Origin of the sequence: Cellulosimicrobium sp. 22598 (assembly GCF_052044445.1) — a bacterium.
Lineage (GTDB): Bacteria > Actinomycetota > Actinomycetes > Actinomycetales > Cellulomonadaceae > Cellulosimicrobium > Cellulosimicrobium cellulans_G.
This window is the reverse complement of the sequence record NZ_JBQEMZ010000003.1, coordinates 231,321-288,991: the sequence shown is the minus strand read 5'-3', so window position 1 is coordinate 288,991 and position 57,671 is coordinate 231,321. Positions and strand designations below refer to the sequence as shown.

Annotated in this window: 40 protein-coding genes and 1 tRNA gene; 24 read left to right on the top strand and 17 right to left on the bottom strand. The window is 75.3% G+C overall.

The genetic code is table 11. The annotated features are described in order from the left end of the window. Positions 1 to 56 precede the first annotated feature (56 nt). Together ACTJIY_RS05495 and ACTJIY_RS05490 are read right to left on the bottom strand one after the other, a co-directional pair. On the bottom strand, positions 57 to 4,139 hold the full coding sequence (locus tag ACTJIY_RS05495) for an endo-1,4-beta-xylanase (protein WP_440674924.1): 4,083 nt from the start codon (positions 4,137 to 4,139) through the stop codon (positions 57 to 59). A 175-nt stretch (positions 4,140 to 4,314) separates the two neighbouring features. Further along, positions 4,315 to 6,522, bottom strand: a complete 2,208-nt coding sequence (locus tag ACTJIY_RS05490; protein WP_440674923.1) for a carbohydrate-binding module family 20 domain-containing protein — start codon at positions 6,520 to 6,522, stop codon at positions 4,315 to 4,317. Positions 6,523 to 6,886: 364 nt separating this feature from the next. On the opposite strand from ACTJIY_RS05490, the gene ACTJIY_RS05485 reads away from it, so the two are divergent. Beyond that, positions 6,887 to 7,105: a PLD nuclease N-terminal domain-containing protein gene (locus ACTJIY_RS05485; RefSeq protein WP_141390373.1), complete on the top strand. Its 219-nt coding sequence runs from the start codon at positions 6,887 to 6,889 to the stop codon at positions 7,103 to 7,105. A 7-nt stretch (positions 7,106 to 7,112) separates the two neighbouring features. On the opposite strand, the gene mfd is transcribed toward ACTJIY_RS05485, so the two are convergent. After that, entirely contained in the window at positions 7,113 to 10,859 is a 3,747-nt protein-coding gene (mfd, locus tag ACTJIY_RS05480; RefSeq protein ID WP_440674922.1) for a transcription-repair coupling factor, read from the bottom strand. 334 nt (positions 10,860 to 11,193) lie between these two features. Here mfd and ACTJIY_RS05475 point away from each other — a divergent pair, with 334 nt between their 5' ends. Beyond that, positions 11,194 to 11,910, top strand: a complete 717-nt coding sequence (locus ACTJIY_RS05475; RefSeq protein ID WP_440674921.1) for a phosphatase PAP2 family protein — start codon at positions 11,194 to 11,196, stop codon at positions 11,908 to 11,910. On the opposite strand, the gene ACTJIY_RS05470 is transcribed toward ACTJIY_RS05475, so the two are convergent. After that, positions 11,891 to 13,084, bottom strand: a complete 1,194-nt coding sequence (locus ACTJIY_RS05470) for a glycosyltransferase family 4 protein (RefSeq protein ID WP_440674920.1) — start codon at positions 13,082 to 13,084, stop codon at positions 11,891 to 11,893. The genes ACTJIY_RS05475 and ACTJIY_RS05470 overlap by 20 nt on opposite strands. A 179-nt stretch (positions 13,085 to 13,263) precedes the next feature. Here ACTJIY_RS05470 and ACTJIY_RS05465 point away from each other — a divergent pair, with 179 nt between their 5' ends. Beyond that, the gene (locus tag ACTJIY_RS05465) at positions 13,264 to 14,337 is read left to right on the top strand and encodes a glycosyltransferase family 4 protein (protein ID WP_440674919.1); all 1,074 of its coding nucleotides are present in this window, start codon (positions 13,264 to 13,266) and stop codon (positions 14,335 to 14,337) included. Positions 14,338 to 14,363: 26 nt separating this feature from the next. Here the strand turns inward: ACTJIY_RS05465 and ACTJIY_RS05460 are convergent, their stop codons facing one another. Then, positions 14,364 to 17,741 (bottom strand): hypothetical protein, encoded by a 3,378-nt coding sequence (locus ACTJIY_RS05460; RefSeq protein ID WP_440674918.1) that lies wholly within the window; start codon positions 17,739 to 17,741, stop codon positions 14,364 to 14,366. Between the two features lie 175 nt (positions 17,742 to 17,916). Here ACTJIY_RS05460 and ACTJIY_RS05455 point away from each other — a divergent pair, with 175 nt between their 5' ends. The 7 genes from ACTJIY_RS05455 to ACTJIY_RS05425 are packed head-to-tail and all read left to right on the top strand — an operon-like array spanning position 17,917 to position 25,448. Continuing rightward, positions 17,917 to 19,131 (top strand): ABC transporter ATP-binding protein, encoded by a 1,215-nt coding sequence (locus tag ACTJIY_RS05455; protein WP_253052938.1) that lies wholly within the window; start codon positions 17,917 to 17,919, stop codon positions 19,129 to 19,131. A 1-nt stretch (position 19,132) separates the two neighbouring features. Then, on the top strand, positions 19,133 to 19,969 hold the full coding sequence (locus ACTJIY_RS05450; protein WP_253052936.1) for an ABC transporter permease: 837 nt from the start codon (positions 19,133 to 19,135) through the stop codon (positions 19,967 to 19,969). Further along, positions 19,969 to 20,811 carry a hypothetical protein gene (locus tag ACTJIY_RS05445; protein WP_253052934.1) on the top strand — a complete coding sequence of 281 codons (843 nt, stop codon included), beginning with the start codon at positions 19,969 to 19,971 and terminating at the stop codon, positions 20,809 to 20,811. Before ACTJIY_RS05450 ends, ACTJIY_RS05445 begins: the two co-directional genes overlap by 1 nt. Further along, entirely contained in the window at positions 20,808 to 21,794 is a 987-nt protein-coding gene (locus ACTJIY_RS05440; protein ID WP_440674917.1) for a glycosyltransferase family 2 protein, read from the top strand. The genes ACTJIY_RS05445 and ACTJIY_RS05440 overlap by 4 nt, the downstream gene beginning before the upstream one ends. Beyond that, positions 21,791 to 23,005 (top strand): glycosyltransferase family 4 protein, encoded by a 1,215-nt coding sequence (locus ACTJIY_RS05435; RefSeq protein ID WP_440674916.1) that lies wholly within the window; start codon positions 21,791 to 21,793, stop codon positions 23,003 to 23,005. The genes ACTJIY_RS05440 and ACTJIY_RS05435 overlap by 4 nt, the downstream gene beginning before the upstream one ends. Next, entirely contained in the window at positions 23,002 to 24,243 is a 1,242-nt protein-coding gene (locus ACTJIY_RS05430; RefSeq protein ID WP_440674915.1) for a GNAT family N-acetyltransferase, read from the top strand. Before ACTJIY_RS05435 ends, ACTJIY_RS05430 begins: the two co-directional genes overlap by 4 nt. Beyond that, entirely contained in the window at positions 24,240 to 25,448 is a 1,209-nt protein-coding gene (locus ACTJIY_RS05425) for a GNAT family N-acetyltransferase (RefSeq protein ID WP_440674914.1), read from the top strand. The genes ACTJIY_RS05430 and ACTJIY_RS05425 overlap by 4 nt, the downstream gene beginning before the upstream one ends. Before the next feature lie 9 nt (positions 25,449 to 25,457). Here the strand turns inward: ACTJIY_RS05425 and ACTJIY_RS05420 are convergent, their stop codons facing one another. Continuing rightward, a complete protein-coding gene (locus ACTJIY_RS05420; protein ID WP_440674913.1) occupies positions 25,458 to 29,987 on the bottom strand; it encodes a LamG-like jellyroll fold domain-containing protein in 4,530 nt (1,509 codons plus the stop codon). A gap of 228 nt (positions 29,988 to 30,215) precedes the next feature. On the opposite strand from ACTJIY_RS05420, the gene ACTJIY_RS05415 reads away from it, so the two are divergent. From ACTJIY_RS05415 to ACTJIY_RS05395, 5 genes are all read left to right on the top strand, one after another. Next, the gene (locus ACTJIY_RS05415) at positions 30,216 to 31,607 is read left to right on the top strand and encodes a hypothetical protein (RefSeq protein WP_440674912.1); all 1,392 of its coding nucleotides are present in this window, start codon (positions 30,216 to 30,218) and stop codon (positions 31,605 to 31,607) included. 64 nt (positions 31,608 to 31,671) lie between these two features. Continuing rightward, a complete protein-coding gene (locus ACTJIY_RS05410) occupies positions 31,672 to 32,391 on the top strand; it encodes a hypothetical protein (RefSeq protein ID WP_440674911.1) in 720 nt (239 codons plus the stop codon). Further along, on the top strand, positions 32,388 to 33,218 hold the full coding sequence (locus ACTJIY_RS05405) for a polysaccharide deacetylase family protein (protein WP_253052918.1): 831 nt from the start codon (positions 32,388 to 32,390) through the stop codon (positions 33,216 to 33,218). The genes ACTJIY_RS05410 and ACTJIY_RS05405 overlap by 4 nt, the downstream gene beginning before the upstream one ends. Next, positions 33,215 to 34,246: a glycosyltransferase gene (locus tag ACTJIY_RS05400; protein ID WP_440674910.1), complete on the top strand. Its 1,032-nt coding sequence runs from the start codon at positions 33,215 to 33,217 to the stop codon at positions 34,244 to 34,246. The genes ACTJIY_RS05405 and ACTJIY_RS05400 overlap by 4 nt, the downstream gene beginning before the upstream one ends. Next, positions 34,243 to 35,343, top strand: coding sequence for a hypothetical protein (locus ACTJIY_RS05395; protein ID WP_440674909.1), 1,101 nt, complete (start codon positions 34,243 to 34,245; stop codon positions 35,341 to 35,343). Before ACTJIY_RS05400 ends, ACTJIY_RS05395 begins: the two co-directional genes overlap by 4 nt. Here the strand turns inward: ACTJIY_RS05395 and ACTJIY_RS05390 are convergent. Continuing rightward, a complete protein-coding gene (locus ACTJIY_RS05390; protein ID WP_440674908.1) occupies positions 35,317 to 36,273 on the bottom strand; it encodes a glycosyltransferase family 2 protein in 957 nt (318 codons plus the stop codon). The genes ACTJIY_RS05395 and ACTJIY_RS05390 overlap by 27 nt on opposite strands. Before the next feature lie 167 nt (positions 36,274 to 36,440). On the opposite strand from ACTJIY_RS05390, the gene ACTJIY_RS05385 reads away from it, so the two are divergent. Genes ACTJIY_RS05385 through ACTJIY_RS05365 form a run of 5 tightly spaced genes read left to right on the top strand, consistent with a single transcriptional unit; the run spans position 36,441 to position 43,228 of the window. Further along, positions 36,441 to 38,444, top strand: coding sequence for a glycosyltransferase (locus ACTJIY_RS05385; RefSeq protein WP_440674907.1), 2,004 nt, complete (start codon positions 36,441 to 36,443; stop codon positions 38,442 to 38,444). Continuing rightward, complete coding sequence (locus ACTJIY_RS05380) at positions 38,441 to 39,850, top strand: O-antigen ligase family protein (RefSeq protein ID WP_440674906.1); 1,410 nt, start codon at positions 38,441 to 38,443, stop codon at positions 39,848 to 39,850. Before ACTJIY_RS05385 ends, ACTJIY_RS05380 begins: the two co-directional genes overlap by 4 nt. Further along, positions 39,847 to 41,019: a glycosyltransferase family 4 protein gene (locus ACTJIY_RS05375; RefSeq protein WP_440674905.1), complete on the top strand. Its 1,173-nt coding sequence runs from the start codon at positions 39,847 to 39,849 to the stop codon at positions 41,017 to 41,019. The genes ACTJIY_RS05380 and ACTJIY_RS05375 overlap by 4 nt, the downstream gene beginning before the upstream one ends. Then, entirely contained in the window at positions 41,016 to 42,047 is a 1,032-nt protein-coding gene (locus tag ACTJIY_RS05370; RefSeq protein WP_440674904.1) for a glycosyltransferase family 4 protein, read from the top strand. Before ACTJIY_RS05375 ends, ACTJIY_RS05370 begins: the two co-directional genes overlap by 4 nt. Beyond that, a complete protein-coding gene (locus ACTJIY_RS05365; RefSeq protein ID WP_440674903.1) occupies positions 42,044 to 43,228 on the top strand; it encodes a glycosyltransferase in 1,185 nt (394 codons plus the stop codon). The genes ACTJIY_RS05370 and ACTJIY_RS05365 overlap by 4 nt, the downstream gene beginning before the upstream one ends. On the opposite strand, the gene ACTJIY_RS05360 is transcribed toward ACTJIY_RS05365, so the two are convergent. From ACTJIY_RS05360 to ACTJIY_RS05315, 10 genes are all read right to left on the bottom strand, one after another. Further along, the gene (locus ACTJIY_RS05360; protein WP_440674902.1) at positions 43,182 to 44,384 is read right to left on the bottom strand and encodes a glycosyltransferase; all 1,203 of its coding nucleotides are present in this window, start codon (positions 44,382 to 44,384) and stop codon (positions 43,182 to 43,184) included. The two genes, ACTJIY_RS05365 and ACTJIY_RS05360, sit on opposite strands and share 47 nt — an antisense overlap. After that, positions 44,381 to 46,237, bottom strand: coding sequence for a hypothetical protein (locus ACTJIY_RS05355; RefSeq protein ID WP_440674901.1), 1,857 nt, complete (start codon positions 46,235 to 46,237; stop codon positions 44,381 to 44,383). The genes ACTJIY_RS05360 and ACTJIY_RS05355 overlap by 4 nt, the downstream gene beginning before the upstream one ends. Continuing rightward, complete coding sequence (locus tag ACTJIY_RS05350; RefSeq protein WP_440674900.1) at positions 46,234 to 47,400, bottom strand: glycosyltransferase; 1,167 nt, start codon at positions 47,398 to 47,400, stop codon at positions 46,234 to 46,236. The genes ACTJIY_RS05355 and ACTJIY_RS05350 overlap by 4 nt, the downstream gene beginning before the upstream one ends. A 114-nt stretch (positions 47,401 to 47,514) precedes the next feature. Further along, positions 47,515 to 48,117: an aminoacyl-tRNA hydrolase gene (gene pth, locus ACTJIY_RS05345; protein WP_253052893.1), complete on the bottom strand. Its 603-nt coding sequence runs from the start codon at positions 48,115 to 48,117 to the stop codon at positions 47,515 to 47,517. Between the two features lie 152 nt (positions 48,118 to 48,269). After that, positions 48,270 to 48,866, bottom strand: a complete 597-nt coding sequence (locus ACTJIY_RS05340) for a 50S ribosomal protein L25/general stress protein Ctc (protein ID WP_253052891.1) — start codon at positions 48,864 to 48,866, stop codon at positions 48,270 to 48,272. Positions 48,867 to 49,181: 315 nt separating this feature from the next. Further along, complete coding sequence (locus tag ACTJIY_RS05335; RefSeq protein WP_440674899.1) at positions 49,182 to 49,910, bottom strand: GOLPH3/VPS74 family protein; 729 nt, start codon at positions 49,908 to 49,910, stop codon at positions 49,182 to 49,184. 91 nt (positions 49,911 to 50,001) lie between these two features. Continuing rightward, the gene (locus ACTJIY_RS05330) at positions 50,002 to 50,598 is read right to left on the bottom strand and encodes an SIMPL domain-containing protein (RefSeq protein WP_440674898.1); all 597 of its coding nucleotides are present in this window, start codon (positions 50,596 to 50,598) and stop codon (positions 50,002 to 50,004) included. Between the two features lie 26 nt (positions 50,599 to 50,624). Next, entirely contained in the window at positions 50,625 to 51,608 is a 984-nt protein-coding gene (locus ACTJIY_RS05325) for a ribose-phosphate diphosphokinase (protein ID WP_253052885.1), read from the bottom strand. 68 nt (positions 51,609 to 51,676) lie between these two features. Further along, positions 51,677 to 53,353, bottom strand: a complete 1,677-nt coding sequence (gene glmU, locus ACTJIY_RS05320) for a bifunctional UDP-N-acetylglucosamine diphosphorylase/glucosamine-1-phosphate N-acetyltransferase GlmU (RefSeq protein WP_440674897.1) — start codon at positions 53,351 to 53,353, stop codon at positions 51,677 to 51,679. Positions 53,354 to 53,383: 30 nt separating this feature from the next. Beyond that, positions 53,384 to 53,455 (bottom strand) — tRNA-Gln (locus ACTJIY_RS05315). A 252-nt stretch (positions 53,456 to 53,707) separates the two neighbouring features. Here ACTJIY_RS05315 and ACTJIY_RS05310 point away from each other — a divergent pair. From ACTJIY_RS05310 to ACTJIY_RS05295, 4 genes are all read left to right on the top strand, one after another. Next, on the top strand, positions 53,708 to 54,310 hold the full coding sequence (locus ACTJIY_RS05310; RefSeq protein ID WP_253052881.1) for a TetR/AcrR family transcriptional regulator: 603 nt from the start codon (positions 53,708 to 53,710) through the stop codon (positions 54,308 to 54,310). Positions 54,311 to 54,420: 110 nt separating this feature from the next. Then, entirely contained in the window at positions 54,421 to 55,107 is a 687-nt protein-coding gene (locus ACTJIY_RS05305) for a hypothetical protein (protein WP_253052879.1), read from the top strand. Between the two features lie 105 nt (positions 55,108 to 55,212). Further along, positions 55,213 to 56,193, top strand: coding sequence for an ABC transporter ATP-binding protein (locus ACTJIY_RS05300; RefSeq protein ID WP_440674896.1), 981 nt, complete (start codon positions 55,213 to 55,215; stop codon positions 56,191 to 56,193). Beyond that, entirely contained in the window at positions 56,190 to 57,398 is a 1,209-nt protein-coding gene (locus tag ACTJIY_RS05295; RefSeq protein ID WP_440674894.1) for an ABC transporter permease, read from the top strand. The genes ACTJIY_RS05300 and ACTJIY_RS05295 overlap by 4 nt, the downstream gene beginning before the upstream one ends. Positions 57,399 to 57,671 lie beyond the last annotated feature (273 nt).

The window sequence follows — 57,671 nt, the reverse complement described above, 5'->3', positions numbered from 1 at the left end:
ACGGGCCACGACCACCTGCTCGCCGTCGGCGGGCGACGGGTCGGCGGGTCAGCGGGTCAGCAGGTGCGTGCCTCCACCGCGATGTCGCGCGTCGACGCGGGGCCGCCGGTCTCGAGCGTTGCCGTGATCGTGGCCGTGGTGGCCGGGACCGACGTCGCGCGGACCGCGAAGGACTGGTACGCGTTCGCGCCCGGCGCCACCGCCGGGAACGTCCGCGTCCCGTACGGGGTCGTGAGCGTCACGTCGACCGGCACGTCCTCGCGGTTCGTGGCCCGGACCGCGACGTACGCCTTGCCCGCGAGGCAGCGCGCCGACGCCTCGACGTCGAGCGCGACCTCGGGCGCCGCGCCCGCGCCGACGAGCCGTGCGACGCCCCAGCGCGCCGTCGACTGGTAGCCCGCCCCGGACGGGTCCGCCCAGTTGCGGATCGCGGTGCGCGTGCCCGCGGACGCGTCGTTGACCTGGAGGTCGAGCCCGTGGAACGTGCCCTCACCGCCCTGGTCGGCGAGGTCGACCGCGAGCTCGACGACGTACCCGTCGGCCGTGCGCGTCGTCGCGCTCGTGACGCGCGCCCGCTGCGCCGCCTCGTCGCCCGTGCCGAACGACACCGCGTTCTCGGCGCTCACGCGGATCTGGGTGTCCAGGTCACGGTAGGCGCCGTTCTTGCCGTTGCCCGCGTCGACGTAGACCTCGACCGAGTCCTGCACCCACGGGTCGGAGCCGCTCACGTCCACCACCGGGTCGGCGACCTCGGCGAGCACGTAGAGCGTCCGGTCGCGCCACAGGGTGCGGACGGTCGCGACCGCGCCGCCGCTCCCCTGGACCTCCTTCGCGGTCGTCACGGGCGCGTTCGCCTCCGCCCACACGGCGTCGATGTCGCCGTCGACCGCGGGCGCGGCCGACGCGTGCGCGACCTCGAGGTAGGACAGCTCCTCGAGCAGGCGCAGCGTGCCCGTCGCGCCGGGCGTGTTCCAGGCGGACGTCGCGCCGCCGTCGTTCGCGCGCACGTCGAGCGCGAGCGTGCCCCCGGGCGCGGCGCCGGCGAGCGGGAGGTGCGCGACGACGTCGTACCCGCCCGCGCGCTCGGTCACCTCCGCGGCGGCCCTCGCGCTCGTCGTCCCGTCGCGCCCGACGACGTGCTCCGCGCCGGCGAGCGCGAACGTCACGGCGTCGGCCGCGTCGGCGGTCGCGTCGTCGACGCTCGCGAACGCGGTGAGGTGGTCCGGGGCCCAGCGGAGCTGGAACCCGACCTCTCCCCCGGCGACCCCGCCCGGCGCGGCGAAGGTGTGCAGCGGGAGCCGCTGCCAGTCCGGGGCCGCGGCGGCGTCGCCGTCGAGCGGGACGTCCCCGGCGAACACGTCGGCCGTGCGCAGCAGGGCGGGCAGCTCGCCGTCGACCACGCCGTGGTACGCGGGCTTGGCCTTCAGGGCGTCGTCGAAGACGAGCGGCGCACCGCTGTCGACGCGCCAGCTCCGGCCGTCGGTGAGGCCCCACACGGTGACGGAGTAGAGGTCGTCCGCGTGCGCGCGGAACGCCCGGAACGCGTCGCGGTAGTAGTAGCCCTGCTCGACGAGGCTCGCCTGCGTGACCGGGGTCCCGGTCGTCACGTCGAGCTCGGTGACGGCCTGCGTCACGGGCAGGTCGGCAAAGCGCTCGATCGCGCCCTCGAGCGCGGAGACCGGCATCGCGAGGCTCACGTGGAACTGGTGGCCCACGCCGTCGACGGGCACGCCGCGCGCCAGGAGGCGCTCGACGAGCGCGTGGTACCGGTCCTGCTTGCCGCCCTGCTCGGTGTTGTAGTCGTTGATGAACAGCGCGACCGGACGCTCCCCGCGCTCCTTCGCCGCCGGGTCGGCGTAGACGTCGTTGAACGCCTCGTCGGCGTACGCGAACGCGAGGTCGAGGTACTCCTCGCCGAGGATCCGGAACCACTCCGAGCGGCGCAGGCCGTCGGGGTTCTCCCCGCCGTCCGACACGACCTCGTTCACCACGTCGAACGCCGTGAGCGGGTTGTCGCCGCCGAACGGGCCGTAGGCGTCGGCGAGCGCCCCCGCGACGGAGAAGACGTGGGTCCGCAGGCGGTCGCGCAGGACCTGCCGGTCCGCCTCGGACGTCGTCAGGGGCGCGCCGTCGGCGCCCTCGAAGAACCAGTCCGGCGTCTGCGAGTGCCACACGAGCACGTGCCCGTAGACGCGCAGGTCGTGCGCGGCCGCGTAGTCCATGAGCGCGGTCGCCTCGGGGTGCGTCCGGAAGGTCCGGTCCTCGTCGTACCAGGCCTCGGGCTTCATGTGGTTCTCGGCGGTGATCTGGTCGAAGTGCCGCAGGAGCAGCTCGGACGACGCGCCCGAGGTCTCCCGGCTGTCGATCGCGACCCCGACCGGCACGTCGACGGTCTCCTTGATGCCCGTGAGGTCCTCGACCGCGGGCGGCGGCGGCACGCGCAGCACGACGTCGTCGACGAGCAGGTCGCTCGTGTTGTCGCCGTTGTAGTCCGTCTCCAGGTACAGCAGCGCCTCGTCCGCGGCGGCACCCGGGAACGTCGCGGTGATCTGCGTCCAGCCGGTGCTCGTGATCCCCGAGAACTGTGCGAGGGTCGAGTACGACGTCGTCCCGTCGACCGTGCGCGCGATGCTGAGCCACACGTCGTCCGCGGGCTGGCCCTCGGCGAAGCGGACCCACGCGCTGAGCTCGTACGTCGTGCCGGCGGCGAGCAGCCCGGTCACGTCGTGCCCGATGCCGTCGCCCTGGCCGTCGCGACCGGAGACGACCGCGGCCTGCGCGCCGCCGTGGGCCACGTCCGTGAGGTCGAGCGACGGCGTCGTCGCGTCGCCCGCGCGCGGCACCCAGCCGCCGAGGCCGTCCTCGAAGCCGGTCTCCAGCAGGACCTCGCCGCCGCGCGGCGGCGTGCCGACGGGGAACGTGAAGTCCCAGCCGGCCGCGAGCCGCTCCGCGACGACCGTCTCGACCGCCGCGAGCGTGCCCGCGCGGTCGCCGCCGCCGTCGTGCGCGAGCACGACCTCGCCGGGCCTCATCGCGGCGCGCAGGTTCGCGGTGAGGGTCTCGACGTCCTGGGTCTCCCAGTCGGAGATCGTGTTGACGACCGCGAGCGGCTGCATGCCGAGCGCGACCGCGACCTCGGGGGTCGCGCCCCACGAGCCGTTCGGGGCGCGGAAGAACGGGACCGGGTACGCCGGGTCGCCGAGCGCGTCGCGCAGGATGCCGAGGTTCTCGACGAGGTCGGCGCGCACCTGGTCGGCCGACCACGTGCCCATGTCGGCGTAGCCCGTCGAGTGGTTGCACAGCACGTGGCCCTCGTCGACGATGCGGCGCAGGAGCTCGGCGCCGCCCGGCGCCTGGACGTTCTGGCCGATGACGCAGAACACCGCGTGCAGGTCGTGCTCGGCGAGGAAGTCCAGGAGCGCGGGCGTCGTGCCGGGGTTCGGGCCGTCGTCGAACGTCAGGGCCGCGACGTCGCCGGTCCCCTCGGCGAGGCGCACCGGCGTCGGGACGGGGTTCACCGCTCCCCCGGGCACGACGTCGCCCGGGTCGGTCGCGACGGTCGTCACGCGGACGTCGTCCAGCAGGAACGACGGGTGCGCACCCGCGACCGGCGCGGCCTCGACGTAGAGCGTCGCCGCGGTGAGGCCCGCGGGCAGGGTGTACGTCCCGCCGATCTCCACCCACCCGTCGGCCGTCGTCGCGACGGCCCCGCCGACCCACGTGTACGCGTCTCCCGCCGCGCCGGTCTCCTGCACGGTGAAGTGGACGCCGGACGACCCGGTGGCGCCCGCCGGCAGCTTGACCCACGCCTCGACGTCGTACGCGACGCCCGGCTCGAGCAGCGCGAGCGCGTCCGTCGCGACGCCGTGCCAGTCCGCGGTCCGGCCCGTCACCGCGAGGCTCGACGACCCGCCGTGCGCCTCCGCGTCGGTCAGGGCGACGGTGACCGGCCCGCGCGCGGTCCACGGCGCCGTCGTCGCCGACTCGAAATCGTTCTCTAGAACGATATCGATATCGTTATCGACCTGGGCAGACGTCGACACGCCCATCGCATCCATCCCCATCGCCGCGCTCGCTCCCCCGCTCGCCACGAGGGTGGCGAGCACCCCCGCCACGGCGGTCCTCCACGTGCGTCTCATCGTCGTCGCTCCCTTGCGATCGGCTGCACGGGGCACGTCGCCCCCGGGCGCACCGGCGCGCCCGGGCCACACCCTAGGGGCACCCACCAGGTTCAGACAATGGTTGAACTATTTCCCGCCACGGTAGCGGCAGACCCCGCCCCGGTCTGGGTGAGACCGGGGCGGGGCCGCGAGGTCACGACCTCCAGGTGTCCGACAGCGTCACGGAGCCGTCCTGTCCGACCGTCGCGGTGCGGTTGCCGCCGCTCTCCCAGACGACGTTCCCGCCGCCGTCGCGCTTGACGTACTTGTACTCGAACGTCGTCCCGGCCGGGAGGTCGAGGGTCGCGGTCCAGACGGGGTAGCTCGCCGCCGAGAGCGCGACGCCGTTCGCGGGCGCCCATGACCCGAGCGCCGGGATGCTCCCGACGACGAGCACGTTCTGCCCCCAGGTCGTCGTCGCCGTGACGGAGAACGACGCGTCGCCCTGGCCCTCGACGGGGCCGGGCCCCTCGCCGTCGTCCTCGCACGGGTCGCCCGCCGTGACCGTCCCGCCCGAGACCGCGACGGCGGCGCCCGACAGGGAGTAGTCCTTGCCGCCGTTGTTGTCCCACGCGCCCGAGCCGTTCGTGAACGCCGCCGTGACGGTCGCGGCGGCACCGGTCGCGCCGTCCGGCAGGACGATCTCCTTCGCGACCCAGCCGGTGCAGGCCGCGGTCATCGCGACCCCGGGCACGGCGGTCCAGGCGCCCGTGCCGACGCGGTAGTGGACGTTGTACGCGTTCCAGCCCTTGTCGGTCGCGTAGTAGACGGTCGTCGTGCCGCTCGGGTCGACGGGACCCGGGCCGCCGGTGCCGCCGTCGTCCACGGCGCCGACGTGCAGCGCGAGCGCCCCGTACGCCGGGACCGTCGCGGTGAAGGTGCCGGAGCCGGAGACCGTGACCGTCTTGGCGCAGTCCTTCGACGCGACGACGTCGCAGTACGTGCCCGCCGGGAGCGACGTCTGGTAGGTGCGCGTGACCGCGTTCGCGGAGTTGTTGATCGTCACGTACCCCTTGCTGCCGCGACCGTACGCGACGTGGTTGTTCCCGTCGTCCCACCAGTTCGTCACCGCGGTCCCGGCGACGGCGTTGTGGAAGCCGACCATGCCCGCGATCTCGGTCCAGCGCTGCGTGCAGACCCAGGCGCTGTTCGAGCAGCTCGCGTCCGGCACGGACGTCGCGGACGCGCCCGGGGCGCCGGCGTCCTTGTCGTTCCACGTGTAGCCCGAGTAGACGCTCGGCGCGCCGTACGGCCACGAGAGCATGAACGTGTTCGCGAGCTTGTACTTGGCGCCCCACCTGTAGTTCATGGTCTCGCCGTTGCGCTCGGTGTCGTGGTTGTCGACGAACACGCCGGCGCGGTCCGAGGGCAGCTTGTTGTCGCCGATGGTGCGCAGGTCCTTGATCTGGCCGTCGAACCGGGACTTGAGCTCGCGCGCGTAGTCGAACTCGTGCGAGTCGCCGGAGCCGAGGTACTCCGAGGGCTGGATGGGCTCGCCGCCCGCGCCGATGACCTCGTGCACCCAGAAGACGTCCGGGTTCGTGAGCCGCGCCTTGATCGCCGCGAGGTCCGCGGCCGGGATGTGCTTCGCGGCGTCGATCCGGAACCCGGCGACCCCGAGGGAGAGCAGGTCGTTGAGGTAGCCCGCGATCCGGCCGCGCACGTAGTCGGAGCCCGTCCGCAGGTCCTGGAGCGAGACGAGGCGGCAGTTCTGCACCACGTACCGGTCTCCGTACCGGTTGCCGATGTTCTCCTTGCAGTCGTTGAAGTCGTTCGGCCCGTAGAGCCCGGGGTAGTTCTCGACGCCGTACGACGAGCCCGCGACACCCGTCCCGCCGCCCTGGTCCGCACCCGCCATGTGGTTGAGGACGGCGTCGGCGATGACGCCGACGCCCGCGGCGCGGCAGGTGTCGACCATGTTCTCGAACTCCGCCCGAGTCCCGAGCTTCGAGTCGATCCGGTAGCTCACGGGCTGGTAGGAGGTCCACCACGCGGTGCCCTGGATCGTCTCCTGCGGCGGGGAGACCTGGACGTAGCCGAACCCGGCCGGGCCGATCGTGCTGGTGCACTCGGCGGCCACCGAGTCCCAGGTCCACTGGAAGAGGTTGAGGATCACGTCGCCCCGGCCGTTCGGGGAGTCGACGACGGGCGTGGGCACGGGCGGCGCGGCCGCGGCGGGCGCGGCGACCGGGACCGTGGCGGCGAGCGCCGTCCCGAGCGCGAGGGCCGCCGAGGCGACGGTGGCGACGAGGCGCCGCAGCCGACCGTCGCGTCGGTCGGCTCGCGCTCGGCCGCGGTCCGCGGCGGGGGGTGCGGCGGGAGTGGGTGCCGGCGGACCGGCGGGATCGGTGGTGCGCGTCATTGCTGCTCCTTCGAGGTGGTGCGGCCGGCGACCCGCTCGGCCTCGAGCGCGGGAGGGCCACGCGGTGCTGACTGCGCCCCGGGGTGTCGGGCGCGTCCGGGACTCGGCGGCGTTGCAGAGAGTTTCCGGATGTTGCTGCAACCTTACAGAGCGCTCGGTGCTCTGTCACGACCTCGTACGCGGCGCCCGGTCGACACGCCCACGTCGAGCGAGGGCGCTCTCGGCCGGGTGACGCACGTCGGGGTGCATCCCTCGGCCGGGAGGGCAGCGCGCACCGGCGGGACCTCGGGCCGCCCACGAGCCGTGCACCGTGCGTCCGGACGGCATAGCGTCGAGCCGTACGCACACGGGAGGAGACGACGACATGGGGACCAAGCGCCGCTGGAAGGACCTGACCACGGGTCAGAAGATCGCCGTCGGAGTCGTGGGCGCGGCACAGGTCACGCTCACCGCCGCGGCGTACCGCGACCTGCTGCGCCGCCCGGCAGAGCAGGTCAACGGCACCAAGCTCGCGTGGGGGCTCGCGCTGCTCGTCAACTGGGTCGGCCCCATCGCCTACTTCCTCGACGGTCGGAAGAGCTGACCCCCGCTCAGCGGGCGGCCGACGACGTCCCGACCGTCGCCGCCGCACTCACCTCGCCGACGATCACGGCGTCGATGAGCTGGCGCGCCCACTCGAGCACCTCGGCGCCGCGCAGCGGGCGGCCGCCGATGCGCGCCGTCGTCGGGTACGGGACGAGGAACGCGCGGATCGCGGGCTTGAGGAGCGTGCCCGGGTAGAGGCGCTTGAGCCGGAGCTGCGCGGACTCCGCGAGGTCCACCGGCGCGAACCGGATGAACTTGCCCTGCGCGGTGACGTCCGTGAGCCCCGCGCGGCGCGCGTGGTTGCGGAAGTCCGCGACGTCGAACAGCGCGGACGCGACGTCCGGCAGGGCGCCGTACCGGTCGACGAGCTCGGCCCGGACCTCGGCGAGCTCGGGCGCGTCGGTCGCCGCGGCGATCTTCTTGTACGCCTCGAGCCGCAGGCGCTCGGTCGCGATGTACGACTCGGGCAGGTGCGCGTCGACGGGGAGCTCGATGGAGATCTCGGGCTGCTCCTCCGGACCGTCGCCGCGGTAGTTCGCCACGGCCTCCCCCACCATCCGCACGTACAGGTCGAACCCGACGCCCGCGATGTGCCCGGACTGCTCGCCACCGAGCAGGTTGCCCGCGCCGCGGATCTCGAGGTCCTTCATCGCGACCTGCATGCCCGCGCCGAGGTCGGTGTGGGCCGCGATCGTGGCGAGGCGGTCGTGCGCGGTCTCGGTGAGGGGCCGCTCGGGCGGGTAGAGGAAGTACGCGTACGCGCGCTCGCGCCCGCGGCCCACGCGTCCGCGGAGCTGGTGGAGCTGGGAGAGCCCGAGCATGTCCGCGCGCTCGAGGATGAGCGTGTTCGCGTTGGAGATGTCGAGGCCCGTCTCGATGATCGTCGTGCAGACGAGGACGTCGAGCTCCTTCTCCCAGAACGCCCGGATCACCTGGTCGAGCTGGTGCTCGTTCATCTTGCCGTGCGCGACGCCCACGCGGGCCTCGGGGACGAGCTCGCGCAGCCGCGCCGCGGTGCGCTCGATCGTCTCGACCTTGTTGTGCACGTAGAACACCTGGCCCTCGCGCAGGAGCTCGCGGCGCAGCGCCGCGGCGATCTGCTTCTCCTCGTACGCCCCGACGTACGTGAGGACGGGGTGGCGCTCCTCCGGCGGGGTCGCGAGCGTCGACATCTCGCGGATGCCCGTGACGGCCATCTCGAGCGTGCGCGGGATCGGGGTCGCGGACATGGCGAGCACGTCGACGTTGGTCCGCAGCTGCTTGAGCGTCTCCTTGTGCTCGACGCCGAACCGCTGCTCCTCGTCGATGATGACCAGACCCAGGTCCTTGAACCGCACGCTGCCCGTGATGAGGCGGTGGGTGCCGATGACGACGTCCACCGTCCCCTGGGCCAGCCCGTCCACGACCTCCTCGGACTCCTTGGGGGTCTGGAAGCGCGACAGCGCCTTGACCGTCACCGGGAAGCCCGCGTACCGCTCGGAGAACGTCTCGAGGTGCTGCTGCACGAGCAGCGTCGTGGGCACGAGCACCGCGACCTGCTTGCCGTCCTGGACCGCCTTGAACGCCGCGCGGATCGCGATCTCCGTCTTGCCGTAGCCGACGTCGCCGCACACGAGCCGGTCCATGGGGACCGTCTTCTCCATGTCCGCCTTGACCTCGTCGATCGTCGCGAGCTGGTCCGGCGTCTCGACGTACGCGAACGCGTCCTCCAGCTCGCGCTGCCACGGCGTGTCCGGGCCGAACGCGTGGCCCTGCGTCGCCATGCGCGCCGAGTACAGGCGGATGAGCTCGCCCGCGATCTCCTTGACGTGCTTGCGCGCGCGGGTCTTCGTCTTGGCCCAGTCGGCCCCGCCCATCTTGTTGAGGCTCGGCGACTCGCCGCCCGTGTACTTGGTGACCTGGTCGAGCTGGTCCATGGGCACGAAGAGCCGGTCGCCCGGCTGGCCGCGCTTGCTCGACGCGTACTCGATCACGAGGTACTCGCGCGTCGCCGCGTTGCCGCCCGTGCCGAGCGTGCGCTGGACGAGCTCGACGAACCGCCCCACGCCGTGCTGCTCGTGCACGACGAAGTCGCCCGCCTTGAGCTGGAGCGGGTCGACGACGTTGCGGCGCCGGCTCGGCATCTTGCGCATGTCGCGCGTGCTCGTGCCGGCCCGGCCCGTGAGGTCGGCCTCGGAGAAGACGGCGAGCCGCAGCTCGGGCGCGACGAAGCCCTTGCCGACCATCGCCGGGGTGACGAGGACGATGCCGCCCTCGGGCTCGTCGTCGAGCCGCGGCACGAGGCGCGCCGGGGTGTCCGCCGCGCCGAGCTGCTCGACCATGCGCTTGGCCGGCCCGTGACCCTCCGTCGTGAGCACGAGCCGCCAGCCGGCGTGCTGCAGACCGCGCACGTCGTCGAGCGCGCGCGCCACGTCGCCGCGGTAGGACTCGACGTCGCGCGCGCCCAGCGTGAAGGTGGGCACGCCGTCGGCGCTCTCGCCCACGTGCGCGGCGGTCGTGCCCGACGCCGCGCCCGCTCCGGCCGCGTCCGGCGCGCCGGCGTCGGGCGCCACGTCCAGGTCCGGGTTGTCGAGCGCGAACGACGACAGCGTCCACCAGCCCAGGCCGCGACGCTGCGCGACCGCACGGACCTCGGCGAACGTCTCGAACGACGCCGCGGACAGGTCGACCGGTGCCTTGCCGCCCGCGACGGCGCCGGTCCAGGCGGCGGCGAGGAACTCCTCCGTCGTCGCGACGAGGTCGTGGGCGCGGCGGCGCACGCGCTCGGCGTCGTCGACGACGAGCAGCGCGTCGTCGGGCACGAGCTCCAGCACCGGGACCATGCGGTCCACGAGCACCGGCGCGAGCGACTCCATGCCCTCGACCGCGACGCCCGCGGCCAGCCTGTCGAGCATCTCCGTGGCGCCCGGCAGGTCCTCGACGAGCGCCGCGGCCCGCGACCGCACCGACTCGGTGAGCAGGATCTCGCGGCACGGCGGCGCCCACAGCCCGTGCTCGGCGATCTCGAGGCTGCGCTGGTCCGCGACGGCGAACCAGCGGATCTCCGAGACCTCGTCGCCCCAGAACTCGACGCGCAGCGGGTGGTCCTCGGTGGGCGGGAACACGTCGAGGATGCCGCCGCGCACCGCGAACTCGCCGCGGCGCTCGACCATGTCGACGCGCGTGTACGCGGCCGCGACGAGGCGCTCCGCGACGTCGGTCAGGTCGGCCGTCGACCCGGCGTGCAGCTCGACCGGCTCGAGCTCGCCCAGCCCGTCCACGACCGGCTGGAGGAGCGCGCGCACCGGCATGACGAGCACGCGGACCGGGCCCGACGGCCCGACCTCCGGGTCCGGGTGCGCGAGGCGGCGGAACACGGCGATGCGCTTGGCGACGGTGTCCGCGCGCGGGCTCAGGCGCTCGTGCGGCAACGTCTCCCAGCTCGGCAGGACCGCGACCACGTCCGCCAGCTCGTCGGGCAGGTAGGCGCGCACGCTCGCCGCGAGCTCGTCCGCGTCGCGCCCCGTCGCCGTCACGACCACGAGGGGACGCGAGCCCGTCGCCCACGCGTCGCCCGAGGCCGCGCGCTCGTCGCCGCCAGGCACCCCGTCGGCCGGCCCGGTCGCCCGCGCCCCCGCCATCGCGGCGAGCAGCGGCGGGCGCGCGCCGGCCGGGCCGACCACGTCCGCCTCGCCACGGGCGCGCACGTGCTCGACCGCCGCCGTCGCGGCGGGGTCGGCGAGCAGCGCGGGCAGGATGCCGGTGAGGTTCATGCGGTGGGGTCCCTCCGAGGACGGTGGTCGGTGGCGTCGGCGGCCGCACGAGGCGGGCCCGGGTCGAGGACGGTGCCGGGGCTGGTTGAGGACACGACGGGGCAGCACGAACGGCCCGGACCGAGGCTCACCGGGTGGCGAGCGGGTCCGGGCTGGAGCCGTGCGAGACGACGGCTCCCAGCGTACGCCCCGGCGCCCACACGTCGACCGACGGCAGCCGACCGGCAGCCGACCCTCGGACGTCCGGCAGGCGACCGGGGACGCGACGTTTTCACCCGGCGCGATCCGCCCACGACCGGTGACAGGGTCCCCGCCGCTCCGTCATGCTCGGGGCGTGTCCACCTCGGGGGCGCCGGACCCCGTGCCGCCCCGGCCTCGCTCGTCCGCGCTCCTCGTGCTGCTCGCGCTGGTCGTCGCGGTCTTCGTCGCGCTCTGGGCCGCCTCGCACCTCACCGTGGCCGGGCAGCAGGCCGACGCCGGGGCGTTCCGGACCCTCGCGCCCCTGCACGACGCCGGGCGCGACCTCGCCGGGGCGCTGCGCCGAGGCCTCCCGGTGGCGTGCGCGGCCGTCGTCGCCGTCCTGGGCGTGGTCGCGCTCGTGCGCCGCGCGTGGCGCGACCTCCTCGCCGCGGTCCTCGTCGTGCTGGGGACGGTCGGGATCGCGCTCGGGCTCCGCGAGGTCCTCGTGCGGCCCGACCTCGGGGAGCACGGCTACGCCTACCAGACCTTCCCGAGCGGTCACGTCGCCGTGGTCGGCGGCCTGTGCGTCGCGATCTGGCTCCTGTGGCCGTGGCCGACGTCCCGCGCCGTCGCGGGCTGGGCCGGGCTCGTGGTCACCGCGGTCGCCGCCCTCGCGTCCGTCGTGACGTACGCGCACCGGCCGAGCGACGTCGTCGGCTCGCTGCTCGTCGCCGCCGCCGTCACCGTCGCCGTCGTGTGGCTGCTCGACGTCCCGCGAGGAGCGCGCACGGCGAGCGCGCGCCCCGGCGGCCCTCCCGTCCTGCCCGACGGGACGACCGGCTCGCCCCGCGTCAGCGACCCCTCGGCGTGACGTCGGCGAGCCCCGCGTAGAGGTCCTCGTACCGGTCCACGACCCGCTCCCAGGTGAAGTCCTCGACCCGTCGGCGCCCGGCAGCCCCGATCCGCCCCGCGCGCTCCGGGTCGTCGAGCAGGCCGAGCACGGCCGCGGCGAGCGCCTGCGTGTCCTGGGGGTCCACGAGCACGCCGTCGACGCCGTCGGTGACGATCTCCGGGGGCCCGCCCCGCACGGTCGCCACGAGCGGCCGGCCCGAGCGCCACGCCTCCAGGACCACGAGCGGGGCGGCGTCCGCGCGGCTCGGCACGACGACCACGTCCGCCTCCGCGAGCCGGGCCGCCACCTCGGCGGGGTCGAGCCGCCCGGGGAGCTCGACGCGGTCCGCGAGCCCCGCCGTCGCGACCCGGCGGCGCAGCGCGCCCGCCTCGCTCCCGTCGCCCACGACGACGAGCCGCGCACGGTCGCGCAGCGCGGAGGACGCGAACGCGTCCACGAGCAGGTCGAACCCCTTGACGTGCTCGATCCGCCCCACCGCGACGACCACGGGCGCGCGCACCGCGTCCGACCGAGCGAGCTCCCCCGCGGCGACGTCCCGCGGACCGTGATCGACCGGGTCGTACCCGGCCAGGTCGACGCCGTTCGGGACGACCACCGCGTCGGGCGCCCCGAAGCGGACCAGGTCGTCCGCGACGACGCGCGAGCACCCCGTCACCGCGCCCGCGACGTCGATCGAGCGCTCCAACGCCGCCCGCAGCAGCCGCGAGTGCTCGAACACGGCGTGGTCGTCCGCGAACGTCTCCCCGTGGGAGCTGACGACGAGCGGGGTGCGCGTGAGCGTGCGCAGGCCGAGGGCGTACGCGCCGTTGGGGCCGAAGCACTGCACGTGCAGCACGTCGGGCCGGAACGCGCGGAAGGCCCGGCCCCACGCGAGCGCCGCCCGCGGCGCGGCGAGGGCGAACCGGGCGACGTCGCCCGGCCGGCTCGAGGGCTGCGGGGTCGGCAGGTAGCGCACGAGGACGCCGTCGACGCGGCGCGTGCCGAGGCGCTCGCCCCGGTCGACGGTCCAGACCTCCACCGCGGTCCCCCGCGCCGCGAGCACGCGGGCGACGTGACGCACGTGCGACTCGACGCCCCCGGTGTGCGGGTCGAACGAGCTCGCGACCAGCGCCACCCGACGACGCCCTGCCATGCGTCCCTCACCCTCTCGCGGGACGGCCCGCGCCCGGTCCACGATCACCCGCTCATCACCCGCTCCCGCAGGTCCGGCGGGGCGTCCGCGCCACTAGAGTGGGCCACTCTACCGACCGCTCCGGTCGTCCCGACCGTGCCGCACCCGCCGCGCACCACGCCCCGAGGGGGACCCGCCCGATGCCGCAGCTCGTCGTCGCGACCGTCGCGGTCGAGGTGCCCATGGGCGCCCAGGTGTACCAGGAGGAGGTCGCGGCGCGCGCGGCGGGGGCGCTCGCGGAGGGGGGCACCGGAGCGAGCGCCTGGTCCGTCGACCGCGCCGTCTTCCGCTCGCTCCGCTCCCCGCTGCCCGGCACCCACCGGCTCCCCCTCGGTCGCCTCGGCTCCGCGGCTCCGGCCGTGCGCCGGGCCGTCGGCCGTGCGGTCTACCCGCGGGGCGCCGTCGTGCACCGCGTGGGGCTCGACCTGCCGCCGCACCCGACGCGGGACGTCGTCGCCGTGCAGGACGTCGTGTCGTGGCGCTACGACGACGAGTCCGCACCGGTCCGCGCCGCGGCCGAGGAGGTCCGCCGCGCGGCGGCCGTCGTGTGCGTCTCGGAGTTCAGCGCGGACGAGGCCGCGGAGGTCCTCGGGCTCGCCGAGCGACCCGCGGTCGCGTACAACGGCGTCGACCCGGTGTACTTCTCGGCCGAGCCGCTGCCCCGCGCGCGCCTCGCGGAGCTGGGGGTGGACGGCCCGTACGTCCTGCACGCGGGCGGCGCGTCGCGCCGCAAGAACCTGGAGGAGCTCGCGGTCGCGTGGGGACGGGTCCGCTCCGCGCGACCGGACCTCACGCTCGTCATGAGCGGTCCGCCGCACCCGCGCCGCACCGGGCTGTTCGCGGAGCTGCCCGGCACCCGGCTCGTCGGGCGCCTGCCGGGCGGGCTCATGCCGGGCCTCGTCGCGGGGGCCGCGGCCGTCGTCGTGCCGTCGCGCTACGAGGGCTTCGGGCTCCCCGCCCTGGAGGCCATGGCCGCGGGCGTGCCGGTGGTCGCGGCGCGCACCAGCTCGCTGCCCGAGGTCGTGGGCGACGGCGGCGTGCTCGCCGAGCCGGACGGCGCGAGCCTCGCGGAGGCGCTGCTGTGGGTGACGACGCGCGACGCCGAGGTCGAGGCGCTCGTCGGGCGCGGGCGCGAGCGCGCCGCCACGTTCACGTGGGAGCGCAGCGCCGCGCAGCACGCCGCGATCTGGCGCGCGGTCGCCGCGCGCGGCTGACCGGGCCCGCCCCCCGGTGACGACGGTCACCCGGCCGGCTCCCACGCCTGGACCGCGCTGATCGCCGCGATCCACTCGCTCTCCGTCGCGAGCGGGACGAAGTCGGGGTGCAGCCCGCCGACGATCCCCGTGTAGTTCGCCGCCAGGACGGGCACGTCGCGCTCGGTCGTCATCGGGAGCGTCACGCGCACGGCCGTGACCTCGACGGGCTCGAACGAGAAGAGCGCGACGCGGTCGAGGAACTGGTCGGTCTGCCGCGCCACGTCCTGCCAGCCGCCGTCGGGCGTCCGCACGGAGACCGTGTAGTCGCGCAGCCCCGACGTGCAGCAGCGGATGCCGGCCGTCGCGACGGCGACGCGGTCGATCGTGCGGGGCCCGTCCGTCGTGACCTCGACGCCGGGCGCCTCGTCGACGGAGCCGTCGGCCAGTCGGCCCGACCGCCACGGCTCGCGCACGGCGAACGTGCCGGACGTGACGACGTCGGGGTCGCTCGCGTCCTCGTGCGTCGACGTCGCGGTCACCGGCCGGCCCTCGAGCACGTCGTCGCCGAACGCCTCGACGGGGGCCACCTCCAGCGCCGTCCCCGCGGGGGCGACGAGCAGGACGGGTGCGCCGTTCACGGGGACCTCGACGCCGCCCGGCGGGACCTCCAGGCCGCGCTGGGCGCCGTACCCGTCCCGCGCGGTCACGGTGACCGCACCGCCCGGCGCGGAGAGCCGCACGGTGGTCGACAGGTCCTCGCTCCACAGCGCGAGCAGCTCCGCACCCGCGACCTCCCCGGCCCCGGGCGCGCGCACGGCGTGGACGCCGGGCGTCCCGGTCTCGACCGCCTCGGGCCGCCCGAACCCGTCGAGGAACGCCGCGCTCGCCGCGAAGGCGGCGCCGGCCGGCTTCACGTACTGCCCGTACTGGAGGAGCGACCACGAGTTCCCGGCCTCGCCGAACCCGCCCTCGGAGAAGAAGTACGTCCACTCGTCGACGCCCTCCACCCCGTACCAGAGGAGCTTGCGCACGACGTCGGACCCGCCCGCCCAGAAGTTCGCGACGCCGTCGGACCACCAGCCGCTCTCGGTGTCCCACAGGGGGACGTCGCCGCACGGCCCGATCGCCTCGCGCAGCCGGTCCAGCTCGGCGCCGTCCGCGGAGAACCCCTCCTCCTCCCACGACCGGTTGAACCCGGTGTAGGGGTGGATCCCCACGACGTCGAGCGAGTCGCAGCCGCCCGCCGCGACCAGGTCGGCCCACCACGCGGGCTCGATCCCGAGCGTGTTGCCGCCCACCACGACGACGTCGGCCGACGCGTCGCGAGCGCCCGCCGCGAAGGGCGCGCCGACCTCCTCCTCGTACGCGGCCGCGTCCTCGTAGCCCGTGTTGTTCGGCTCGTTCCACGGCTGCCAGTAGCGGATCTGCGGTGCGTGCTCGTGGACCGCGGCGACGATCTCGCGCGTCCATCCCTCCCACGTGCCGGCCTCGACCGCGGCCTGCTCCGCCTCGCCGCCCGAGCCGAGCTGGAGCGTGAGGATCACGCCCGTCTCCTCGGCGAGCTCGGCGGCGGCCGCGAGCTCGGTGAACGGGTCGACGTCGGCAGGCTCCTCGCCCTCCTCCTCGTCGGGCTCGAAGGCCGCGTTCGGCAGCGAGTCCCAGACGAGCGCGGCGGCGTCCGGCTCGGCGGTCGGGTCGGGCACGATCGCCCCGAAGTCGAGCTGCGTGCGGTGGCTGCCCACCCCGAGCTGGTCCGCGAGCTGCACGCCGCGCAGCGGTCCGGCACCGCCCCAGTCCGCGCCGTCCGCGAGCGCCGCCGGGTCCAGGCCGCTGCCCGCCGCGGCCACGGTGTAGCGCAGGCACGTCCCCGAGACCGCCTCGCCCGACGCGGCGTCGACGAGCGCGGCGTCGACCTCGTACACGCCCGGGCGGGTCGGCGGCAGGTCGAGCGCGAGCTCGCCGCCCTCCGCGGGGAGGTCCACCACGGTCTCCTCGCCGACCACCGGGTCCCACACGCGCGGGTCCCCGCGCACCTGGTAGCGCAGGCGGTACGTCCCGGCGGAGGCGGCCCAGGCGTCGTCGAACGCGGCGACCACGCGCGGCGCGGTCCCGTCGGGGAAGACGCCGTACGGCACGTCCACGAGCAGCCCGGCGCCGAGCCCGAGGCCGCCGAACAGCTCCTCGTTCGCCGCGTTGTACTTCACCGGGGCGCCGAGCTGGTACGCCATCCGGTCGGCCGAGATCTCGGTGAGCGCGAACCCGCCGTCGTCGCCGTGCGTGAGGACGTAGTACGGCGCGTCGCCCGCGGTGCCGTCGCGCAGCACCGGCGTGCTCTCCCACAGCGCGAACGGCTGCTCGAGGTCCTTGTGCGTGTCCGGCCACACGCCGCGGAACACGCCGTCGCTCCCCCACCACCGGAACCCGAGGTTCTCGTCGGCGACGACGAGGCCGTCGCCCTCGGGTCCGGACGAGGGGCCGGTGGTCGCGCCCGTCGTGTCGTCGAGCCAGGGCACGCGCGGGACGCCGAACGGCCGCCCGCGCTCCCACGAGGCACCGAGGTGGAGGGACCCGTCGTCGCCCTCCGGCCCCACGGCGCGCAGGTCGAGCGTGCGGCGCTCGTCGTCGCGCACGTCGGTCTGCACCAGGGCCGCGCCGTCCGGGAGCTGGGCGAGGACGGCGCCCTCGAACGGGATCTCCGCGAGGAGGTCGCCGTCGCCCGACACCTCGTGCAGGACCTCGCCCGCCTCCTGCACCCCGACGACGGTCCGGCCGCCGTCCGTCCAGCGCACGGTCCCGTACAGGTCGAGGAGGTCGCCTGCCGTGTGCTCGCCCTCGGGGATCGTCGTCGACCAGGTCGTGGTCCCGTCGGGCGCGACCTTGAGCAGGTCGCGGCGGTGCATGAGCGTGTCGAGGAGGTAGACGCTCCCGTCGGCGTCGACCTCGAAGGAGTCCGTGCGGAACGTCTCGCTCGCGCCGTCCCAGTCGAGCTCCACCGGCGTCGTCGCCTCCGCGTCCCCCGTCGCGAGGTCGTAGCGCGTCACCGTGTACGTCGCCTCGCGGTCCCACTCGAGCACGTACGCCGCGCCGTCGAGCACGCGGAACGTGACGAGCTCGCCGTCGTCGAGCGTGACGACGTCGTCGACGACCGTGCGGATCCCGTCCAGCTCGTCGGTGTCGACGCCGTCGTCGGTCACCTGCTCGAGGCGGGGGAACCCGCACAGGGGCAGCGCGCCCGTCTGCGTCACGGGTGCCGTCCCGGGGACCGGGGACGCGGTGAACGGCTGCGCGCCCGACGTGCTCCCCGTCCCGGTGCCGCCGATCACGACGGCGGCGACCACGCCCAGGACCGCGGCGACGACCCCGCCGACGACCGTGGGGTCCGCGCCGCCCCGAGCCCCCGTGCCGTCCTCGTCCGAAGCCATCTCGCCGCCCTTGCCGTCGTCGGGCCCGGCACAGGTGCCGCTGCCGCGATCGTAGGTCGGCCCGGCCCCAGCACCGAGGGCCTGGCGGTACTTTCACCCGCGTTCGTCCGGTTCTGGGCTCGATTCACCCGATCGACCCGGCCTCGGGCCCCGGCGGGACGACTATCTTTCAGGTGTGCAGGCGACCACGGAACCCGCGATCCGCGTCGCCGGGCTGGGCAAGACCTACCGGCTCGGCGCGTTCGGCGAGCGACCGTCCACCGCCGCGGCCGCCGCCATCCAGTGGGTGCGGTCCACCGGCAAGCAGAAGTACACGTTGTTCGACGCGCTCGACGACGTCTCCTTCGAGGTCCCGCAGGGCGAGGCGCTCGGGATCGTCGGGCGCAACGGCGCCGGCAAGTCGACGCTGCTCAAGATCCTCACGCGCGTCACGGCGCCCACGCGCGGGCGCATCGAGCTCACCGGGCGCGTCGGGTCGCTCCTCGAGGTCGGCACGGGGTTCCACCCCGAGCTCACCGGCAAGGAGAACATCTTCCTCAACGGCGCGATCCTCGGCATGACGCGCAAGGAGATCACCCGGCGCTACGACGAGATCGTCGCGTTCTCCGGCATCGAGAAGTTCCTCGCGACCCCGGTCAAGCGCTACTCGTCCGGCATGTACGTGCGGCTCGCGTTCTCCGTCGCGGCCCACCTCGACACCGAGATCCTCGCGATCGACGAGGTGCTCGCCGTCGGCGACGCCGAGTTCCAGCGCCGCTCGATCCAGAAGATGCGCGAGGCCGCCCAGGGCGGTCGCACCGTGCTCTACGTGAGCCACCAGCTCCAGACGGTCCAGGCCCTGTGCACGTCCGCGGTCCTCCTCGACCGCGGGACCCTGACGTACTCCGGGACGGTCGAGGGCACGCTCCAGGCGTACCGCGACAGCTTCGAGAGCTTCGCGGCCGCGCAGTCCGACCCCACCAAGCGCCCCGGGAACGGCAACCTCCGTCTGTCCTCGGTCCGCATGGAGGACGAGTTCGTCAAGTCGTCGCAGGACATCGTCGTCGACTTCGAGGCGCCGGCGAGCAAGGACCTGATCGGGACGTACTTCGTCTCCATGCACATCAACAACGACCAGGGCACCGTCATCGCCCAGTGCGACTCGCGCCTCGTCGGGAAGTGGTTCGACCCGGAGCAGCCCCAGAAGGGCCGCCTCGTGGTCCGCGACCTGTGGCTCAAGCCCGGCCAGTACACGGTGGACGTGTACGCGTGCCAGGCGGGAGTCCTCGACGCGTGGGAGGGGGCGTGGCGCTTCGAGGTGCTGCCCGACCTCCCCTACCCCGAGTTCACGGAGTCGTCGGGCACCGAGAAGGGCATGGTCTTCGTGAACTTCGACTACGAGGGAGGCTGACGTGGAGCAGACCGTGCAGCGCACCGTCATCACGCCGCCCGGCCGCCTCAACCTGCCGTCGTGGCGCGAGCTGTGGAACGCGCGCGAGGTCGCCGTCCGCCTCGCGCTGCGCGACATCATCGTGCGGTACCGCCAGACGATCTTCGGCATCACGTGGGTCATCGCCCAGCCGCTCGTCAGCGCAGGCATCTTCACCGTCGTGTTCGGGCAGATCGCCGACCTGTCGACCGGCGACGAGCACATCCCGTACTTCCTCTTCACGCTCGCCGGCATGCTGGCGTGGAACCTCTTCAACGGGTCGCTCGGCCGCGCGTCGAGCTCGATGGTCGGGAACCAGTCGCTGGTCCAGAAGGTGTTCTTCCCGCGCCTCCTGGTCCCCGTCTCGAGCCTCGCGTCGGTCGTCGTGGACTTCCTCGTCGCGCTCGTCCTCGCGGTCGTGCTCCTGTTCGTCTACGGCGTGAACCCCGGGTGGGCGGTGCTCCTCCTGCCCGTGTGGATCGTGCTCATCCTCATGATCGGCACGGGGATCGGCCTCGCCGCCGCCGCGTACATGGTCAAGTACCGCGACGTCGGCTACGTGCTCCCCTGGCTCGTGCAGATCCTCCTCTACGCGAGCCCCGTCGCCTACGCGCTGTCGGAGGTGCCGGCGAACCTGCGGTGGCTGTTCGACATCAACCCGGTCACGTGGTTCCTCGAGGGCTTCCGCTGGTCCCTGCTCGGCACCGAGGCGCCCGTGACCTGGCAGGTCGTGGCCCTCGTCGTCGCGGCGCCGCTCATCCTGCTCGGCGGCACGCTCGTCTTCCAGAAGAACGAGCGCGAGTTCGCGGACTTCATCTGATGCGCCGCACCGCGTACGTGCTCGTCGCCGACCCGAGCTACCTCGAGTCGAGCCTGCGCTCGTACTACGCGCACGTCGACCGCATCGTGCTGTCCTACGACGAGACCGCGACGTCCTGGACCGGCACGCCGCTGCCCGTCGACGAGTGCCTCGCCCTGGTCGACGCGCTCGACGTGGACGGCAAGTGCGTCCGGGCGCCCGGGCGCTACGCCCGCCCCGACGCGCCGCCGCTCGACAGCGAGACGCTGCAGCGCCAGGCCGCGCTCGACCAGGCGTCCGACGGGGCGGACTGGGTCCTGCAGCTCGACACCGACGAGGTCGTGCTCGACCCCGCGGCCTTCGTCGGCGCCGTGCGCCGTGCCGACGCCGCCGGCGCGTCCGGCCTCGACTTCCCCTCGCGCTGGCTCTACTCGCGCGTGGCACCGGGCCGCTACCTGGAGGCCAGCACGCGCCTCGGGCGACCCGCCGCGTCGTACCCGGGTCCGCTCGCCGTGCGCGCCGGGACCCGGCTCGTGCACGCCCGGCAGGCCGACGTGCCCCTGTACCGCGTCGACCTCGGTCCCTGGAACACGGACCCCGCGCGGCGCCGCGACACGATCGTGCACGAGGTCGTCGACCCCGGCTCGGCGGTCCTGCACTTCTCCTGGGTCCGGCGACCGGAGACCATGCGCCAGAAGCTCGGGTGGTCCGGCCACACGGCCCACTACTCGCGCCCCGGCGTCTACGAGGCGTGGGCGGGACGCACGCGCCACCCACGGCGCGCCGTCCTCACCTCCCCCCTGCGACGCTCGGACTGGTACCGTCTCGTCACCCTCCCCGAGCCTCCCGGAGGCGAACCGTGACCCCGACCGTGAGCGTCGTCGTCGTGACGTACGGGCGGCCCGACAGCGTGCGCGAGTGCCTCGAGCACCTGCGGCGTCTCGACACGCCGCCCCTCGAGGTCGTCGTCGTGGACTCCACCCCGGCGGACACGACGCGCCGCCTGGTCCGCGAGGAGTTCCCGGAGGTCCGGCTCCTGCACAGCACCCTCGGGCGCGGCACGACGCCGGAGTCCCGTCAGCAGGGATTCGCCGTCACGCGCGGCGACGTCGTGGCCTTCGTCGACGACGACGCGTACGTCGCGCCCGACTGGCTGGACGAGCTCGTCGCGCCCTACGCCGACCCGGACGTCGTCGCCGTCGGAGGGCGCGCCGACAACGGCATCCCGGGCGAGGAGAGCGAAGGGCTCGACCGGGTCGGCCGACTCCTGCCGGACGGGCGGCTGACCGGCTACTTCGCCGCCGACACGGGCCGCGTCATCGAGGTCGACCACCTGCTCGGGGCGAACATGTCGTTCCGCCGCAGCGCCCTGGCGGCGATCGGCGGGATTCGCGGCAACTACCCCGGCACGTGCCTGTGCGAGGAGTCCGACATCTCCCTGCGGCTGCGTGCGACGGGCGGACGCCTGCTGTACACGCCCCGAGCCGTCGTCCGGCACATGGCGGCGCCGTACGGGATCGGCGGGAAGCGCTTCGACCGCCGCTACCTCTACTACGCCCGACGCAACCACGTCGTCATGCTCGTGCGGAACTTCGGCTGGCGCGACCCGATGGTGCGCCGCTACGCGCGGACCACCTGGCGTGCCCAGTCGAGCTATCTCTGGGCCGTGCGCAGCCGCCTCGGGCCGACGATGGCCGACGGCTCGCCGCGGCCCCTGCTCCGGCGCGTCACGGCGCCCGTCGTGCTCTCCCGGGCCGCGGCCGAGCTGTGGGGACTGGTCGCCGGCGTCCCGGCGGCGCTCGTGGCGACGCGGCGCGACCGTGCGGACGGGGTCGCGACCCCGTGACCGCTCGCAGGGGGCGCGGCGGGACGACCGGCGAGGCCGGGCGTCCTCGCCGTCTCGTGCACGTCATCACCCCGGGCGACCACTTCTCGCCGCGGACGGGGAGCGCCGTGCCGACCGTGGTGGACGGCCTGAGCCGGCACGCCCGCGCCGAGGGGCCGCGCCCGGCGGTCGTGGTCGCCGCGGGTACCTACCCCGACCGCTACGACAGCGCCGAGGTCCTCGAGTACGCGCCGGCCGCCCCGCGACGGTCCGACCGCTGGCTCGACGCCGCGGCGGGGCGCCTCGGCCTCGCCCGCCCCGGCGCACGCCGGGTCCTGGGGGCCACGGTCTCGGCCCAGGACGGGTGGGACCCGGCCGTGGTCCTCGCCCACAACGCGCCCGCGCTCGTCCCGCTCGTCCACGCGGACCGGCACGTGCCCGTCCTCTACGCCCACAACCAGGTGCTCGGGACGTGGTCCGCGCGGGACGCCGGACGCGCCCTCGACCCCGCCGGGGCGATCGTGTGCGTGAGCGACCATCTCGCGGACGCCGTCGCGGGCAGGCTTCCCGTCCGGCTGCGCGACCGGGTGCGCACGGTCCACAACGGCGTCGACGCCGCCGCGTTCGCCGTCGCACGACCGCCGCGGGGCGACACGCTGCGCGTGGTGTACGTGGGCAGGGTCATCCCCGACAAGGGGGTCCACGTGCTCCTCGACGCCGTCGTCGCGCTCGGCCGTCGCGACGTCGAGGTCACGGTCCTCGGTCGGCCCGGCTTCGCGGCGGACGCACCTCTGACCGCCTACGAGCGGTCCCTGCGCAGGACCGCGGGACGCGCCGCGGGTCCGGTCCGCTTCGGCTCGTTCGTCCCGCGCACCGAGCTTCCCGCGCGGCTCGCCGAGGCCGACGTCGTCGTGGTGCCGTCCACCTGGCCCGAGCCGTTCGCGCTCACCGCGCTCGAGGGCATGGCCGCCGGCGCCGCCGTGGTGGCGTCCGCCGTCGGGGGCGTCCCCGAGGCCGTCGGCGACGCGGGGATCCTCGTCCCGCCCGACGACGCGGCCTCCCTCGCGAGCGCGCTGGAGGCGCTCGCCGACGACCCGCGCGCGCTCGACCGGGCGGCGCGAGCCGCGGTCGAACACGCCCGGCTGCACGACTGGCGGGCGTCCGCCGCGCGGCTCGACGACGTCCTCGCGCCCTTCACCGGGGCCGGCGACCGGACGGGGAGGGCCCGATGAGACCCCTGCGGGCACGGACCGTCGCGCTCGAGGACCTCACCGCGAGCGACCACGACCGGTGGGCCGACCTCGTCGACCGCGCCCTCGAGCCGAACCCCTTCGTCTCGCCCGCGTACCTCGCGACCGCCGTGCGGCACCTGCCGAGCGCGCGGGGAATCGTCGCCGTCCTCGTCGAGGACGACGAGGCCATGCACGCCTTCCTGCCGCTGAGCAGGGCGCGACGCTTCGCCCGGACCCCGCTGCCGTACGCGACGACCGCGGGGCCCTTCCTCGGGGCGGAGTCGCCGCTCTGCGTCCCTCTCGTCGACGAGGAGAGGCCCGCCGAGGCGCTGGGGGCGCTGCTCACCCACCTCGCGACCCGGGAGTCGCGCCTGCCGGGGCTCGTGGAGCTCACGCTGGTCCCCGTCGGCGGGCGGTTCGACGAGGCCCTCGTGGCCGCGTGCCGCGAGCACGACGTGCCGCTCGTCGAGCGCTACCGGTTCGAGCGGGCCGCGCTCGTCCCGGCCGCGGGCGCGCCCGCACCGCGCGAGGCGTTGAGCACGTCGCGGCGCAAGCAGGTCGAACGGCTCCGCCGCCGCATCGAGCGCGACGTCGGCCCGCTCGTCATGACCGACGCCGGCCTCGACCCGGAGGCGTTCGACCTGTTCGTCCGGCTGGAGGCGGCCGGGTGGAAGGGCACCACCGAGGAGGGCGGGGCGCTCCAGGTGGTCCCCGGCGCGCTCGACTGGTTCACCGACGTCGCCGACGACCTGCGCGCGCGCGGACGGCTGCACCTGTTCGTCCTCACCGCCGGCGAGGAGGTGGTCTTCATCTCCGTGGTCCTGCGCGCGGGCGACCGCCTCTACTCCCTCATGGACACGTACGACGAGCGGTTCGCGAAGTTCAGCCCGGGCTCCCTCGGTCGGGTCGTCGAGCAGGAGCACGTGCTCGAGCACACCGACGCGACCCTCTTCGACCCGTGCCTCCACCCGCGGTACACCGTGCCCTCCGGTCTCTACCGCGACCGCCGGACGCTCCGCGGGATCGTCATCGCCCCCCGGGGCGTCGTCGCCCGCGCGCTGCTGCGCCGCTCGGCCCGCCTGCGCGTCCTCGCCACCCGGGCGGGTGACGCCGCCGCGCGGCTCCGCGGCGTCCCCTCCCGGGTGCGAGGCCTCTTCTCGCGATCCGGGACGACCGCGGGACCCGCCGCGTCCCCCGGGCCGCGGGCACCGAGCATCGAGCAGGAGGAGCCGTCATGACCACGACGCAGCCGGCCCGGACGGCACGCCCGTTCACGTCCCGCACGATCGCGGTGCGCGGCATCTCGGACGGGGACGTCGCGGCGTGGCGGGCGCTCGCGCACCGTGCGGCCGAGCCGAACGTGTTCTTCGAGCCCGACTTCCTCCTGCCGACCGTGGCGCACTTCGACCGCGACGGAGGAGTGCGGCTCCTGGTCGTCGAGGACGCGGGGACCTGGATCGCCGTCATGCCCTACGAGATGGTGCCGGGCGACCGCCACTGGCCCCGGCGGCACGCGTCGAACGACGGTCCGGTCCTCAACCAGGTGACCTCGCTCGGCTCGCCGCTCCTCGACGCGGCCGACCCCGGCGCGGCCGCCGCCGCGCTCGTCTCCGCGCTGCGCGCCCACGGACGCGCGCTCGGCCGCGCCTTCGCGTTCGCCTACGTCGCCGACGACGGCGCGGCGGGCGGCGCGCTGCACCGGGCGCTCGAGGACGCGCACGTGACGCTGCACGTGTGGGGCGGTGACGACCGCGCGGCCGTGCGGTTCGCCGAGCTGCCCGAGGACGAGGACCCGCTCGCCCACGTCCCGAGGTCCCGCGCCCGAGCCGTGCGACGGCGCGTGCGCCGCCTCGCCGACGAGCTGGGCGCCCCGGTCACGCTCTCCGCGGCCGCGCTCGTCCCGGTCTCCGACCCGGGCGCCTTCCTCGCGTTCGAGCACGAGACGTGGAAGGCGGACCCCGAGCGCAACGGACCCGGCTTCTCCCGCGTCGAGGGCGGCGAGGCATGGTTCAGCGAGGTCTTCACCGCCTACGCGGCGTCCGGGAACGCCTCGATCGTCGCGCTCGCGGTCGCCGGCGTGACCCTGTACATGGCCGGGTTCCTGCGCTCGGGCTCGCACGTCTTCGCCTGGTACGACGAGTACGCCGACCGGTTCGCGCGGTTCGCGCCCGGCGTCGTCGGCCGCCTGCTGACCGTGCGGATGTTCGCGACCGACCCGAGCGTGACGTTCCTCGACTCGTGCATGCACCCGTCGATGTACCCGGACCAGAACGAGCTCTACCCGTCCCGGCTCCGGACGGCGTCGTACACGGCCGCGCTCGGTCCACGGCCCGTGGGCTGGCTCCTGCGGGCGATCCCCGTGGTCGGACGGGTCCGACGGCGCCTCGCGCGCCCGGCCCCGTCCGACCGGACGGTCACCGAGGCGGCACCCGGCGCGGACTGACGCGGGTCCTCACGACCCGGGGAAGCCACCGCCCGCGAGAGCCGCGACCTCGGCGGGGCTCAGCGCCCGGTCGAGGAGCAGCACGTCGTCGACCGCGCCCTTCAGGGGGTATCCACCGCCCGGCTGGTCGCCCACGAGGAGCGGCCGGTCGTTCGTCCCGACGGCGGCGGGACCCGGGACCGAGCCCTGCTCGACGCCGTCGACGTACAGGCGCACCCGGCCCCCGTCGAACACCCCGACCAGGTGGGTCCAGGTCGTCCCGTCCACCGGGTAGGCCGAGGTCGCGTTCGCCCGGAAGGTGTCTCCCGACGTCGCCTGGTTCACCCGGAAGAACGCCTTGCCCGCGCTCGACAGACCGATCTCGTACCCGTCGTGGGTCGCGAGGACGGCCTTCTTGACGACGTACTGCGTCGCGACCCGCTCCGGCCGGACCCAGGCCGCCACCGTCATCGGACCCGACACGTCGAGCGCGGCGGCGTCGGGCACGCTCACGCGTCCTGCCGTGCCGTCGAACCGCACGGCGCTGCCCGACACACCGGCGACGCGGCCGACCCCGCTCGACGCGAGCGCGCCGTCCGTCCCCCATCCGGAGCCGTCCGACGCCGTCTGCCCGGTCTCGTCGAAGCGCCACGCCCCGCGCGCCCCCGCGGCCAGCAGCACCCGGACCTCGACCGTCGCGGGCGCGGACCACGCACCCTGCGCACCCGCGCGGACCGTGAACGACGTCGTCCCGGTGAAGCCCGGGGCAGGGGTGAACCGCACCGTGCCCGCCGACGGGTCGAGCACCTCCGCGGTACCGGAGCCCGGCGGGGTCACGACCTCGAGCGTCGTGCCCGTGGCGCCCGAGACCGCCACGGTCCCGTCGACCGCCGTGCCGGCGACGGTCGAGAGCGCGAGGTCCTCCACCACGGGCGGCACGGCGGGGTCGACCGGGTCGGTCCCGGGATCGGTCGGTCCCGTGCCCGGGTCGGTCGGGTCGGTCCCCGGGTCGGTCGGTCCCGTGCCCGGGTCCGTCGGGTCCGTCCCCGGGTCGGTCGGTCCCGTCCCCGGGTCCGTCGGGTCCGTCGGGTCCGTCCCCGGCGCCGTGGCGTCGGAGGTGCCGCCGGCGTAGAGGGCGGCGACCTCCGCCGCGCTCAGCGCCCGGTCGTACAACCGCACACCGTCGACCGCACCCTGGAACGGATACCCCCCACCCGACTGGTCACCGATCGCCAGCGGCAGAGCATTCGTCCCCACCGCCGCAGGACCCGCCACCGAACCCTGCTCCACCCCGTTCACGAACAACCGCAGCCGCGCACCGTCGAACGTCCCCACCACGTGCGTCCACGTCGACCCGTCCGCCACCGGCACCGACGTCGCGTTCACCCGGAACGCATCCCCCGACGACGCCTGGTTCACCCGGAAGAACGGCCGACCCGTACTCGCCACGCTCAGCTCGTACCCGTCCACCTCGTACGACCGCGCCTTCTTCACCACGTGCTGCGTCGCCACCCGCTCCGGACGCACCCACGCCGCCACCGTCATCGTCCCCGCCAGGTCCAACGACGCCCGGTCGGGGACGGTGATCCTTCCGCTCGTCCCGTCGAAGCGGACCGCGGACCCGGCGACCCCGGCGACGCGCGAGGTCCCGCCGGACAGCGTCCCGGTCTGCGACCAGCCCGAGCGGTCCGCGACCGTCGTGCCCGACTGCTCGTCGAGGTCCCAGATACCCCGCGTCCCGCGCTCGGCCAGGACCCGGACGTCGACCGTCGCGGGGGCCGACCAGACACCCCCGGCCCGGACCCGGAACGTGAAGGCGTCGGGACCGACGTACCCGGCCGCGGGCGCGTACGTGAACGCCCCGGTCGACGCGCCCGTCACCGCGGCCGTCCCGTGCGCCGGCGCCTGCACGACCTCGAACGTCGGAGCCCCCGACGCCTGGGCGGCGAGCACGCCCTGCGCCGCGGTCCCCGTCACGGTCGTGAGCGACCCGGGCGTCGCGACGGGCGCGACCGGCCCCGGGGGCGACCCGGCGTAGAGGGCGGCGACCTCCGCCGCGCTCAGCGCCCGGTCGTACAACCGCACACCGTCAACCGCACCCTGGAACGGATACCCCCCACCCGACTGGTCACCGATCGCCAGCGGCAGAGCATTCGTCCCCACCGCCGCAGGACCCGCCACCGAACCCTGCTCCACCCCGTTCACGAACAACCGCAGCCGCGCACCGTCGAACGTCCCCACCACGTGCGTCCACGTCGACCCGTCCGCCACCGGCACCGACGTCGCGTTCACCCGGAACGCATCCCCCGACGACGCCTGGTTCACCCGGAAGAACGGCCGACCCGTACTCGCCACGCTCAGCTCGTACCCGTCCACCTCGTACGACCGCGCCTTCTTCACCACGTGCTGCGTCGCCACCCGCTCCGGACGCACCCACGCCGCCACCGTCATCGTCCCCGCCAGGTCCAACGACGCCGCGTCCGGCACGGTCACCCTGCCCGTCGAGCCGTCGAACCGCAGGGCCATGCCGCTGCGCCCCGTGACCCAGGTCGTCCCGCCCGAGACGGCGCCCGTCTGCCCCCACCCCGACGTGTCGGCGGTGACGAGCCCGGTCCCCTCGTCGAGGTCCCAGCGCCCGCGGGCGCCCGCCTCGGAGGTCACGGCGAGGCTCACCCGCGCCACGTTCGACCAGAGCTCCCCCGCGCGCACCCGGAAGGTGAAGGCGTCGGGCCCGACGTACCCGGCCGCGGGCGCGTACGTGAACGCCCCGGTCGACGCGTCCGTCACCGCGGCCGTCCCGTGCGCCGGCGCCTGCACGATCTCGAAGTGCAGCGGCGCGTCCGTGGGCGACGACCCCCGCAGCACGCCGGTCGCGACGCCGCCCGCGACCGTCGAGGCGGCGCCGTCGGTCGCCGTGGGCGCTCCGAGAGCCGTCCACGCGAGACGCGCCGTGCCGGTCGTCGCGCTCGACGCCGCGAGGACGAGGGCCTCGCCGGGGACGTTGGCCTTCGAGCTCGTGACGTTGTTGTAGGACCCGTCGAGCACGAGGTCGGGCGCGCCGGAGAAGTCGATGTCGTCGAGCGGGGTGACCTTCTCGAGGATGTCGTCGAGCTGCTCGCTCGCGGTGTAGACGACCCGCAGGGACCCCGTCTGCTCGTCCACGAGCACGATGGGCCGGGTGCCGCGGCGGTCGACCTCGTACACCGGGTCCCACGTGCCGTCCGGCCGTCGGACGAGGAGGCCGAGGGTCGTCGCCGACGGCGAGTCGTAGGAGGTCTTGATCGCCGCGTACAGCGTCCCGTCCGACGTGACCGCGACGTTGAGGTGGTCGTCGGCGAACCCGTCGCCGATCGGCAGCGCCGAGGACTGCGCGGGCTTCTCGTCGGCCGACCACGTGGACGGCGACGCGCCGTCCACGTGCGTGCGGAACCCGAAGCGCTCCGTGGCCTGGTTCGACCAGAGCACCCCGACGGTGCCCCCGGGCATCGCGGTCACGAGCGCGATGTCGTCCTCGGTGATGCCCGACGCGAGCGTGATCGCCGACGAGAACGAGGCGTACGGCGCGTCGGCGTAGCGCACCTGCACCGCCGAGGCCGTGTCGTAGGCGACCCACATCCGTCCCGCGCCGTCGACGTCGAGCGTCGCCGTCTCGCTCCCCGGGAGCGAGAGCGCGGTCGCCGTCGGTCGCGAGGTCCACGGCACGTAGGAGTTCGTGCCCGCCGCGTACTGGAGCGAGACGAGCGAGCTCGACGACCCGTGGAGGAGCACGTGCACGACGTCCCCCACCTGCTTGACGTCGGCCCGCACGTCGGTCCGCGTCGACACGGACGCCACGTTCGTCCACGCGGCGCCGTCGTACCGCCAGACCCACGTGCCCGCGGGCGTCGTGGACGCCGACGCGAGGACGGCCCACCACGAGCCGTGCGCGAACCACACCTTCGACTGCGGCTTCTCCCCCGTGTTGCCCGTGAGCGGGATCCCGGGCGCGGTGAGGGCGGTCGCCGCGTCCGGGGCCGGAGCCGGTCCGGCGGGCTCGTCCGCCGTCGCGGCGGCGGGCTGCCACGACAGGCCGACGAGTCCGTCGCCCGCCGGCACCTCGACCTCGACGAGGTACCGCTCGCCCGCCCTCGCGTCGACCGTGGCGGCGGACGTCGAGACGTCGCCGTCGTCGTCGTTCGTCGCGACGACCGGGCCCCGGCCGGACCCCTCGCGCACGCGCAGGACGGTGTCGAGCTCGCTGCCCGCCGTGGAGAACGTGACCGGGCCGGACCGCGGCGCGGTCCAGGACCACCACAGGGACCGGGCGACCGTGCTCGGGGACTCCGGCCCGCGGTGCGACGCCGGGAAGTTCGGGGCGACGTCCTGCCCGACCGTGCCGCCGACGACTCGTGCTTCCGCGGCGACGTCTCCGACGACGTCGTCCGCCGCGGCGGCGGCCGGTGCCGCGCCCCACCCCCCGTGCTCGGAGGCGGTGACGAGGACGCCGACGCCGAGGGTGACGGCGAGCAGCGCGGCGACGGCGCGGACGGGACGACGGCGTCGTCGCGCGGGAACGGACATGATGACCTGCCAGTCGTGTGTGCTCGGACTCTCAGCGAGGGAAACAGCGCTCGCCCCCCGGGCGCACGTACCACCTCTGATCGAACCATGCGGGGACCAGGAGCGGGAGGGCGCTCGGGCAAGTTCACCCGCGCGAGGGCTACTGACCGCCTGCCGAGGGTCGTACGTTACTGTCTGCTGGTCGGTCGCCGGCACACACGTGTACCGGAGACACAGGGGAGGTCCCAGATGACGGAACCCCGGACGCTGGACGTCGGTCCCGCCGACGTCGGCACCACCGACGGCGTCGCGGCGCGGCGAGGAACGACGCCCGTCGGCGAGTTCTCCCCGTCCTCGCTGAGCTACGTGCACGACGCGCGGCGCGGCACGTTCGTGCACCAGTACGACCGTGACCTCCAGCTCGTCGTCGTGTGGTCGGCCGCCCGCGCGCACGAGGCCGAGGTCCTCGAGATCCTCCGGCGGGAGCTGCGCGTCGTCGCGGAGATCGAGGTCCGCTGGTCCCCCGACGAGGTCGTCACGAACTTCGAGCGCCTCTACGGCCAGGAGCTCTGGGGCACGTCGCCCAAGCCTCTCGAGGTCGGTGCCGGGCCGTTCCTGCTCGTCGTCGTCGAGGATCCCGACCCGCGCTACGGGTACGGGCAGAACGTCACCGGGTACGTCGAGCTGACGAACCTCGCCGTGGCCCGCGCCAAGGCGGCCGCGCGGGCGCTCGTCGGCGGGTACCGGATCCACTCGAGCAACAACATCCGCGAGTTCTTCCACGACGCGACGCTGGTCCTCGGCGAGGAGCGGCTCCGCGCGGTCCTCGAGCACACCGGCGACGCCCCCTACCGGGAGGTCGTGGCGGAGGACGTCGTCGGCAGCGGCGGCTGGCGCGACCTGGCCGAGCTGTTCGGCGTCCTGCGGCTGACGAGCGAGTACGTCGTCCTGCGCAACGCCGAGGACCTGCCGCTGCGCCTCGAGGACGACCGCGAGATCGACGTCCTCGCGCGCGACCGGACCGACCTGGCGGCGGTCGCCGGCGCGCGCCCCCTCGACCCGGGCGGCGACGGTGTCCAGCACGGCTGCCTCGTGGCGGGCGAGCAGGTCGTCCTCGACGTCCGCGAGGTCGGCGACGGCTACCTCGACCGCCGCTGGCAGGACGACCTGCTGCGGCGGCGCACCTGGCACGCGGGCACCGTTGCGGTCCCCCGCGCCGACGACCACCTCTTCTCGCTGCTCTACCACGCGAAGGTGCAGAAGCCCGCGGTCAAGCCGGTCTACGTCCCCCGCCTGCGAGAGCTCGCGCGCGCGGTGGGCCTGCCCGAGGACGTCGCCGCACGCGTCACCGACGACGACGTCGCGGCGTCCGTGCTCGACGGCTTCCTCTCGGCGCACGGCTACGGCCTGCCGCGCAGCGAGGACGCGGGGGTGCACCGCAACGACGCGTTCGTCGAGCGGTTCCGGCTCACCGCGGTGGAGCCGAGCACGCTCGCGCTCGCCCGCACGGAGCTCTGGCAGGCGGCTCGAGGCTCGCGCGTCGCCCGGGCGGCGGCACGCTCGTCGGTCCTGCGCGGCGCGTTCCGGGGTGCCCGGTCGGTCGCCCGGCGCGTGATCGGACGGGGGCGGCACGATGGCTGACACCCGGCCTGACGGTCCGGCGGAGGGAGGTCCCGTCGGTACGGGGGCGCCGATCGGACGCGACGTGCGGCCGGAGCCCGGCGTGCGGCGCACGCTCGTGAGCCGCGTCCTGGGGCGCGCGAAGCTCGTCTACCTGTTCGGGTGCCCCGTGGGGGCGACGTTCGTCAAGAGCACCGACTACGCGGTCACCGTCTACACGACGACCCGCGGGCGACCGACCGTCGGCAAGTTCTTCGCGCGCGGCGAGCTCGGGCGCGAGGGGTTCGCGGCGGAACGTCTCGCGGCAGACGTCCTCGGCGACCGCGCGTGGCGCATGCCCGTCGTCCGGTGGCACCGGCGCGGTCTCACCGTGCCGCGGCTGCCCGACGAGGCGCGGCTCGACCTCGCGTGCCGCGGCATGGACCGCGCGCAGCGGGTCGAGGCGGGGGCGTGGGCGCTCGACGTGCTCCTCGAGATCTACCTGGAGGGGTACCTGCACGGAGACCTCCAGCCGCACAACGTGTGGCTGCTCGACGGCCGGCTCGTCGCGACCGACTTCGAGACCTTCTCGCGCCGGACCTCCGGCATCCCGTTCCTCGACTCGGGCGACGTCACCGGCAACGACCCCGCCCCTCGACCGCGGCCGCTCGACCCGGCGTTCGACCCCGACGACGACTGGTCCTTCCACCACGTCCTGGGGGTCACGCTCGACGACGCCGTGCGCGCGCTGCGCGCACGCCTGGCCGCGGCGGACGACGACGCGTCCCGCCGCCGGCTCGCCGCGCTGGACGGGCGGACGGCATGACCCCCACGACGACCCGCGCGCCGAGGGGACGGTCGGCACCCGACCTCGTCGTCCGCCGTCGCGACATCGAGCGCGACGACCCGCCCGCCGGCGCCTTCCGCGGGGTCTCCTACGCGCGCGGCCTCGTCCCGTCCTTCCTCACGCGGTCGCTCGGGACGTTCTGCGTGGACACCCCGGACCGGGTGTACTCCCTGACGTACGACGACGGTCCCGACCCCCGGACGACGCCCGGCGTGCTCGACGTGCTCGCCCGGCACGGCGCCACCGCGACGTTCTTCGTGCTCTCGGAGCCGGCACGACGCCACCCGGAGATCGTGCGGCGGATCGTCGAGGAGGGGCACGAGCTCGCGCTGCACGGCAAGGACCACACCTCCCTGCTCACCCTGGACGACGACACGGCCGTCGCGACGATCCGCGAGGCACGCGCCGTGGTCGAGGACGTCGCGGGCACGTCCGTCCGGCTGTACCGGCCCCCGTACGGCGAGCACACGTGGGGCCAGGCGCGCGGCGTGCGCCGCCTCGGACTCGAGCTCACGATCTGGTCCGGCGACGCGTTCGACTGGGTCCACGACGAGGAGGCGGCGGTCGCGGCACGCGCCCTGTCGTCCGTGTTCCCCGGCGCGATCCTCCTGCTGCACGACACCCGGGCCGATCCCGAGACGTTGGGACCGGGCGAGCGGCTGCCCGCGTTCGACCGGGCCGACGTCCTCGAGCGGATCCTCGCCTCGACGCGGGCGCAGGGCTACGCCGAGGTGACGACCGGTGCGCTGACGACGCGCTACCGGCGCGTGCGCAGCGTCGCGCGCGAGCGGATGGCCCGACGATGAACGACCTCCGGGGCCCGGTGCCCGAGCTCTCCGTCGTCATCCCGGCGTACGACGCGGTCGAGACCCTGCCGACCCAGCTCGAGGCGCTGCTCGCCCAGCGCCCGGAGTGGCCCTGGGAGGTGCTCGTCGCCGACAACGGGTCGCGCGACGGGACCGCGGACCTCGTGCGGTCGTGGGCGGCGACCCGGATGCCCGAGCTGCGCCTCGTCGACGCCTCCGCGCGCCGCGGGCCGAGCGCGGCGCGCAACATCGGCGTGGCGGCCGCGCGCGCCCCGCGGATCGCGTTCTGCGACGCCGACGACCGCGTGGGCGAGGGCTGGGTCGCGGCCGTGCGCCGGGCGCTCGACGTCCACGAGTTCGTCGCCGGCCCGTTCGAGGGGGCGCTGCTCAACGCCGGGATGCGCTCGGCCGTCACGTGGACCGCGCAGGCGCACGGCTTGACCGTGAAGCCGTTCCTGCCGCAGTTCGTCACCGCCGGCTCGGGGAACATGGGCGTCCGCAGGGAGGTCTTCGAGGAGGTCGGCGGGTTCGACGAGGGCGCGCGCACCGCGGAGGACGACGACTTCTGCCTGCGCGTCCAGCTGCACGGGCACGCGCTCGCCTTCGACCCCGCGATCGTGCTGCACGTCCGTCGTCGGGACGGGCTCTGGGACGTCTGCAAGCAGGCGTACGCCTACGGGGGCGGTGAGCGGCGGCTGCTGCACCGCTACGCCGAGTTCGTCGCCGAGGCGCAGGCCGCGCCGCCCGAGGCGCCCGAGCCTCCGTCGGCAGGAGGCCCGACCGCCGCGGGCGGCCCGAGCGCCCTCCGTCGTGTCACGGCGACGGGGTTCGCCCTCGTCCGTCGGGTCGGGCGCGTCGCGGGTCGCGCGCTCCGCAAGGCCTCGACGGTGCGCCACCCGGGCGACCTGTCGGACGTCGCATGGCGCGTGTGCTGGTCCCTCGGCTGGAGCCTGACCCGGGTCGACCCCGCGACGCCCCAGGTGAGCCGGGCCCACCCCGCGTCCTTGCAGGGCGACCTGCGGCGATGACGGTCGCGGCCCGGGCACGCGCGGCGATCGCCCGCTGGGACGCCGTGGGAGCGCGGCGTCGTGCGACGCGTGCTGGTGCGCTCGGGCACGTCGACCTGCTCGCTCGCGGCGTCTTCGTGAGCACGTCGGACGGTGTCTGGCACCGGTTCGGCACGCCGCTGCCCGGCCACCTGCGCCGGTCGCGCCAGCACGTCGACGTCGTCGGCGCCGAACCGTCCCGGCACCCGGTCCGGGACGCGCTGCTCCAGGTCGCACGGCGGCTCCCCCCGCCCTGGCTCTTCGTCAGCCACGGTCCGTCCGGCCCCTACACCGTGGTCACCACCACGTTCGAGGGCGGGCTGCTGTTCCTCGAGCCGGGGCGCTCCGTCGCCAGGACCATCGAGGCGGCGAGCGCGACCGAGCGCTACGCGGTGCTGCGCCGACGCTTCGCCGAGCACGTCCGGTGCCCGTCGTACCGCGTGCTCGACGACCTGCTCGTCGAGGAGTTCGTCGCCGGCCGGCACCCGCTCGAGCTCGGCGAGGACGAGCGCGTCGCCCTGGTGCGCAGGCTCGTGCTCGACTACGCGCACCTCGCCCGCGGCGAGTGGGAGACCGATCCCCGACGCATCGTCGAGAGCGCCGTGGACCTCGTCCTCCGCGGCCCGCTCCCGGACGGCTTCCCGCCGCCCGCCGAGCTCGCCGCGTTCGTCGCGCGGACCCCCGAGTGGGGCACCGTCCCGTCGGGCGCCGACCCCCAGGTGAACAACCTCGTCGTCGCACCCGACGGCACGCCGGTCCCGATCGACCTCGGCGTCATGGTCCTCGCGCCGTTCTTCGTGTTCCCCGTCGGGATGATCGCGTCCGCCCACGGGGCCGTCCTCGCGGCCTACCTGGACGGCGACCTGGACGCGGCCGTCGGCGACCTGTTCGCGTCCGGTCGGGCGGCGTTCGACGCGACGCCGCGCGACCGCGTCCTCGTGCTCGCGCTGTGGGCGGCCGTGACGTGCTGGTACGAGGCGAGGCGGCTCGCGGCCGTCGACGACGTCGACCGGGTCGGTTCCCTGCTCGCCGAGCAGTGGGACGAGCTCGGGCTAGCGCTTCCCGGCACGCCCGCCTAGGCGGTCGACGAGGACGCGCAGCGGCGTCGCGGGCGCGAAGCGGGCTGCCCACGCCGCGTCCCCGAGCGCCGCCGGGACGTGGCCTCGTGCGGTCGCGGCGGACGCCGCGCGCGCCGCGCTCCACCACGCGAACCGGTCGTTGGCGCGGAGCCGGTCGTCGTACGCGTCGACGAGGTCGCGACGGCCCGCCGCGAGCGCGTCGGCCCGGTGCCGCCGCAGGATCGTCCGCAGGCTCGTCGCGAGGTCGCGGTGGGACCGCGTGGTGTTGGTCGCGTGGTGGCGGTAGTCCACGAGGACGTCGTCGACGAACGCGAAGGGGCCGAGCGCCGCCGCCTTGAGCACGAGGTCGAGGTCCTCTCCCTGCCGGTACCCCGGGTCGAAGCCGCCGACGGCGTCGAAGACCTCCCGACGGATCACGAGGTTCGGGAGCATGACGCCCGGTCCGCGGATCACGGCGCGCCGGTCCACCGCGGCGCGCTGGTCCGCGGCGACGAGCTCCGCGCCGTCGGCGTCGATCGTCCGCATCCCGCAGTAGCTCACCACGGCGTCCGGACGGGCGGCCATGACCTCGGCGTGCCGCCGCAGCCGGTCGGGGTGCCAGCGGTCGTCGTCGTCGAGGAAGGCGACGAGGTCGCCGGACGTCAGCGCGACGCCCGCGTTGCGTGCGGCCGAGACGCCCGCGGGCGCCCGTCGCACCACACGAGGACGCGGCGCGGCGCCCCGCGCCGCCGTCCCCTCGACGATCCGGAGCAGGGCATCAGGGTCGGGCGAGCCGTCGTCGACGACGACGAGCTCGACGGCGGGGTACGACTGCGCGAGGACGGACGCGAGCGCCTCCGCGAGGAACGGCCCGCCGCGGTTCGTCGCGACGACGACGCTCACGCTCGGGAGGGCGGTGCCGTCCCCGTCCGTCTGCCGGACCTCGCCCACGTCGCTCCTCCGTGTCTCCGCATGTCTCCGCATGTCACCGCATGTCACGGCCATGTCTCGGCCGTGTCCCGTCCTGTGCGGCCGCTCCGTACCCGGCCCGCGGACGGACGGGGTGAAATCGGCGGATTCCCGCGGGATCCGTGGCCTGCTGGGGGACAATCTCCCACATGAGGGTCCTCCGCGTCTCGCACAGCGCCGTGGTCGACGCCTGGCGCGAGCGCGAGCGCGAGCTGCGTGCGCGGGGGGTCGACGTCCGGCTGCTGTCGGCGCGCGCGTGGGACGAGGGCGGCACGACCGTCCACCTCGTGCCCCGCCCGGGCGAGCCGGTGCGGGGCGTGCGGACGATCGGGTCGCACCCCGCCCTCTTCGTGTACGACCCGCTCCCCCTGTGGCGCGCGCTCGGGCAGGAGTGGGACGTGCTCGACGTGCACGAGGAGCCCTTCGCGCTCGCGACGGCGCAGGTCCTCCTGCTGCGCCGGCTGCGCGCGGTCGTCTCGCGCCGCCCCGCCCCGCCGTACCTCCTCTACTCCGCGCAGAACCTCGACAAGCGCTACCCGTGGCCGTTCCGGTGGTTCGAGGCGCGCGCGCTGCGCGGTGCTGCGGCCGTGTCGGTCTGCAACGACGAGGCGGGCCGGATCGTGCGCGCCAAGGGCGCCCGAGGGCGCGTCGAGACGGTCCCGCTGGGCGTCGACCCGGCGGTCTTCGCGCCCGACGCCGGTCGGGACGACCGCGCCCCGGATCGCCTCCGCGTGGGGTACGCCGGACGGCTCGCGCACCACAAGGGCGTCGACGTGCTCCTCGCCGCGGTCGCGGGCGACGACCGGCTCGACCTCGTCGTCGCGGGCGACGGCCCGGACCGCGCGGCGCTCGAGGAGGCGGCGCGACCGCTCGGCGACCGGGTCCGGTTCGTCGGCGCGCTCGCGGACGCCGAGCTCGTCGCGTTCTACCGCTCGCTCGACGCGCTCGCCGTCCCGTCGCGCGAGACGCCCGGCTGGGTCGAGCAGTTCGGGCGGGTCGCGGTCGAGGCGATGGCGTGCGGCGTGCCGGTCGTGGCGACCCGCACGGGAGCGCTGCCCGACGTCGTGGGCGGCGCGGGCCTGCTCGTCGCCTCCGAGGACCCGGCCGCCCTGCGCGCCGCGCTCGTGCGCGTCCGCGACGAGGACGGCCTGGCCGACCGCCTGCGCGCAGCGGGGGCGGAGCGCGCGGCGGCGTGCTCGTGGGCCGAGGTCGCCCGCCGCTACGCCGGGCTCTACCGGACGGCGGTCGACGGCGGGCCGGGCTCCGCGCGTGCGCGGCCGACCGACGAGCGCGACCCGTCCGCGGGCGTGCCGCCCGAGGTCGTCGTCGTCGCCTACGGCTCCCCCGCGATGGTGCGCGACGCGCTCGCCCCGCTCGCCGGGAAGTACCCGATCACGGTCGTCGACAACTCGTCCCTGCCCGAGATCCGGGAGATCACCGAGCTCGCGGGCGGGCGCTACCTCGACCCCGGCCGCAACGGCGGGTTCGCCGCGGGGGTGAACCACGCGCTCGCCCACCGCCAGGTGCCCGGCGCCGACGTCCTCCTCCTCAACCCGGACGCCGTCGTGACCTCCGAGGACGTCCAGGCCCTCCACCGCGCGCTCCACGCCGACCCGGGGATCGCGAGCGTGGGGCCGGAGCAGGTGGACGACGACGGCACCCGGGCGCGCGTGGTCTGGCCGTTCCCGTCCCCGGCGGCCACGTGGACGGAGGCCGTCGGGCTCGCGCGGCTGCGCCGGACCCCGGCGGAGCGCTCGTTCGTCATCGGCTCGGTGCTGCTGCTCCGCGCGGCGGCGCTCGACGACGTGGGCGGCTTCGACGAGCGGTTCTTCCTCTACGCGGAGGAGACCGACTGGGCGTACCGCGCGGTGCGGGCCGGGTGGCGGCACGCCGTCGTGCCCGAGGCGCACGCGCTGCACCTCGGCGGCGCGACGAGCAGCGACCCGAGCCGCAGGGAGACGCACTTCCACGCGTCGCAGGAGCGCTACCTGCGCAAGCACCACGGTCGCGCGGGCTGGGCGCTCGCGCGTGCCGGGGCCGTCGTCGGGGCGGCGGCCCGCTCCGTCGCGCTGCGCGGGGACGGTCGCGCGTCCGCGCGGCGGCGGCTGCGGCTCTACCTCGCGGGGCCCGTCCGCACGGAGTCGGCGCTGTGACGCAGCGCGTCCCGCTCCTCCGGCGTCGGCCCGTCCTCTACCGTGCGCCGCGCGTCCCCGGCGCGCTCGCCGCACGCAGCCGGACCGTCGCCGCCTGGCTCCTCGGGGGAGCCGTCGTCGTCGCGCTCCTCGCGCTCCTCGGCTTCGTCGTCCCCGAGCTCCAGACGGCCGCGGTCGGGGGTGCGGTGATCGTCCTGATCGTGGGGCTCACCGCGTACGAGCCGGTCGCCCTGCCGATCCTCGCCATGCCCGCGCTCGTGGTCGTCCAGCGCGTCGGCGGCGGCGGGGTCGACCTCTCGCTCAGCGACTTCGCGCTGTTCGGCGCGTTCTGGTTCGCGCTCTTCTTCTCGCCCCGGCCGTTCTCGCGGCCCATGCGGGCGATGCTCTGGCTGTCGTTCGTCTACCAGGTCGCGACGCTCTTCACGGTGATCGTCAACCCCTTCAGCGCGAACGTCGTCGAGTGGTTCCACGCCTGGGTCTCGGTCGCGGGCGCCCTCGTCCTGGGCTGGGCCGTCGGCCGCTCGGGGCGTGCCCGGCTCGGCCTGACCCTCTTCCTCCTGCCCTGTCTCGCGATCGCGGCCCAGACGTGCCTCGTCGCGCTCCAGCAGCTCGCCGTGGGGAACACCGGCCCGGTGTACGTCGACTGGCCGATCGCGATGCACAAGAACTTCATCGGGTGCGTGCTCGCGTTCGCCGCCCTCACGGCCTACGCACGACCGTGGTGGGTCGGCTGGCCGCGCTGGTTCTCGCTCGGGGCGTTCTGGCTCTGCTCCCTCGGCGTGCTCGCCGCCCAGGCGCGGCAGGCGCTCATCGGGCTCGCGATCGGCATCATGCTCATCACGCTGCGGGGCGACCCCGACCGCAAGCGCTCGAAGCTCATCCTGCTCGCCGCGGTCCCGGCCATCTACTTCGTCGTGCTCGCCGTGCAGGAGCAGCTCGAGTCGGGGAACGAGTTCAACTCCGCGAACCAGCGGCTCACCTGGTACGCCGACTCGATCGACGTGTGGCAGCGCAGTCCCTGGGTCGGCATGGGGCTGCGGTGGTGGACCGCGGGCGTCACGGAGTTCGTCTTCCAGCCGCCCAACGTCGAGCTCGAGGTGCTGACGTCCGCCGGGATCGTCGGGCTCGTCGGGTTCCTCGTGCTGTTCCTCGGCGGGATGGTCGTGCTGTGGCGGATCAACCCCCGCTTCGGGACCCTCGCGTTCTCGATGCTCATGATGCGCTTCGTCCAGGGCCAGTTCGACCTCTTCTGGGTGTCCGTCCAGGTGACGGTGCCCTTCGTCATCGTGGGTGTGTGCCTGGGCGCCGAGGCGTACGCCGAGTCGCGGCAGCGCGCCCGCGACGTGACCGGTCGAGAGCTCCCTCTCGACGAGCTGCGATCCGTGCGGGAGATGGCCGAACGATGACCGACCTGCGGATCCTGCAGATCGCCCCGGAGATCGCCCCGGGCAGCGGCGTCGGCGGCGTCGCGCACCACCTGGAGGAGGCGTTCGAGCGCGCCGGGGTACCGACCGCGCGCTTCACGCTCGCCGACGCGCGCGGCACGTGGCTCCCCGAGCCCGGACCGGGCGTCCGGGGCCGGCTCGTGCTCCTCGCGCGGGTCGTGTGGTTCTCCACGGTCGGGACGGTCCTCGCCCGTCGCCGGGTCGCCCGCGAGCGCCGCGCGAGCCGGGGCGCCGGGGACGCAGTGGTCTCGATCTGCCACAACGACGTCCTCGCCGGCGACGTCTACGTCAACCACGGCATCCTCCGGGTCGCCATGCGGGCGCGCGGCGGGTACGCGTGGCGCATGGCGCGCAACCCGCTGCACCTCTTCACGGCGGCCCGCGACGCGCTCCGGTACCGCGGCCGCGCCCACCGCGTCGTCGTCAACCTCACGCGGTCCGAGCGCGACGCGCTGCGCAGCACGTACCCGCGGCTGCGCGCCCGGGCGGTCGTCATCGGCAACGGGGTCGACGTCGCACGCTTCGCGCCGCCCACGCCCGTCGAGCGTGCCGCTGCCCGTGCCGCGGCGGGCGTGCCCGCGGGCGCCGTCCACGTGGTGTTCGTCGGGCACGAGTTCGACCGCAAGGGCCTCGACCTCGTGCTCGCCGCGGCCGCGGACCTGCCGGACGTCCACGTGAGCGTCGTCGGGGGGACGCCGGACATGCTCGCCGACGTCCGGGCGCGGGTCGCCCGCCTCGGGACGGCCGGCCGCGTGCACCTCGCGGGCCGCGTGCCCGACCCCCGGCCCTGGCTGCACGCCGCCGACGCCCTCGCCCTGCCCAGCGCGTACGAGGCGAACGCGCTCGTCGTCCTCGAGGCGCTCGCGTGCGGGGTCCCGGTCGTCGCGACCCCCGTGGGCTATGCGCCCGACGTGGTCGAGGACGGGGTCACCGGGTGGCTGGTGGACCGGACGATCGAGGGCGTCCGGACCGGTCTCGCGGCCGTCGCCGCCCTGGACGACGACGAGCGTGCCGAGGTCTCGGCGCGCGCGCGTGCCGCCGCCGTGCGGCACGACTGGGACGCCGTCGCACGTCGCTACCTCGAGCTCGCGGCGGCGCTCGCCGCCGCACGATCGGAGCCCCGCCCGTGAGGATCCTCCACGCCGTCCGGTCCGACGGCTTCGCCGGCGTCGAGCGGCACGTGGCGCGCCTCGCGCGCGCGCAGTCGGCCGCTGGCCACGACGTCGCGGTCGTCGGCGGCGCGCTCGACGGCATGCGCGCGACGGTGGACGACCCCACCGTCCCCCTCCTCCCGGCGGCCTCGACCGGCGACGTCGTGCGGGCGCTGCGCCGGCACGCGGCGACGGCGGACGTCGTCCACGTGCACATGACGGCGGCCGAGGTCGCCGCGGCCGTCGCGGCCCGCACGACGCGCGGGTTCCCGCCGGTCGTGTCGACGCGCCACTTCGCCCGGCGGCGCGGCACCGGGGCGCGGGGACGGCTCGTCGCGGTCGTCGCCGCGTCGTCGGTACAGGCCCAGATCGCCATCAGCCGGTACGTCGCGGACCACGTGGAGGGGGACAGCGTGGTGGTGCACCCCGGCGTGGCGGACCGTCCCGACGGGCGCGACGCCGCCGCGCGCGACGACGTCGTGCTGGTCGTGCAGCGGCTCGAGGCCGAGAAGCGCACCGACCTCGCGCTCGAGGCGTTCGCGGCCTCCGAGCTCGCGGGCCGCGGCTGGCGGCTCGAGGTCGCGGGCGACGGCGCGCAGCGGACGGCGCTCGAAGGCCTCTCCCGGTCGCTCGGCATCGAGGGCGCCACGTCGTTCCTCGGGGCGCGCGACGACGTCGACGCCCTCCTGGGCCGCGCGGGCCTGCTCGTCGCGCCGTGCCCCGTGGAGGGGCTGGGGCTGAGCGTGCTCGAGGCGATGGCGAGCGGCCTGCCGGTCGTCGCGTCCGCGGCGGGCGGGCACCGCGAGACGCTCGGCGGGATCGACCCGCTCACGCTCTACCCCGCGCTCGACCCGGTCGCCGCGGGCCGCTCCCTGGCCGTGCTCGCAGCCGACCCCGGGCGCCGCGACGCGTGCGCCGCCGCCGGCCGCGCCGCGCAGCGCGCGCGCTTCACGCCCGCGGCGCAGGTCGCCGGGACGGACGCGGTCTACCGCGCGGTGCTCGCGTGACGGCCGCCGCGGGCGCCGTGGGCGATGTGGGCGCGGGCGACGTCGTCGTCCTGTCGCTCGAGCGCTGGGACGACGTGTGGCGCCGCAACCAGTACCTCGTCGCGGAGCTGTGCCGCGCCGACCCGACGGCCCGCGTGCTGTTCGTCGAGCCGGCGGCCGACCCGCTCCACCGGCTCAGCCGGCGCGGCGTCCCCCGCCCCGGCCGCGGTCTGCGCACCGCGCCCGACGTGGACGGGATCGCCCCGGGGCGCGTGCTCCTCCACGAGCCGACCAAGTGGCTCCCTCGCAGGGTCGACCCGCGCGCGGACGCACGGCTCGCACGGTCGGTCGAGCGCGCCGTGGCCCGCGTCGGCCTGCGCCGCCCGGTGCTCTGGGTCAACGACCCCTCCGGCGCCGCGGTCGTGCGGCGCACGGGCTGGCCCGCGCTCTACGACGTCACCGACGACTGGCTCGCCGCCGACCGCTCCCCCGCCGAGCACGCTCGGCTGGTCGAGGACGAGGCGACGCTGCTGGAGCGGTGCGCCGAGGTCACGGTGTGCTCCTCGGGCCTGGTCGCGCGCAAGGGGGCGATCCGCGACGTGACGCTCCTGACGAACGGCGTCGACCTCGACCGCTACCGCGGCGCGTACGACCGTCCGTCCGACCTCCCCGCCGGCCCGGTCGCGCTCTACGTCGGGACCGTGCACCCCGACCGGTTCGACGTCCCGCTGCTGCTCGCCACGGCCCGCGCGCTCGACGGGCGCGCCCGCGTGGTGCTCGTCGGCCCGGTGGTGGACCTCTCCGCCGCCGAGCACGCCGACCTCGCACGCGCCGAGGTCGTGCTCCTCGGTGCCCGTCCCTGGACCGACGTTCCCGCCTACCTGCGCCACGCCGACGTCCTGCTCGTCCCGCACGTCGTCGACGCGTTCACGGACAGCCTGGACCCCATCAAGCTCTACGAGTACCGGGCCGTCGAGCGGCCCGTGGTGTCGACGCCCGTGGCCGGGTTCCGGGACGAGCCCGGGGTGCGGGTCGCCGCCGGCGAGGGCTTCCCGACGGCGGTGCTCGCCGCGCTCGGCGACGCGGCGCCCCCGCGCGCCGACCGGCTCGCCACCGAACCGCCCGACGTCCCGACCTGGCGCGGCCAGGCCGCGCTCATGCGCGCGGCGCTGGCCCGGACACGGACGTCCAGACGTCCGTGAGCACCCGCGCCGTGCGCCCCACGGGGAACCTGCGGAGCGCCGACGCGCGCGCCCGGAGCGCGCGATCGCGGGCCGCGGCCGGGTCGTGCAGCACGTCGAGCAGCGCCGCCGCGATCGCCTCGGCGTCGCCGGGCGGGACGAGGAGCCCGAGCGGGTCACGTCCTTCCTCGGGGTCGTCGAGGATCTCCTCGACGCCGCCCGCCCGCGTCGCGACGACCGGGACGCCCCGGACCATCGCCTCGACGACGACCTGGCCGAACGGCTCGGGCACGGGCGACGCGTGCACGCACACCGCCGCCCCGTCGAGCTCCGCCCGCGGATCCGGCACGAAGCCGACGAGGTCGACGTGGTCGTCGAGCCCGAGCCGGGTCACCTCGGCCCGGACCAGCGCCGCGTAGTCCTCGGCCCCGAACGCCGGCTCTCCGACGACCCGCAGCCGCGCCGTCGGCACCGCGTCCACGACCGTGCGCAGCGCGCGCACGACCTCGAGCTGGCCCTTGGTCGGGCTGAGCCGTCCGACCATGACGACCACGGGCTGCGGAGCCCCGGAGCGGGCCGCGAGCGCGCGCTCGGCGCCCACCACCTGCTCCGGCGCGAACCCCGGGTACGCGACGGCCGTCACCACGGGCAGCGTCTCTGCCGTCGCGCGCGAGTTCGCGACCACCGCCGCGGGGACCCGGCGCGCCAGGCCGCGCACGACCCGGACGAGCGGTCCGGGCAGGTAGTCGGGGGCGATGCGGTCGTGGACGTGCCACACCAGCGGCCGCCGCGCGAGCGCCGCGGGCACGATCCCCAGGAGGTCGGCCTTGAGCGACGTCGTGTGCACGACGTCGGGCCGCAGGGCGCGCACCCGACGCACGAGCCGCCAGAGGAACGGGAGCGTCCGCAGGGCGCCCGTGAGCGTCGACGGCGACAACCGCCCGGCGCGCTCCCGGTCGGCCGTCGCCACCGACGGCGCGAGCACGACGACGTCGACCCGCACGCCGATCTCCTCGAGGCGCGCGCGCAGGGGGCCGTCGGCGAAGAGCAGGACCCGCACGTCCACCTCGGGCCCGAGCGCCGCGCACGTGCGCACGAGCGCGAGCTCCGCCCCGCCGAGCTCCGCGGTGTGGTCGAGGACGAGGACCCGGAGCGGCGGACCGCCCGGGGCGGTCACCACCGGAACGGGCGCTTGCGCTCGTCGGGCGCGGGCTCGTCACCGGTGTCGTCCGGTGTGGCCGGCTCGACCTTGCTCCACGCCGGCGAGAGCACGGCGTTCCGCTTGCCCGGACCCTGCGAGGCGCCGGGCGCGACAGGACCGTCGGGCGCCGTGGACGCGCTGCCGACGGCCCCGGCGGGCGGCGCGGCGCGCCCCGCGGCCTCGTCGACCGCGACCGCCGCCGCGGCGACCGACGCGCGTCGCGTGCCGACCGTGCGCGCGGCCTCGTCCCGGGCGGGCTCCTCCTCCGGCCGGCCGGACCGCGCCGGCCCGGACGGCTCGGCGGGGGCGGGCGCCGGCGCTGCGGCCCGTGCCTCGCCGGCGCCGGTCTCCTGCTCCGTGTCGTCGCCGTACGTGGACGCGTAGAGCATCCGCCGGTCGCCCGTGACCCCGGTGAGCGCGATGCCGAGCAGCGGGACGTTGCTGACGCGCAGCCGCTCCGTCGCCTCGGCGAGCACCGCACGGTCGGTACGTCCGGCCGACGCGATGAGCACGACCCCGTTCGCGTAGCCGCCGAGGATCGTCGCGTCGGCCGCGGCCAGGACCGGGGGCGCGTCCACCACGACGACCTCCGCGTGGTCGCGCAGGCTCCGGACGAGCGCCCGCGCACGCTCCGTGGCGAGGAAGTCCGCCGGGTCCATCTCCTCCTCCGGCACCGGCATGACCCGCAGGTTCGGCACCGCGGTCGGGCGCAGCTCCTGATCCTGGCCCTTCCCGTCCCAGTCGTCGGGGGCCGGGAGCATGCGGTCGAGCTGCGGGCGCCGCAGGTCGCCGGACAGCGCCACCGTGCGGCGCCCGCTCAGCGCGAACGAGGCCGCGAGGTTCGCCGTGATGAACGAGCGCGGTGCCGACGGGTCGGCCGCCGTGACGACGACGACCGTGTGCTTCATGCCGGCCGTGGACACCTGCACAGCGGTGCGGAGCTCGCGGATCGACTCCGTGAAGGGCGTCGCGACCTTGCTCGCGACGGGCAGGGCCTGGGTGTGCGTGAACTCCTTCTCCGCAGGCCGCGTGCCGTAGAGCTCCGCGAGGACCGGCGTGTCCGTGAGCCGTGTGGACTCGGCCGCGCTCCGGACCCGGACGTCGAGCCCCCGCCGGGCGAACGCCAGCCCGATGCCCGCCACGAGGCCCACGAGCAGGGCCAGCGCCAGCACCGTGAGCCGCGAGAGCCCGAGGGGCTCGGCCCCCGTCGCCGGTGCCGCGACCTCGCCCGGCACGGCGATGCCGCGCAGCGAGTTGATCTGCACGGTGAGCGCGGAGTAGTCGCCGACGATGATGTCCTGCTCGGCGAGCGCCAGCGGGTCCTCCGGGTCTGCCCCCAGCCGCTGGCGGACGCCCGCGAGCTGGTCGGCGAGCGCCTGGCGACGGGCCTCGAGCTCGGCGACCTGGTCGGCCTGGATCGTGACGAGCTGCGCCGCGTAGGCGTCCGCGAACGCGTTCGCCACCTCGACGGACCGCGCCTCCTCGGTCGTCGTGGCGTGGATCGCCACCGTCTTGGTCTCGCCGTCGACGTCGGCCGACACCTGGTCCGCCAGCTCGTCCGCCGCCTCGGGCTCGCCGAGCGCGGCGGCCGCGGCGGCCGCGACCTCGGGCGACGTCACGTCCTCGGCGTCGGTCACGACCGTGACCTCGACGAGCGACTCCCCGCCCTGCGCGCTCTGCACGCCGTAGAGCTGGACCGTCGCGGTCGCGCGGTACATCGTCTCCTGCCGGTCGACGTAGAACAGCGCGGCGCCGACCACGACGAGGATCGCGGCGAGCACGTAGTACTTGCCCGCCCAGACGGTGCGGAGGAACTCCCTGATGGTCATCGCTGCGCTCTCCCCCCACCGGGCCGACCCGTACCGACGGTGTGGCCCTGCTGCTGGGCCACCACGCCACGCAGCCGCGCGACGAACCGTTCACGGCCGAACGTCGCGACGTGCGCCGTGACCGCGTCATCATCCCACGTGCGCCCCGCCGCCACCTCGACGGCCTCGGCGACGAGGTCGGGCCGCGGCGCGTCGAAGAAGACCCCGTTGACGCCGTCCACGACCGTGTCGAGGTAGCCCCCGTCGCGCAGCACCACGCTCGGCCGACCGAACGCCCCGGCCTCCAGCGGCGAGAGCCCGTAGTCCTCGTACGACGCCGCGACGAGCGCCGACGCGTTCCGGTAGACCCAGCGCAGCGTCGCATCGTCGACACGGCCGAGCAGGTGCACCCGGCCGCCCCCGCGCGCGGCCTGCGCCTCCAGCCGGGCGCGGTCGGGGCCGTCCCCGACGACGACGAGCTCACGCCCCGTCGAGAGCGCCGCCTCGACGACGACGTCGACGTTCTTGTACGGCAGCAGGCGTGCCACGCACAGGAGGAAGCCGGGCTCCACGCCGGGGACGGCACGCTCCTCGCCGTCGGGCAGCATCGCCGGCGGCGGCGCGAGCACCTCCGCCTCGATCCCGTAGGCGTCACGGATCGCGCGCTGCGTGACGGTCGAGTTGGCGAGGTAGACGTCCGCGCGCCGCGCGGCGGCACCGTCCCACCGGCGCAGCCCCGGGGAGAGGAGACCGAGCGCGGTGGCCGCAGCACGTCGTCGGGCCCGGTGCGCCGCGGAGCCCTCGGACGGCCCGAGGTACCGGTCGCGCTGGTACAGCCACCGCGCCGGGGCGTGGCAGTAGACGACCGTGCGCCGCGCCCCGCGATAGCCGTGCGCCCACCCGGTGGAGGACGCGAGCAGGACGTCGGCCTCGACGCGCTGGCGGTCGACCGCGGGCGCGAGGAACGGGAGCGCGACCCGGTGGTGCCGGCGCAGCAGCGCGGCCCGGTCGAGGGCGGACGTGCGCAGGTCGAGCGAGCCGAACTCGGGGAACGTCCCGGCCGGGTCGTACAGCGTCGTGTACATCGGCGCGCCGGGGAACGCGTCGGCGAGCAGCAGCGCGACCCGCTCCGCGCCGCCACGCTGGGTCGCGTAGTCGTGCGCGAGCGCGACACCGTGGGTCATCGGTCCTCCCTCGCGAACGCAGGCAACCAGCCTAGGTCGGAGGGGCGGGCCGGAGAGGGGGACGAAGGGACCTCACCCGGGTGAAAAGGGGCGTCACGACGCGCTCGACGCGGCCTACGCCCTGGTGTGGAACTTCCCCTGGGCGGCGAGCAGGCCCTCGGTGAGCAGCATCTCGACGGCGTCCGCGGCGTCGTCGAGCAGGAACGGGAGCTCCTTGGCCTCGGGTCCCTTGAAGTCCTTGAGCACGAAGTCCGCGGTGTCCTGGCGGCCCGGGGGGCGCCCGACGCCCCCGCGCACGCGCACGTAGTCCTTGGTGCCCAGGGCCTTGCTGATGTCGCGCAGGCCGTTGTGCCCACCCTCGCCGCCGCCGATCTTCAGCTTCACGGCGCCGAACGGGATGTCGACCTCGTCGTGGACCACGACGACGTGGTCCGGGTCGATCCCGTAGTACTTCGCGAGCCCGGACACAGGTCCCCCGGAGACGTTCATGTACGTCGTGGGCTTCGCGAGGACGACGCGCGGCCCGGGCCGTCCGCCCGGCAGCATGCCGATGCGGGCCTCGGCGACGGCGGCCTGCGCCCGCGGGTGGCGCGCGAACCGTGCGGCGGCGCGCCCCGCGAGGACGTCGAGGACCATGTGGCCCAGGTTGTGGCGGTTGCCCGCGTACGTCGGCCCGGGGTTGCCGAGCCCGACGACGAGCCACGGCTGGTCGGTCATGTCGTCCCTCGTCCTTCGTCCGGGTCCCGCCCCGGGCGGCACGCCGGCGGGAGGTGGTGCAGGTGGTGGTGCGGGCGCACGGACGCCCGGCACCGTCACGGTACCGGGCGTCCGACGCGGGTCGTCGTGGCGTCAGCCGACGACGGGGAGGGTCACTCCGCGGCGGCCTCGGCCGGGGCGGCGTCCTCGGCGGCCTCGTCCTCGGCAGCCTCGACCTTGGGCTCGCTGACGATGAGGACGTCGGCCGAGGCGTCCGTCACGAGCGTGACGCCCTCCGGCAGCGTGACGTCGCCCGCGTACACGACCGAGCCGGCCTCGAGGCCGTCGACGGAGACCTCGATCGCGTCGGGCAGGCGCGTCGCGTCCGCCTCGACCACGAGGGTGAGCTGCTCGAGCAGGTGGATCGTGCCGGGGACGGGCTCGCCGACGACGTGCACCGGCACCTCGACCTCGACCTTCTCGCCCTTCTTCACGATGAGGAGGTCGACGTGCTCGATGACGTTGCGGACCGGCTCGCGCTGGACGTCCTTGGCGATCGCGAGCTGGGCCTTGCCGTCGAGCTCGATCGAGAACAGCGCGTTCGAGTGCTTGAGCGCCATCATCGTCTCGTGACCCGGCAGGGTCACGTGCAGCGGGTCGGTGCCGTGGCCGTAGAGGACCGCGGGGATCTTGCCGGCGCGGCGGACGCGGCGGGCGGCACCCTTGCCGAACTCGGTGCGGGCCTCGGCGGCGAGCTTGATCTCAGACACGTGGATCACTCCTGGAAGAACGTTGCGGGCCGGCCGCCAGTGGGGAGCGGTCGGCTGTCCGGACGGTTGAGAGGGCCACCCGGACGGGCGGCTGCGTCGGCGCGGGACGAATGACGGGCGCGCAGGAGGACGACCGCCCAGTCGATAACGGAGATCCAACAGGTCTGGCTGACACTCGCGGTCCCGCGCCGCCGGTGTGCTCACCGGTCCAGCGCTGCCGGCCGTCAGACGTCCCTCGCCGAGGCAACCTGACTACTGTACCCGGGCGGGACGGCCGGACGAAACCCGCGCCCGCTCCCCGCCGAGGACCGGGGGTCAGCTCGTCGCTGCCGCGGTCGCGGCGACCGTGGCGCCCACGAGGATCGCCGCGGTGACCTCCTCGACGTAGGCGCGCACCGCCTCGCTCGCCCAGCTCTGCCGCGCGATCTCCCGCGCACGGGCGTCGACGGCGCGGCGCCGCGGCCCCGTCGCCTCGTGCCCGGCGTCGGCCACGGCCGGTGCGCCGGGCGCCCCGCCCGCCGCGAGCACCCGGCCCGCCTGCCCGGTCGCCGCGAGGATCGCGACCAGGGCGGCCGTCCGCAGGTCCGGCGCACCGCCGTCGACCAGGACGCGCCACAGGTCGGCCCGCACGCCCTCCTCGTGGCGCGTGTCCGCCGCGGGCCATCGCGTGGTCGGGAAGATCCCGAGCACGCGGCCCTCCTCACGTCGCAGGACCCCGCGCTCGGCGAGCGAGGCGATCGCGCGGGACGCCGGCTTGAGCTTCGCGAGGGGCGCCACGAGCGCCTTGGGCTTCGACCCCTCGCGCGACCGCACGACGGTCAGCGCCTCGTCGAGCAGCGCGTTGCCGGTCGGGGACGCGTCCCGTACGACGATGCGGCCGACCCGCCCGCCGTCGCCGTCGCCCGCGAGGTCCGCGCGCCCCAGGAGCGCCAGCTCGACGAGGAGCGCCCCCGCGGCGACCTGCTCGCGGTACGAGGCGTCGACGACGGCCTTCCCGGTCACGTCGTCGAGCGTGAGCAGCAGGTAGTCCTCGAGGATGAGCATGGTCCTCACGCTACGGCGCGCACCGGCCGGGGACACCTGCCTTTTGTCATGGCCGAGGCGTGCGAGGCGCACGGTCGCCCGCCGCGCGACGTCAGTCCGCGAGCTCCCAGCGGACGGTGACGCTCGCACGGACCTCCTGCGTGCCCGGCTCGACGACGAGCGCGTCGCTCGCGGCCTTGGCAGCCATCAGGCGCGGCACCGGGCCGGGCCCGCCGACGTCCTCGCGGACCTCCACGACCGGGCCGAGCGAGCGGCCCGCGAGCCGGGCGTACTGCTCGGCGCGCGCACGGGCGTCGGCGAACGCGGCGTCGCGCGCCGCGACGGCGAGCGGGCCGGGGTCGCCGACGGCGAGGCTCGTCGAGTCGAGGCGCGCGACGGGCCCCGCCGCGTCGAGGGCGGCGCGGACGATCTCGCCGCACGCCGCGACGTCGCGCACGGTCGCGCGCAGGGTGAGCCGTGCCGTCGTGCGCGGGCCGTCGTCGCGCTGCTCCGTCCACGTCGACGTCTGGGACGTGCGCACGTCCGCGGCGTCGACGCCCGCCGCGACGAGCGCGTCATGCGCCGCGGCGAGCCCCGCGTTCGCCCGGTCGAGGGCCTCCTGGACGCCGGGCGCGCTCGACTCCGCGCCCAGCTCGACGACCGCGACGTCCGGTGCCGCGGTCACCGCCCCCTGACCGGTGGTCGTCACTCCCGAGCCGCCCACGACCCCTCCCGTCAGCTGTTGCCGTCGAAGAGCGAGGTGACCGACCCGTCGTCGAACACCTCGCGGATGGCGCGCGCGACGAGCGGCGCGATGGAGAGCACGGTGAGCTGCGGGAACTGCTTGTCCGCGGCGATGGGCAGCGTGTCGGTGATGACGACCTCGCTCGCCCCGCACTCGGAGAGGCGCTGCGCCGCCGGGTCGGACAGCACGCCGTGCGTCGCCGCCACGATGACCGACCGCGCCCCCGCGGCGAGGATGACGCGCACCGCCTCGGCGATGGTGCCGCCGGTGTCGATGAGGTCGTCGACCAGCACGCAGTCGCGGCCCTCGACGTCGCCGACGACGCGGTTGGCGACCGCCTGGTTCGGGCGCGTCACGTCGCGCGTCTTGTGCACGAACGCGAGCGGCCCGCCGCCGAGCTTCGCGGCCCACTGCTCGGCGACGCGGATGCGGCCGGCGTCCGGAGAGACGACCGTGACGTTCGACGTGTCGACGCGCGTGCGCACGTAGTCGGTGAGGATCGGCATCGCCCACAGGTGGTCGACCGGGCCGTCGAAGAAGCCCTGCGTCTGCGCGGCGTGCAGGTCGACGCTCATGAGGCGGTCCGCGCCCGCGGCGGTGAACAGGTCGGACATGAGGCGGGCCGAGATCGGCTCGCGGCCGCGGTGCTTCTTGTCCTGGCGGGCGTAGCCGTAGAACGGCTGGACGACCGTGATGGTGCGGGCCGAGGCGCGCTTGGCCGCGTCGACCATGAGCAGCTGCTCCATGATCCACTGGTTGATCGGCGCGGTGTGGCTCTGGAGGATGAAGACGTCGGCGCCGCGCACCGACTCGCCGAACCGGACGTAGATCTCGCCGTTCGCGAAGTCGTACGCGGTCGTGGGCAGCAGGTCGATGCCCAGCTCCCGCGCGACGTCGTTGGCCAGCTCGGGGTGCGCGCGCCCCGAGGCGAGGACGAGGGACTTCTCCCCGTTGCCGGCGATCGTGCTGCTCATACCAGTGGGTTCCTTCGGTGGTGTTTCCGGGTGCGGGGTAGGTCTGAGGAGGTCTCGGCCGGTCGCGGTCAGTCTGCCGTGGTCGCGGGGCGACCGCCACGCAGCGCCTCGAGCGTGTGCTCCAGCTCGGGCCCGGGCGGCGGCGGGGTCGGGCGCTCGGCGGTCGCGGCGGCGCTCTGGTCCGCGAGCTGCGCCTGGGCCTGCGCACCGAGCGGCGGCGCCTCGGGGTCGCTCGCGCGCGCGGCGGCCGCGGCGTCGGCCGCCGGGGTGCCGGGGCGGCGGCGCTCGACCCAGCCCTCGATGTTGCGCTGCTGCCCGCCGCTCACCCCGAGCGCACCCGCGGGCACGTCGCGGCGGATGACCGAGCCGGCGGCGGTGTAGGCGCCGTCGCCCACGGACACCGGCGCGACGAACATGTTGTCCGCGCCCGTGCGCGCGTGCGAGCCGATCACCGTGCGGTGCTTGTGGACGCCGTCGTAGTTGACGGTGACCGACGCGGCGCCGATGTTCGTGTGCTCGCCGATCGTCGCGTCCCCCACGTAGGACAGGTGCGGGATCTTGGAACCCTCGCCGATCTCCGCGTTCTTCGTCTCGACGAACGTGCCGATCTTGCCGTGGGCGCCGAGCACGGTGCCGGGCCGCAGGTAGGCGAACGGGCCGACGGACGTGCCCGCCCCCAGGACCGCGAGGCTGCCGTGCGTCCGGGTCACCGTCGCGCCCGCGCCGACCTCGGTGTCGGTGAGCGTCGTGTCCGGGCCGATCGTCGCGCCCTCGGCGACGACCGTCGCCCCGTGGAGCTGCGTGCCGGGGAGCAGGGTCACGTCGCGCGCGAGCTCGACGTCGACGTCGACCCACGTCGTCGCCGGGTCGACGACGGTCACGCCCTCGCGCATCCAGTCCTCGAGGATCCGGCGGTTGAGCTCCGCGCGCAGCGTCGCGAGCTGCACGCGGTCGTTGACGCCCTCGACGATCGTCGGGTCCGCCGAGACGAGCGCCCGGACCGTGCCGCCCTCGGCGCGCGCCGCCGCGACGACGTCCGTCAGGTAGACCTCGCCCTGCGCGTTGTCGCGGCCGAGCGTGCCCAGGCCGCGCCGCAGGACCGCGGCGTCGAACACGTAGATCGACGCGTTGACCTCGCGGATCGCGCGCTCGTCGGCCGACGCGTCCTTGTGCTCGACGATCCGCTGCACGTCGCCCGACCCGTCGCGCACGACGCGCCCGTAGCCGGTCGCGTCCTCGAGCTCGGTCGTCAGCATCGTCACCGCGTTGCCGTCCACGACGTGCGCGGCGAGGAGCTGGGCGAGCGTGCCGCCGTCGAGCAGGGGGGTGTCGCCCGCGGTCACGACCACGGGGCCCTCGAGCCCGTCGCCGAGGCCGCGCCCCTCCTCGCCGTCGGGCACGCCGTGCAGCAGCGCCTGCGCATGGGCCTTGGCGTCGAGCGCGGCGAGCGCGCACTGCACCGCGCGCCCGGTGCCGGGGATCTCGTCCTGGTCCACGACCACCACGTCCGGGTCGACCGAGACGGCGTGCTCGGCGACGCGGTCGCGCTCGTGCCGCACGACGACGGCGAGCAGCGCCGGGTCGAGCGAGCGCGCGGCGACGAGCACGTGCCCGAGCAGGCTGCGACCCGCGAGCGTGTGGAGCATCTTCGGGGTGGACGACTTCATCCGCGTGCCCTCGCCGGCGGCGAGGACGATCACGGCAGCGGGGGCGACGGCGGGGTCGGTTCCCTGCTGAGCTTCCATGGGTGTTCCCCTCGGGATCGGTGGCACGAGCTCCGCCCCCAGGACTCGAACCTGGACCAAGGGCACCAAAAACCCTTGTGCTGCCGATTACACCAAGGCGGATCGGACCCGGCGACGCTCGCGCCCGGTGCGTTCCCGGGCCACGACGGGCGGGGTGGGTCCGGGAACAGTCTGCCAGGTCGCTCCCCGTGCCCGACGCCGGTCGTGCCCGTCTCGTCCGGTCCGCACCCCGGTCCCCGCTCACCGTGGTAGTTGCCTGCGCCACACCCGTGCGCGTGCGCACGCGGGGCGCGGCGGCGGGTGCACGGCATGATGGACCCCGTGGCCGAGTCCAGACGCACCCCCCGATCCCGCATGACCGCGAGCCAGCGGCGCGAGCAGCTGCTCGCCGTGAGCCGCGGGCTCTTCGCCGAGAAGGGGTTCGAGGGGACGAGCGTCGAGGAGATCGCCGCGCGCGCCGAGGTGTCCAAGCCCGTCGTGTACGAGCACTTCGGCGGCAAGGAGGGCATCTACGCCGTCGTCGTGGACCGCGAGGTCCAGGCGCTCACGGCGGCGCTCTCCGGCGCGCTCGACGAGGGCGGCCACCCCAAGGTCCTGCTCGAGCGCACCGCGCTCGCGCTCCTCTCCTACATCGAGGCGTCCGAGGACGGGTTCCGCATCCTCGTGCGCGACTCCCCCGTCGCCCAGGCCACGGGGACGTTCTCCAGCCTCATCGGCGACGTCGCGACCCAGGTCGAGCACCTGCTCGCCCACCAGTTCCGCACGCGCGGTCTCGACCCGAAGGTCGCGCCCATCTACGCGCAGATGCTCGTCGGCATGGTCGCGCTCACCGGGCAGTACTGGCTCGACGTGCGCTCGCCCAAGAAGACCGAGGTCGCGGCGCACCTCGTCAACCTCGCGTGGAACGGCCTCGCGGACATGGAGAAGCGCCCGCACCTCATCACGACCAAGTCCTGACGCGTCCGTCCACGGGGCGCCCGGGGAAACTTCTCCGAACCCGCGTCATGGCGCCCGGGCGCACCCGTCTCTCCTTGCGGAAGCACGAGACCGACGAAGCGGGGCACTTCATGCACGGGCACGACCGGTCCACCGACCGCACGCACGAGGACCGTCGGGACGAGATCCGTCCCACGGTCTGGGGGTACTCGACCTGGACGACGGCGCGCTGCCTCCACGGGGCCGTCGCCGGGGCGCCGGACCGCATCGTCCAGCGCACCGACGTGCTGGTCCCCGGCCTGACCCCCCGCGAGCTCGACCGGGTGCGGCGGCACGCCGAGTGGCACGCGTCGGTCGACGGCGTGCGCCTGGGGCTCGTCGCGGGCGCGGCGACCGCGATCGCCGCCGTCCTCGTCGGGCACGCCCTGGAGCCCGTCGCCCTCGTCCTCGTCGCCGCGGTCCTCGGCGTCTCGGCCGCGCTCCTCACGCGCGTCCTCCTGCACGTCGCCGGCCCCCGGCTCTCGCGCGTCGAGCGCCGGGCCCTGCGCGACGCCGTCGAGATCCGACGCGTGCGCATCGCGCCCCCGACGTCGGCGGGCATGCGCGTCCTCGTCGCGATGAGCGCCGTCGAGTCGGTCTCCGCGCGTCTCGACGAGCGGGAGGCCGCGATCGCGCGCGAGCTCCTCTGGGCCGCGCTCGACGCCGTCCGGCGCGACGACGTCGCCGACGTCGACCACGCGACCGGCGCGATGCTCCGCCTCACCGTGCGGGCCGCGCGCTCCCCCCTGCCGCCCGTGCGCGACGAGCACCGGGGCTGAGCGCCCGCCCCGGTCCCGGGGACGGCCCGCCCGGGCCGTCGGGTGGGTGCAGGACGTGACATCTGTCCCGTGCCGGACGCGCGACCCCGTGGTTGTCTGGGGCGCATGGCGACACTCGAGATCGACTCGCTGACCAAGACCTACGGCGACGTGCGCGCCCTGCGCGGGACGTCGTTCGACGTGCGCTCCGGGGAGATCTTCGGCTTCGTCGGCTCCAACGGCGCCGGCAAGACCACGACCATGCGCATCGTCCTCGGCGTGCTCGCCGCCGACGGCGGCCAGGTGCGCTGGGACGGGCGGCCGATCGACCTCGCCGCGCGGCGGCGCATCGGCTACATGCCCGAGGAACGCGGGCTCTACCCGCGCATGAAGGTCGGCGAGCAGCTCGTCTACCTCGCGCGGCTGCACGGGCTGTCCGCCGCCGAGGCGAAGGACGCGATGGAACGCTGGACCACGACCCTCGGCGTCGAGGCCCGCCGCGGCGACGAGGTGCAGAAGCTCTCGCTCGGCAACCAGCAGCGCGTCCAGCTCGCCGCCGCGCTCACCCACGACCCCGAGCTGCTCGTGCTCGACGAGCCGTTCAGCGGGCTCGACCCCGTCGCCGTCGACGTCATGAGCAACGTGCTGCGCGACCGCGCCGAGGCGGGCGTCCCCGTCGTCTTCTCCTCGCACCAGCTCGACCTCGTGGAGCGCCTGTGCGACCGGGTCGGGATCATCAAGGACGGCGCGATGGTCGAGGTCGGCACGATCGACGAGCTCCGCCGGACCGAGACCGAGAGGTGGGTCGTGGACGGGCCGCCCGGGGCGACGTGGATCGGCGCCGTGCCCGACGCACGGGCCGTCAGCCTGGAGGGGTCCCGCACCGTCGTCGAGCTCGCGCAGGGCGACCAGACCGCGGGCGACGGCGCCGCCGTCGACGGGGCGAGCGGGCGCGAGCAGGCCGTGCTGCGCGCGGCGCTCGCCGCCGGACCGGTGCACGAGTTCTCGCTCGTCCGGCCGTCGCTCACCGAGCTGTACCGCGACGTCGTGAGCGCCGAGGAGAAGCCGGCCGCCGCGGCCGCCGAGACCGTGGAGGTGGGGGCATGAGCACGGGGACCTCGTTGACGTCCTGGGGCGCGATCCGCCTCGTCGCGAGCCGCGAGATCATGACGCGGCTCCGCTCGAAGTCGTTCGTCTGGCTCACCGTGATCCTCGTCGGCGCGGTCGTGCTCGGCGGGCTCGTGCTCAACGCCGCGAGCTCGTCCGGCCCGACCGCCGAGCGCGTCGGCGTCACGCCGCAGACCGCCGCGCTCGCGGAGTCGATCGAGGCCACGGGCGGCACGCTCGGCACCGAGGTCGAGACCGTCGACGTCGCCGACGACACCGCGGGCGAGGGCCAGGTGCGCGACGGCGACCTCGACGCCCTCGTCACCGGCTCCGCCGACGCGCCCACCGTCGTCGTGGACACCGAGCTCTCCCCCGGCCTCACGGCCGTCTTCACGACCCTCGCCCAGCAGACCGCGCTGTCCGACGCCGTCGCGAGCCTCGGCGGCGACCCCGCCCAGGTCGCGGGCGACATCGCGACCGCCGAGCCGACCGTCCGCACGATCGGCGAACCCAGCGAGTTCGACCCGACCCGCTACGTCACCGGCCTCGTCACCGGGATCCTGCTCTTCATGGCCATCATGATCAGCGGCCAGCTCATCGCGCAGGGCGTCGTCGAGGAGAAGACGAGCCGCGTCGTCGAGCTCCTGCTCTCGACCGTCCGGCCCTGGCAGCTCATGGCGGGCAAGGTGCTCGGGATCGGCCTGGTGGGGCTGGGGCAGGTCGCGCTCGTCGTGCTCGCAGGCGTCGGGACCGCGCTCGGCCTCGGCCTCGTCGACACGTCGACGATCGACCTCGGCACCGCGGCCGTCTGGGCGCTCGTGTGGTTCGTCGTCGGGTTCGTGAGCTACGCGCTCCTCATGGCCGGCCTCGGCGCGCTCGTCTCGCGCCAGGAGGACGTCGGCGCCGTCACGACCCCCGTCACGTTCCTCATGATCGTGCCGTACGTCGTGGGCATCTCCGTCGCGCCCTGGGCCCCGGACAACCCGCTCGTCGTGTGGCTGTCGTTCGTCCCGCTGTGCTCGCCGCTCCTCATGCCCGTGCGCATCGCGCTCGGCAGCGCCGAGACCTGGGAGGCGCTCCTCGCGCTCGGCCTCTCGCTCGCCGTCGTCCCCGTGCTCGTGTGGCTCGCCGCGAAGATCTACTCCAACGCGGTCCTGCGCACCGGCGCCCGCGTCCGGCTCAAGGACGCCCTGCGCACCACCTGACCCGGGGCCACGCGAGGTAGAACCGTGGTCGGCCGAGGTAGAGCCCTGGTCGGCCGAGGTAGAGCCCTGGTCGGCCGAGGTAGAGCCGTGGTTGGTCGAGGTAGAGCCGTGGTCGCGCGGGGTAGAGCCGTGGTCGCGCGGGGTAGAGCCGTGGTCGCGCGGGGTAGAGCCGTGGTCGTGCCCGACGGCGTGTGGTCGCGTTGGGTGGTCGGGGTGGGTGGTGGTGCCGCGTCTACCATCCGCCAGGCCCGACCACGACGCGGCACCACCACC

Excerpts from the sequence above, each read along its gene's own strand:
- ACTJIY_RS05495 (WP_440674924.1), bottom strand. The coding sequence starts at position 4,139 with ATGAGACGCACGTGGAGGACCGCCGTGGCGGGGGTGCTCGCCACCCTC.
- ACTJIY_RS05490 (WP_440674923.1), bottom strand. The coding sequence starts at position 6,522 with ATGACGCGCACCACCGATCCCGCCGGTCCGCCGGCACCCACTCCCGCC.
- ACTJIY_RS05485 (WP_141390373.1), top strand. The coding sequence starts at position 6,887 with ATGGGGACCAAGCGCCGCTGGAAGGACCTGACCACGGGTCAGAAGATC.
- mfd (WP_440674922.1), bottom strand. The coding sequence starts at position 10,859 with ATGAACCTCACCGGCATCCTGCCCGCGCTGCTCGCCGACCCCGCCGCG.
- ACTJIY_RS05470 (WP_440674920.1), bottom strand. The coding sequence starts at position 13,084 with ATGGCAGGGCGTCGTCGGGTGGCGCTGGTCGCGAGCTCGTTCGACCCG.
- ACTJIY_RS05465 (WP_440674919.1), top strand. The coding sequence starts at position 13,264 with ATGCCGCAGCTCGTCGTCGCGACCGTCGCGGTCGAGGTGCCCATGGGC.
- ACTJIY_RS05460 (WP_440674918.1), bottom strand. The coding sequence starts at position 17,741 with ATGGCTTCGGACGAGGACGGCACGGGGGCTCGGGGCGGCGCGGACCCC.
- ACTJIY_RS05445 (WP_253052934.1), top strand. The coding sequence starts at position 19,969 with ATGCGCCGCACCGCGTACGTGCTCGTCGCCGACCCGAGCTACCTCGAG.
- ACTJIY_RS05430 (WP_440674915.1), top strand. The coding sequence starts at position 23,002 with ATGAGACCCCTGCGGGCACGGACCGTCGCGCTCGAGGACCTCACCGCG.
- ACTJIY_RS05425 (WP_440674914.1), top strand. The coding sequence starts at position 24,240 with ATGACCACGACGCAGCCGGCCCGGACGGCACGCCCGTTCACGTCCCGC.
- ACTJIY_RS05420 (WP_440674913.1), bottom strand. The coding sequence starts at position 29,987 with ATGTCCGTTCCCGCGCGACGACGCCGTCGTCCCGTCCGCGCCGTCGCC.
- ACTJIY_RS05415 (WP_440674912.1), top strand. The coding sequence starts at position 30,216 with ATGACGGAACCCCGGACGCTGGACGTCGGTCCCGCCGACGTCGGCACC.
- ACTJIY_RS05405 (WP_253052918.1), top strand. The coding sequence starts at position 32,388 with ATGACCCCCACGACGACCCGCGCGCCGAGGGGACGGTCGGCACCCGAC.
- ACTJIY_RS05400 (WP_440674910.1), top strand. The coding sequence starts at position 33,215 with ATGAACGACCTCCGGGGCCCGGTGCCCGAGCTCTCCGTCGTCATCCCG.
- ACTJIY_RS05395 (WP_440674909.1), top strand. The coding sequence starts at position 34,243 with ATGACGGTCGCGGCCCGGGCACGCGCGGCGATCGCCCGCTGGGACGCC.
- ACTJIY_RS05385 (WP_440674907.1), top strand. The coding sequence starts at position 36,441 with ATGAGGGTCCTCCGCGTCTCGCACAGCGCCGTGGTCGACGCCTGGCGC.
- ACTJIY_RS05375 (WP_440674905.1), top strand. The coding sequence starts at position 39,847 with ATGACCGACCTGCGGATCCTGCAGATCGCCCCGGAGATCGCCCCGGGC.
- ACTJIY_RS05355 (WP_440674901.1), bottom strand. The coding sequence starts at position 46,237 with ATGACCATCAGGGAGTTCCTCCGCACCGTCTGGGCGGGCAAGTACTAC.
- ACTJIY_RS05350 (WP_440674900.1), bottom strand. The coding sequence starts at position 47,400 with ATGACCCACGGTGTCGCGCTCGCGCACGACTACGCGACCCAGCGTGGC.
- pth (WP_253052893.1), bottom strand. The coding sequence starts at position 48,117 with ATGACCGACCAGCCGTGGCTCGTCGTCGGGCTCGGCAACCCCGGGCCG.
- ACTJIY_RS05335 (WP_440674899.1), bottom strand. The coding sequence starts at position 49,910 with ATGCTCATCCTCGAGGACTACCTGCTGCTCACGCTCGACGACGTGACC.
- ACTJIY_RS05325 (WP_253052885.1), bottom strand. The coding sequence starts at position 51,608 with ATGAGCAGCACGATCGCCGGCAACGGGGAGAAGTCCCTCGTCCTCGCC.
- glmU (WP_440674897.1), bottom strand. The coding sequence starts at position 53,353 with ATGGAAGCTCAGCAGGGAACCGACCCCGCCGTCGCCCCCGCTGCCGTG.
- ACTJIY_RS05310 (WP_253052881.1), top strand. The coding sequence starts at position 53,708 with ATGACCGCGAGCCAGCGGCGCGAGCAGCTGCTCGCCGTGAGCCGCGGG.
- ACTJIY_RS05305 (WP_253052879.1), top strand. The coding sequence starts at position 54,421 with ATGCACGGGCACGACCGGTCCACCGACCGCACGCACGAGGACCGTCGG.
- ACTJIY_RS05300 (WP_440674896.1), top strand. The coding sequence starts at position 55,213 with ATGGCGACACTCGAGATCGACTCGCTGACCAAGACCTACGGCGACGTG.
- ACTJIY_RS05295 (WP_440674894.1), top strand. The coding sequence starts at position 56,190 with ATGAGCACGGGGACCTCGTTGACGTCCTGGGGCGCGATCCGCCTCGTC.